The sequence below is a fragment of the Parabacteroides sp. ASF519 genome (assembly GCF_000364265.2).
Taxonomy (GTDB): Bacteria; Bacteroidota; Bacteroidia; order Bacteroidales; family Tannerellaceae; genus Parabacteroides; species Parabacteroides goldsteinii.
Genome location: NZ_AQFV02000006.1, coordinates 4,844,253 through 4,901,923 on the forward strand (window position 1 = coordinate 4,844,253; position 57,671 = coordinate 4,901,923).

49 protein-coding genes, 3 tRNA genes and 3 pseudogenes (2 of these 55 cut by a window edge) are annotated in these 57,671 nt (G+C 46.4%); 34 read left to right on the forward strand and 21 right to left on the reverse strand.

What is annotated here, in order from left to right; translation table 11 throughout:
- From C825_RS19410 to C825_RS19425, 4 genes are all read right to left on the reverse strand, one after another.
- A protein-coding gene (locus tag C825_RS19410) for a radical SAM protein (RefSeq protein ID WP_010803750.1) crosses the window boundary here: on the reverse strand, nucleotides 1-173 show its start. 712 nt of this gene lie to the left of the window's left edge; only the first 173 of its 885 coding nucleotides appear in the window; the start codon lies at nucleotides 171-173; its stop codon lies beyond the left edge, outside the window.
- Nucleotides 174-512: 339 nt separating this feature from the next.
- On the reverse strand, nucleotides 513-2,594 hold the full coding sequence (locus C825_RS19415) for a type IA DNA topoisomerase (protein WP_010803751.1): 2,082 nt from the start codon (nucleotides 2,592-2,594) through the stop codon (nucleotides 513-515).
- Nucleotides 2,591-2,779 (reverse strand): hypothetical protein, encoded by a 189-nt coding sequence (locus C825_RS19420; protein ID WP_010803752.1) that lies wholly within the window; start codon nucleotides 2,777-2,779, stop codon nucleotides 2,591-2,593. The genes C825_RS19415 and C825_RS19420 overlap by 4 nt, the downstream gene beginning before the upstream one ends.
- Nucleotides 2,776-4,284, reverse strand: a complete 1,509-nt coding sequence (locus C825_RS19425; protein ID WP_010803753.1) for a DUF3945 domain-containing protein — start codon at nucleotides 4,282-4,284, stop codon at nucleotides 2,776-2,778. Before C825_RS19425 ends, C825_RS19420 begins: the two co-directional genes overlap by 4 nt.
- Nucleotides 4,285-4,490: 206 nt before the next feature.
- Here C825_RS19425 and C825_RS19430 point away from each other — a divergent pair, with 206 nt between their 5' ends.
- Complete coding sequence (locus C825_RS19430) at nucleotides 4,491-5,675, forward strand: hypothetical protein (RefSeq protein WP_010803754.1); 1,185 nt, start codon at nucleotides 4,491-4,493, stop codon at nucleotides 5,673-5,675.
- 1 nt (nucleotide 5,676) lies between these two features.
- Entirely contained in the window at nucleotides 5,677-6,708 is a 1,032-nt protein-coding gene (locus tag C825_RS19435; protein ID WP_010803755.1) for a hypothetical protein, read from the forward strand.
- A gap of 53 nt (nucleotides 6,709-6,761) precedes the next feature.
- Here the strand turns inward: C825_RS19435 and mobC are convergent, their stop codons facing one another.
- From mobC to mobA, 3 genes are read right to left on the reverse strand one after another with little or no spacing between them, the layout of a single operon-like run.
- Nucleotides 6,762-8,774 carry a conjugal transfer protein MobC gene (gene mobC / locus C825_RS19440; protein ID WP_010803756.1) on the reverse strand — a complete coding sequence of 671 codons (2,013 nt, stop codon included), beginning with the start codon at nucleotides 8,772-8,774 and terminating at the stop codon, nucleotides 6,762-6,764.
- Nucleotides 8,775-8,793: 19 nt separating this feature from the next.
- The gene (mobB, locus tag C825_RS19445; protein ID WP_010803757.1) at nucleotides 8,794-10,035 is read right to left on the reverse strand and encodes a conjugal transfer protein MobB; all 1,242 of its coding nucleotides are present in this window, start codon (nucleotides 10,033-10,035) and stop codon (nucleotides 8,794-8,796) included.
- On the reverse strand, nucleotides 10,020-10,457 hold the full coding sequence (gene mobA / locus C825_RS19450; protein WP_010803758.1) for a conjugal transfer protein MobA: 438 nt from the start codon (nucleotides 10,455-10,457) through the stop codon (nucleotides 10,020-10,022). Before mobA ends, mobB begins: the two co-directional genes overlap by 16 nt.
- Nucleotides 10,458-10,814: 357 nt before the next feature.
- Here mobA and C825_RS19455 point away from each other — a divergent pair, with 357 nt between their 5' ends.
- The 20 genes and pseudogenes from C825_RS19455 (at nucleotide 10,815) to C825_RS19550 (ending at nucleotide 28,564) form a co-directional block, all read left to right on the forward strand.
- Nucleotides 10,815-11,192: a hypothetical protein gene (locus C825_RS19455; protein WP_010803760.1), complete on the forward strand. Its 378-nt coding sequence runs from the start codon at nucleotides 10,815-10,817 to the stop codon at nucleotides 11,190-11,192.
- A complete protein-coding gene (locus C825_RS19460) occupies nucleotides 11,189-11,950 on the forward strand; it encodes a ParA family protein (protein WP_010803761.1) in 762 nt (253 codons plus the stop codon). Before C825_RS19455 ends, C825_RS19460 begins: the two co-directional genes overlap by 4 nt.
- A gap of 4 nt (nucleotides 11,951-11,954) precedes the next feature.
- Nucleotides 11,955-12,386 carry a DUF3408 domain-containing protein gene (locus C825_RS19465; protein ID WP_010803762.1) on the forward strand — a complete coding sequence of 144 codons (432 nt, stop codon included), beginning with the start codon at nucleotides 11,955-11,957 and terminating at the stop codon, nucleotides 12,384-12,386.
- Between the two features lies 1 nt (nucleotide 12,387).
- Nucleotides 12,388-13,059, forward strand: a complete 672-nt coding sequence (locus C825_RS19470; protein ID WP_010803763.1) for a hypothetical protein — start codon at nucleotides 12,388-12,390, stop codon at nucleotides 13,057-13,059.
- A gap of 164 nt (nucleotides 13,060-13,223) precedes the next feature.
- Nucleotides 13,224-13,418, forward strand: a pseudogene (locus tag C825_RS19475) (DUF4134 family protein); the annotation flags it as partial.
- Between the two features lie 636 nt (nucleotides 13,419-14,054).
- Nucleotides 14,055-15,710 carry a group II intron reverse transcriptase/maturase gene (gene ltrA, locus C825_RS19480; RefSeq protein WP_010801788.1) on the forward strand — a complete coding sequence of 552 codons (1,656 nt, stop codon included), beginning with the start codon at nucleotides 14,055-14,057 and terminating at the stop codon, nucleotides 15,708-15,710.
- Between the two features lie 136 nt (nucleotides 15,711-15,846).
- Nucleotides 15,847-15,948, forward strand: a pseudogene (locus tag C825_RS19485) (DUF4134 family protein); the annotation flags it as partial.
- Between the two features lie 10 nt (nucleotides 15,949-15,958).
- On the forward strand, nucleotides 15,959-16,294 hold the full coding sequence (locus tag C825_RS19490) for a DUF4133 domain-containing protein (protein WP_010803765.1): 336 nt from the start codon (nucleotides 15,959-15,961) through the stop codon (nucleotides 16,292-16,294).
- Nucleotides 16,291-18,675 (forward strand): annotated as a pseudogene (locus C825_RS19495) (TraG family conjugative transposon ATPase); the annotation flags it as partial. The gene C825_RS19490 and the pseudogene C825_RS19495, both read left to right, overlap by 4 nt.
- Nucleotides 18,676-19,255: 580 nt before the next feature.
- Entirely contained in the window at nucleotides 19,256-21,079 is a 1,824-nt protein-coding gene (locus C825_RS19500; RefSeq protein ID WP_005680466.1) for a reverse transcriptase/maturase family protein, read from the forward strand.
- A gap of 243 nt (nucleotides 21,080-21,322) precedes the next feature.
- Nucleotides 21,323-21,949, forward strand: coding sequence for a DUF4141 domain-containing protein (locus tag C825_RS19505; RefSeq protein ID WP_010799818.1), 627 nt, complete (start codon nucleotides 21,323-21,325; stop codon nucleotides 21,947-21,949).
- A gap of 19 nt (nucleotides 21,950-21,968) precedes the next feature.
- Entirely contained in the window at nucleotides 21,969-22,964 is a 996-nt protein-coding gene (traJ, locus tag C825_RS19510; RefSeq protein WP_010799819.1) for a conjugative transposon protein TraJ, read from the forward strand.
- 104 nt (nucleotides 22,965-23,068) lie between these two features.
- A complete protein-coding gene (gene traK / locus C825_RS19515; protein WP_010799820.1) occupies nucleotides 23,069-23,692 on the forward strand; it encodes a conjugative transposon protein TraK in 624 nt (207 codons plus the stop codon).
- A 4-nt stretch (nucleotides 23,693-23,696) separates the two neighbouring features.
- Nucleotides 23,697-23,993 carry a TraL conjugative transposon family protein gene (locus tag C825_RS19520; RefSeq protein ID WP_010799821.1) on the forward strand — a complete coding sequence of 99 codons (297 nt, stop codon included), beginning with the start codon at nucleotides 23,697-23,699 and terminating at the stop codon, nucleotides 23,991-23,993.
- Complete coding sequence (gene traM, locus C825_RS19525; RefSeq protein WP_010799822.1) at nucleotides 23,971-25,305, forward strand: conjugative transposon protein TraM; 1,335 nt, start codon at nucleotides 23,971-23,973, stop codon at nucleotides 25,303-25,305. The genes C825_RS19520 and traM overlap by 23 nt, the downstream gene beginning before the upstream one ends.
- A gap of 33 nt (nucleotides 25,306-25,338) precedes the next feature.
- On the forward strand, nucleotides 25,339-26,274 hold the full coding sequence (gene traN, locus C825_RS19530) for a conjugative transposon protein TraN (protein WP_010799823.1): 936 nt from the start codon (nucleotides 25,339-25,341) through the stop codon (nucleotides 26,272-26,274).
- Between the two features lie 3 nt (nucleotides 26,275-26,277).
- Nucleotides 26,278-26,859 (forward strand): conjugal transfer protein TraO, encoded by a 582-nt coding sequence (locus tag C825_RS19535; protein WP_010799824.1) that lies wholly within the window; start codon nucleotides 26,278-26,280, stop codon nucleotides 26,857-26,859.
- A 3-nt stretch (nucleotides 26,860-26,862) separates the two neighbouring features.
- Nucleotides 26,863-27,753, forward strand: coding sequence for a DNA cytosine methyltransferase (locus tag C825_RS19540; RefSeq protein ID WP_010799825.1), 891 nt, complete (start codon nucleotides 26,863-26,865; stop codon nucleotides 27,751-27,753).
- Nucleotides 27,754-27,769: 16 nt separating this feature from the next.
- A complete protein-coding gene (locus C825_RS19545) occupies nucleotides 27,770-28,237 on the forward strand; it encodes a DUF3872 domain-containing protein (protein ID WP_010799826.1) in 468 nt (155 codons plus the stop codon).
- Between the two features lie 6 nt (nucleotides 28,238-28,243).
- Nucleotides 28,244-28,564 (forward strand): hypothetical protein, encoded by a 321-nt coding sequence (locus tag C825_RS19550; RefSeq protein WP_010799827.1) that lies wholly within the window; start codon nucleotides 28,244-28,246, stop codon nucleotides 28,562-28,564.
- A gap of 219 nt (nucleotides 28,565-28,783) precedes the next feature.
- Here C825_RS19550 and C825_RS19555 read toward each other — a convergent pair whose 3' ends face one another.
- The 5 genes from C825_RS19555 to C825_RS19575 form a co-directional block, all read right to left on the reverse strand.
- A complete protein-coding gene (locus C825_RS19555) occupies nucleotides 28,784-29,266 on the reverse strand; it encodes a DUF7258 domain-containing protein (protein WP_010799828.1) in 483 nt (160 codons plus the stop codon).
- 26 nt (nucleotides 29,267-29,292) lie between these two features.
- On the reverse strand, nucleotides 29,293-29,496 hold the full coding sequence (locus tag C825_RS19560; protein WP_010799829.1) for a DUF3873 domain-containing protein: 204 nt from the start codon (nucleotides 29,494-29,496) through the stop codon (nucleotides 29,293-29,295).
- An 80-nt stretch (nucleotides 29,497-29,576) separates the two neighbouring features.
- Nucleotides 29,577-30,110, reverse strand: coding sequence for an antirestriction protein ArdA (locus C825_RS19565; RefSeq protein WP_010799830.1), 534 nt, complete (start codon nucleotides 30,108-30,110; stop codon nucleotides 29,577-29,579).
- Nucleotides 30,111-30,782: 672 nt separating this feature from the next.
- A complete protein-coding gene (locus C825_RS19570; protein ID WP_010799831.1) occupies nucleotides 30,783-32,012 on the reverse strand; it encodes a site-specific integrase in 1,230 nt (409 codons plus the stop codon).
- A 274-nt stretch (nucleotides 32,013-32,286) separates the two neighbouring features.
- Nucleotides 32,287-32,371: transfer RNA gene (locus C825_RS19575), tRNA-Ser, on the reverse strand.
- Between the two features lie 191 nt (nucleotides 32,372-32,562).
- Here C825_RS19575 and trxA point away from each other — a divergent pair.
- The gene (gene trxA / locus C825_RS19580; RefSeq protein ID WP_010799832.1) at nucleotides 32,563-33,036 is read left to right on the forward strand and encodes a thioredoxin; all 474 of its coding nucleotides are present in this window, start codon (nucleotides 32,563-32,565) and stop codon (nucleotides 33,034-33,036) included.
- Nucleotides 33,037-33,105: 69 nt separating this feature from the next.
- On the opposite strand, the gene C825_RS19585 is transcribed toward trxA, so the two are convergent.
- Nucleotides 33,106-33,654 carry a 30S ribosomal protein S16 gene (locus C825_RS19585; RefSeq protein ID WP_007653006.1) on the reverse strand — a complete coding sequence of 183 codons (549 nt, stop codon included), beginning with the start codon at nucleotides 33,652-33,654 and terminating at the stop codon, nucleotides 33,106-33,108.
- A gap of 130 nt (nucleotides 33,655-33,784) precedes the next feature.
- On the opposite strand from C825_RS19585, the gene C825_RS19590 reads away from it, so the two are divergent.
- The gene (locus C825_RS19590) at nucleotides 33,785-35,428 is read left to right on the forward strand and encodes an ABC-F family ATP-binding cassette domain-containing protein (protein ID WP_010799833.1); all 1,644 of its coding nucleotides are present in this window, start codon (nucleotides 33,785-33,787) and stop codon (nucleotides 35,426-35,428) included.
- A 75-nt stretch (nucleotides 35,429-35,503) separates the two neighbouring features.
- Here C825_RS19590 and C825_RS19595 read toward each other — a convergent pair whose 3' ends face one another.
- Nucleotides 35,504-36,979: a DUF3943 domain-containing protein gene (locus C825_RS19595; RefSeq protein WP_010799834.1), complete on the reverse strand. Its 1,476-nt coding sequence runs from the start codon at nucleotides 36,977-36,979 to the stop codon at nucleotides 35,504-35,506.
- Between the two features lie 160 nt (nucleotides 36,980-37,139).
- Here C825_RS19595 and C825_RS19600 point away from each other — a divergent pair, with 160 nt between their 5' ends.
- From C825_RS19600 to C825_RS19625, 6 genes are all read left to right on the forward strand, one after another.
- Entirely contained in the window at nucleotides 37,140-37,751 is a 612-nt protein-coding gene (locus C825_RS19600) for a trimeric intracellular cation channel family protein (RefSeq protein ID WP_010799835.1), read from the forward strand.
- A gap of 30 nt (nucleotides 37,752-37,781) precedes the next feature.
- Nucleotides 37,782-38,840: an asparaginase gene (locus C825_RS19605; protein ID WP_369978355.1), complete on the forward strand. Its 1,059-nt coding sequence runs from the start codon at nucleotides 37,782-37,784 to the stop codon at nucleotides 38,838-38,840.
- Nucleotides 38,841-38,886: 46 nt separating this feature from the next.
- Nucleotides 38,887-39,690 (forward strand): MBL fold metallo-hydrolase, encoded by an 804-nt coding sequence (locus C825_RS19610; RefSeq protein ID WP_007653000.1) that lies wholly within the window; start codon nucleotides 38,887-38,889, stop codon nucleotides 39,688-39,690.
- A 115-nt stretch (nucleotides 39,691-39,805) separates the two neighbouring features.
- Nucleotides 39,806-39,878: transfer RNA gene (locus C825_RS19615), tRNA-Lys, on the forward strand.
- Between the two features lie 19 nt (nucleotides 39,879-39,897).
- Nucleotides 39,898-39,970 (forward strand) — tRNA-Lys (locus C825_RS19620).
- A gap of 175 nt (nucleotides 39,971-40,145) precedes the next feature.
- Complete coding sequence (locus tag C825_RS19625; RefSeq protein ID WP_010799837.1) at nucleotides 40,146-40,379, forward strand: YecH family metal-binding protein; 234 nt, start codon at nucleotides 40,146-40,148, stop codon at nucleotides 40,377-40,379.
- Between the two features lie 176 nt (nucleotides 40,380-40,555).
- Here C825_RS19625 and C825_RS19630 read toward each other — a convergent pair whose 3' ends face one another.
- Complete coding sequence (locus C825_RS19630; protein WP_228110494.1) at nucleotides 40,556-40,759, reverse strand: hypothetical protein; 204 nt, start codon at nucleotides 40,757-40,759, stop codon at nucleotides 40,556-40,558.
- Nucleotides 40,760-41,155: 396 nt separating this feature from the next.
- Here C825_RS19630 and C825_RS19635 point away from each other — a divergent pair, with 396 nt between their 5' ends.
- Nucleotides 41,156-42,016: a pyridoxamine kinase gene (locus tag C825_RS19635; protein ID WP_007652997.1), complete on the forward strand. Its 861-nt coding sequence runs from the start codon at nucleotides 41,156-41,158 to the stop codon at nucleotides 42,014-42,016.
- Nucleotides 42,017-42,094: 78 nt separating this feature from the next.
- Entirely contained in the window at nucleotides 42,095-43,027 is a 933-nt protein-coding gene (locus C825_RS19640; protein ID WP_007652996.1) for a ketopantoate reductase family protein, read from the forward strand.
- 185 nt (nucleotides 43,028-43,212) lie between these two features.
- On the opposite strand, the gene C825_RS19645 is transcribed toward C825_RS19640, so the two are convergent.
- Both C825_RS19645 and C825_RS19650 read right to left on the reverse strand, forming a co-directional pair.
- On the reverse strand, nucleotides 43,213-44,187 hold the full coding sequence (locus C825_RS19645) for a type I phosphomannose isomerase catalytic subunit (RefSeq protein ID WP_010799839.1): 975 nt from the start codon (nucleotides 44,185-44,187) through the stop codon (nucleotides 43,213-43,215).
- Between the two features lie 21 nt (nucleotides 44,188-44,208).
- Entirely contained in the window at nucleotides 44,209-46,227 is a 2,019-nt protein-coding gene (locus C825_RS19650; RefSeq protein WP_010799840.1) for an alpha amylase C-terminal domain-containing protein, read from the reverse strand.
- A 102-nt stretch (nucleotides 46,228-46,329) separates the two neighbouring features.
- On the opposite strand from C825_RS19650, the gene C825_RS19655 reads away from it, so the two are divergent.
- Complete coding sequence (locus tag C825_RS19655) at nucleotides 46,330-48,627, forward strand: cation:proton antiporter (RefSeq protein WP_007652993.1); 2,298 nt, start codon at nucleotides 46,330-46,332, stop codon at nucleotides 48,625-48,627.
- A gap of 106 nt (nucleotides 48,628-48,733) precedes the next feature.
- Here C825_RS19655 and C825_RS19660 read toward each other — a convergent pair whose 3' ends face one another.
- From C825_RS19660 to nikR, 4 genes are all read right to left on the reverse strand, one after another.
- Entirely contained in the window at nucleotides 48,734-49,819 is a 1,086-nt protein-coding gene (locus C825_RS19660) for an outer membrane beta-barrel protein (RefSeq protein WP_010799841.1), read from the reverse strand.
- Between the two features lie 10 nt (nucleotides 49,820-49,829).
- The gene (locus tag C825_RS19665; protein ID WP_010799842.1) at nucleotides 49,830-54,203 is read right to left on the reverse strand and encodes a T9SS type A sorting domain-containing protein; all 4,374 of its coding nucleotides are present in this window, start codon (nucleotides 54,201-54,203) and stop codon (nucleotides 49,830-49,832) included.
- Between the two features lie 355 nt (nucleotides 54,204-54,558).
- Nucleotides 54,559-56,460 carry a TonB-dependent receptor plug domain-containing protein gene (locus tag C825_RS19670; protein WP_010799843.1) on the reverse strand — a complete coding sequence of 634 codons (1,902 nt, stop codon included), beginning with the start codon at nucleotides 56,458-56,460 and terminating at the stop codon, nucleotides 54,559-54,561.
- Between the two features lie 93 nt (nucleotides 56,461-56,553).
- Nucleotides 56,554-56,955 (reverse strand): nickel-responsive transcriptional regulator NikR, encoded by a 402-nt coding sequence (nikR, locus tag C825_RS19675; RefSeq protein ID WP_007652978.1) that lies wholly within the window; start codon nucleotides 56,953-56,955, stop codon nucleotides 56,554-56,556.
- A gap of 170 nt (nucleotides 56,956-57,125) precedes the next feature.
- Here nikR and C825_RS19680 point away from each other — a divergent pair, with 170 nt between their 5' ends.
- On the forward strand, nucleotides 57,126-57,671 hold the 5' end (the start) of the coding sequence (locus C825_RS19680) for a site-specific integrase (RefSeq protein ID WP_010799844.1). The gene runs 708 nt beyond the window's last position; the window shows 546 of its 1,254 coding nt (coding positions 1-546); its start codon is at nucleotides 57,126-57,128; its stop codon lies beyond the right edge, outside the window.

Here is a 57,671-nt window from a genome sequence, read left to right on the forward strand (position 1 = left end):
GCTTCTTTCAAATCTGATTTAACTTCTTCGAGCGGTGACATTCGAAACTTGAAAGGCAAGTCTTCATAAAGAGTACAGAACTTGCATGAATGATGAGTACATCCTGCTGTAACTTGAATTAAAAGGGAGTATGCCTCATAAGGCGGTCTCCAAATAGTTCCTGTGTAATGCATAATTATTTCTCCTTTTATTTATGTAAACAATGACCAAAAACAGTAGAATATCAACTGTTATTTAGTTTCTTTTTCGATGGCAAAGTTATAAATATACTTAGTATAAAAAAAGAAGTTACTTAAACGTTAGGTAGTTACAAAGGGGTAACTATTTTTGCGTATCAGATAGTTACGTGCGAAAAAAAAATAAAAAAAGATGGGAATGGTATATTTATAGGGTGATGTAGAGAAGATTTATAAAAAGCACCCGGTGTCCCTCCGGGTGCTTCAACCACAAAAATTTCAATTATAAATCTATCTATAATGAAACTTTCTGTGGCAAATATAACGATTTTCGTCTTATTTCTTCGATTTGCCTTTCTTTTGAGGAAACACAAAAGTAACATTGAACTGCTCGTCAAAGGCAAGTGAAGCGTCAAAGACTTTACCGTCCCTGTTCTTGAATCCTTTGATTAGCCCGGTTTTCCCGATAGTCACCAGTTCGGTAATCTGTTTGTCCGTCAGTTGCTTTTCGCTCTTGTTGCGGAAGATGGTAACGGAACAGTCTACATTGGAACATTTGGCGACTTTCGGATAGAAAAGGATGCGCCCGGTCTTACATTTGGGGCAGATACAATTACCACCCGAAGCAAACGAAAGCTGAACGTCCAACAGTTCAGCCGTGATTTGCCTTGCATATACTTCGATGCCTTTACGGAACGTATCGGGGTTCATTTCCCCGCTTTCTATTTTGGCAAGCGTGTTTTCCCACATTCCCGTCATTTCCACATTGGCAATTTTCTTATCCCGGATGATGTTGTAAACGGCAAGTCCTTTTTCGGTCGGAACAAGGTTCTTTTTCTCCCGGACGATATACTGGCGGGAAAACAGCGTTTCGATGATGGCTGCCCGTGTTGCGGGCGTGCCGATACCCGTATCTTTCATGCTGGCTTTCAGGTCGGCGTTTTCCAGTTCCTTACCCGCCGTTTCCATTGAAGAAAGCAAACTGCTTTCCGTATGTAACGGCTTGGGCTTGGTCTGTTTCTCCAACAGTTCAATGCCGGAAAGCGGTAAACTATCTCCGTCCTGCACGGCGGGCAAAATGGCGTTATCTTCCCCGTTCTCTTTCTCACCGAATACGGCACGCCATCCGGCGGATTTGATTACAGACCCTTTGACCGTGAAAAGTGACCCTGCGCATTCCAGCGTTACACTGGTAACGTCTTTGACGCATTTTTCAGAAAAGGCTTCCAACATCCGCCCGGCTATCAGTTCATAGATTGCCTGTTCGTCTGTTTCCAGTTTACCGGGCAGGTTTTCCGTTACTATCAGGGCGTGGTGGTCTGTTACCTTGCCATCGTTCACGGAACGGGAATTTAAGGCTTTGCCTTTCATACCGGCTGCATACCCGACAAAACGGGCGTACTGTTCCAAATTAACAAGACGTTCCGGGATTTCCTCGAACACGTCCTGCGAAATGTAACGGCTTCCGGTTCGGGGGTAGCTGATTAGTTTACCCTCGTACAACTTTTGTGCGATGGATAGGGTTTTGTCTGCGGAAAAATTTAGCTTGGTATTTGCTTCTTTTTGAAGTGAAGTCAAGTCATACAGCAAGGGCGGTTCTTGGCTCACTTCCTTACGTTCTACGGTTTTCACCTGAACCGTTTTCGCTTCCTTTATCTTTTGCAACGTGTCGATGGCGGCTTGCTGCTTATCGTACTTGTCTGCGGATAGTGCAACAAAGGAAACATTGTCTTTTGCCGCCTGTAATTTCAGTTGCCAATACTTTTGCGGGACAAAGTTCTTGTTCTCTAAAAAGCGGGTACATATCATCGCCAACGTGGGCGACTGTACTCGTCCCAAAGAAAAAATGCCTTGTCCGGCTGCCACGCTTAAAGCCTGTGTACCGTTTATGCCAATTAAATAATCGGCTTCGCTGCGTGCCTGTGCCGAAAGGAAAAGGTTATCATACAGGCTACCGGCTTTCAGGTTTTGCAGTCCCTCACGGATTGCCTTGTCGGTAAGACTGCTTATCCATAAGCGGACAAAAGGCTTGTTGCATCCGATATACTGGTAGATGTAGCGAAAGATAAGTTCTCCCTCTCTCCCTGCATCGGTGGCGACTATAATCTTGTTCGACTGGCTGAATACCTCTTTGATTACCTTTAGCTGTTTTAATGCGCCGGGGTCTGCCTTGTACCCTTTTTCCGCTTTCACCTGCCGGGGTGTAAGTTGAAAATTCTCCGGGATGATAGGCAGGCTTTCCCGGCGGAAACTCTGTATGCCGTAGGCTTCCGGCATTGCCAAACCTACAAGATGGCCGAACGCCCAGGTAACGAGATACCCGTTACCTGAAAGGTAGCCATCCTGTTTTTCACTCGCTCCTAAAATGCGGGCAATGTCCCTTGCCACACTTGGTTTTTCTCCGATTACTGCAATCATTCTAATTTCGATTTTAATTGTTCCACTTCTTTTTGTCTTAGGATTTTCCGGTCATAGTAGATGTGATAGCCAGCTACATAAAATTGTCGGTTCTGTTCGTCTATGGCTTTCCAGTCCGTTTTGAAACAGACAAGGGCAAACAGGGCGAAACCGACAACCGAAATAAGGATTAATACCGCTATCATCTTTTGCGTCCCCTGCTTTGTTTGGGTTTGTCCGTCTGCTCCTGCTTCTCCTTTTTATCCTGCTTGGTCTTTTGTTTTTCAGTGGGCTTGTCCTGACCCTTTTTCAAGGGTTCTTTCACTTTCTTGGTGGCTTCGTTGGTCTTGCCCTCCGAATTGACAGCAACCTGTGTGCGGTTCTTGCTTGCCGGAGTAATCTCTTTCACGGCGGAACGGTCAAAGCTGGGATTGTCACTGTAAAAGCCTAACTTCTTCTTATCATGGTTCACCTGAATATAAGCATCGTATTCGACCCCTCTCTTGTCTTTCAGCCCGGCAACAAAGATGGTTTTGTCATTGACCAAATCCTGCTGTTGCTGGCGGGATAGCTCTATTCCTGAAATGCTTTTGGGAATGGTTACACCGTCACTGGTGACAAGGTTGTTTTGCTGTTCCTGTTTCTGCCGTTGCTCCTGTGACTGTTTGGCATTGGGATAGATAAATTCCAAACTTTTCTTGTCGGCATTGACTTGAACGGTTGCGGAAAAGGGATTTTTACGGTTGGAAATCATATTTTCAAGGAATATCCCTTTTCCCTCCCGTAAGGCTTGCTGCTGTTCCTTGTTCAATTTGACACCTTTTATTTCATCAGGGATTTGGACGCTGCTTGCACGCATGGAAACAAGTTCGTTTGTTACCTTATCCACGCTGACAAAAGAGGGTATCATTTCTCCCGTGATATAGTTTTTTAAGTTTACTATCCGTCCCATGTTTCCCGTTTCAAGAAGATTGGCTTTGTCCTCTTTGGAAAATTCATGTCCAAAGAACGGGCGTTCAAGTTCCGGCTTTTGTCGGATGCCGTGTATAGCCAAAACTACATTCCCGTCTTTGTCGTGCCGGAAAGACAGTCGTGCGTCCATCTTCATAATGGCGGAATTGTAGTTTCCCGAAATGGTGAACGCTCCGGGTGACTTATAGCCCCTTAACATGGGTTCTAAAGCCTTTGCCTTTTCAAGTTGTTCTTTGGATAGCCCGAAGTTCTTCAGGGCTTCCCAGTCCACCTTGTCGGGGTCGATGTAATACTTGCTTTTGTCAGGTTGCTGCGGTGCTTGCGCCGTTGCTCCCGTTTCTTTGGCTGGCTGCTGCTCTTTCTTGGCTTCCTGCTTCACGGTTTCAGGTGTCACCCGGTAACGCTCTATGCCTGCTTCATTTTCCGGTGTAGGGTTGTTGAAGTTATCCCTGATTATCGGCTCGATTTTGGGAAGTTCCAACTTCGGGATTTTGAAGAAGTTGAAGCGGGTCGGGTTCTTCAACTGGTTCATCATGTTGGAAAAGAAGTTGGAAAAGAAATCACCGTGACGGTCGAATTTCAGTAGTTCGCTGTTGTTCTCCGGCGGTACGGTTTGGAGTTCCCCGTTTTCATCCACGCCTTTTACTGCGCTGATTGTCTTTTTCTCCTTATCCAGTACAAGAAGAATATCCATCATCTGCTCGTCAGTGGTGGATTGGCTGGCTGTGTTTACATCCATAATGTTTTGAATTTTAGTGAATAAATAAAATTTTCGGAAGTAAAAGTAAGGATGAAATAGAGTATATTTAAGGATTTGGGAACAGGTGGCTTCATTAGTCCTCGTTTGGCTTCATTTGTCCGAATAGGTACATAAAAACACAATTCATTAGTTGGAAATCAAAAAAACACGTATATTTGTAAATCAGTAATAAATAATATATGTATATGGAACTAAAGCATTTAACCATAGTTAAAGATAAAAGGTCTAATTGTTTATCTTGCATGGGCATTACTACTATACAAGATTACATTAAGTATATCGAAGATATATACAAAATTAAGGGTGGTATAGAAGGACAACGTGATGCACTACGTACAAGTTCCGCAATCAAAATAAGGAAACGTATGGTTGAAGACATTGTTAAAGGAACAGTTCTTCCACCTGTTGTGTTGGGCCTTTTATTATCACATGAAGACTTTATAAAAATTAATACAGCAGAACCTAATAAGGATGTTATATTAGAAATACTATCTAATGCTTCTGATGAGAATATTTCACTTATTGATGGTATGCAACGTACTACTGCTATTATTGAGGCTTTTAAAATGAGTGAAGATATTGCAAATAACGACTTACGAGTTGAAATATGGATTGTTGAGAACTTAAACAATTTAATGTATCGTATGCTCGTTCTCAATACAGGTCAAGTACCTTGGACTATAAGACGTCAATTAGAAGTTGTATATGGCTCTCTATTAAAAACAATTAAAAATTCTGTCCCTGAAATAGAAATTTATGCCATAGATGATTCAAAATACCGAACTGATGGGGGGCAATATCAAGGTGAAAGCATTATTGAATTATTTATAGTATTTGGTTCCAGAAAAGAAAAAGTCAATATTAAAGAACGTGTTGCAGAAGAGTTTACAAGATTAGATTTTATCGAATCCACTGATAAAAGCGACCTTTTATCAATGTTTATCCGATGTTTACAAATTATGTATAAGGTAGATAAAGCTTTTACAAGATTTGAATCTCAAAATAAAACTGGTAAATTTGCAGAGGGCAAAGACCTATTTAAAAGTCAACCTGCAAGAATTGGATTCATGGCTGCTTTAGCTATTGAAATATTTGGACGTCCGGGAAATGATAGAGGTGAAGAAGCACAGCTAAAAATATTAAATAGAATAGAAAATGAAGTGGATGATTTTATTGCCTTAGTTGATAAACTTACAAAAGAAGAATTAGAAGCCTTTTTAGCACTTAATATACTCAATGAGTGTCTTAATGACCACAATCCATCTAAGGTTGGTGACTTTGAAAGAACTTTTTTTAAGGAAGCTTTTTATGCCCTTATACAAGAGCATTTTAATACACAAAGTATGGTTTTAAGTTGGCGCGCTTATTAAAATGGGAATACTAAAAATAAATGAAGCAAATTCATATTTAAAAGAATGTCTTGTTAATACTGTCGCTGAGGAATTACCTGATAAGAAGTTAAAAATAGAGCCACGGCTTCTATTCTTATCAAAAGAACAATTTGATAAAGCCAATAACATAAATATCAAATATAATGTTTTAAAAATTTTAGCTCTAAAATTCCTTATAATAGAGTTAGAATCAGTAGATTATATTGCTATTATTGGCAATAATAATGTCAAATGCGAGAATGATGATTTAGAGTATATTGATATTGATGAATCTTTTTACATAGTTACAGCCTACGGAGCAAAAATAGATATAAAAAAAGACTGTAAGGCATATGATATATTACAAGCTATTTATGAACCTGAAAAGCCTGAAATATTCCAAGGTTATGAGCTTGACACATTTAAGGATTTTTTTGAGCCTATTGTTATATACAAATTACCGGAATTATGCCAAAGCAATATAATCTTTAAAAAATATGTAGGTACATTTTTAATGTACAATAAAGATATGTTACTATTGCCATTCAGCGATAATACAAAACAAGCATATCTTGATATTTTTACTGATACTAAATGTATAAATGAAAATATTCTTAGCAGTTCTGTTGCCTATTGCTGGCGATATTGTTTTTTAGATATATATCGCTGTCTTGAACCAAAATTCACCTATCCATGTATAAAAAAATTAAAATCAAGTTTATCTTTATCACACACAAGTGATATTATAGATAATTCATTATATGATATTTTAGGCTGGAGAGTTAAAGAAGAAGGGGCTATGGTTGATTTGTTTGATTGTTTGCCCCAAATTTTAAAAACGGAATTTGCAAGAATAAAAAAAGATGATGAAGCTGATATTATTGGTAAAAGAATATATAAATTAAGGAATTCTATAGTACATCATTATTCTGTTGAAAACAATATTGAAGATGTAAGGACGCCATTAGAATGGGATAATTTAATATGTTTAATGTTAAAAGCGATAAAAGAGATATATGCCATATATACATAGCTATGACAATCATAAAAAGTGAAACATCATAGCTATGTGTTTATAAAGTTATATTAGTTATCGTTTTCTCTAATTAAATGCTGTAAATCCGGGTCGTTCTTAATCCGTTCCATTTCGTCCGTGACAATCTGCTGGACTTCCTGCTTGACCCGGTTGTAATTTGCCTGTATTTCTTCCTGCATCCGGTCGTTCCCGTCCTCGTCCCTGAAATCTATGATTTGGGGCAGTTTCTTGTAATTAGCTGTTTCCCGCTTCACTTTCTCGTTATCCACCACAATTTCGGCATGGAATATTTTCTGTTCTATCCTTTCATCGAAATTGTCGCTGACTGCACCCACGAACATACCCTGCGTTAAGTTGGATATTTTACTGGGTGGTATCAAGCTATCCATCTGCGTGCTGATAGAGGTTGATTTGTCGTTCCGGTTAATAGTCATGCTTTGCCGTTTTTGCAGTACCTTTCCGAAACGGTCTGAAAGCGTTTTAGCCGTTTCAGAAACCACCTGACCGGAAAAGATATTACCTACTGTATTTTCGATTACCCGGCTTTCCTTGTCCCCATAGTCCCGGCGTAACTGGCTGAAATCCTGAAAGCCCAAACAAACAGCCACCTTGTTGCTTCGTGCCGTTGCTATCAGGTTATCCAGTCCCCGAAAATAGATGGTCGGTAGTTCGTCAATGATTACAGAACTTTTCAGTTGGTGCTTCTTGTTTATCAGCTTCACGATACGGGAATTATATAGACCCAAAGCACAGGAATAGATATTCTGACGGTCGGGATTATTGCCTACTACCAAAATTTTAGGTTCTTCCGGGTTGTTTATATCCAGTGAAAAATCATCACCTGTCATTACCCAATATAAAGCCGGGCTTATCATCCTTGAAAGCGGGATTTTAGCACTTGCAAGCTGCCCCTGAAGCTGGTCTTGCGCATTACTTTCCCATGCGTCCATGAACGGTGAAAGATAGTTTTCCAGTTCGGGATAGCTGGTTAAAATAGTGAACGTATCGGCATATTTCTTGTTCAAAAATTCAATGGCGTGCGGAAATGTACAATACTTACCACCCTGATAGATTTTCAAAAACCATATTATAGAAGCCAGCAGGATAATCGGGCTTTCCACAAAGAAATCTCCCTGCTTGGTTATCCAACTGCGGTTAAGGTTTAACATGATTGTATAACTGGCTTCGTATGCGTCCGATATGTCCGTCATAAACGCCGGATTTATCGGGTTGCATCGGTGACTTTTTCGTGGGTCGTCAAAATTAATCATATAGAATTTAGGTTTTACCTTATACCCGTCTAAATGGTTGATTAGATGATTATAAGCTATCTCCGAAAGGTCAGGGAATTTGTAGTCATAAATATAAACAGCAAAACCTTTTTCGATTTGTTGTTTGATGTAGTTATTGACTATCGCATACGATTTTCCCGAACCGGGTGTGCCTAAAACCATGCTTGCCCTGAACGGGTTTACAACGTTTATCCACCCGTCATTCCATTTCTTTTTGTAGTAGAACCGTGTCGGCAGGTTGATGGAATACTCGTTTTCTATCAGGCGTGTTTCCTGTGCGAAACTTTCATTCTCCAAATTAAACACATCATCCATCAGGTTGTTTTTCAGCAAACGTGAAATCCATACTCCGGCAGCCAAAAGGGAAAGATACCCGGCTGTCATGGTAAAGATGTACAGGCTTGTATTTGCCACCGATGGCAAGGGCAAAGCCAACAGCCACCAGTTCAGGAAGAACAGGATAAAACCGATTGTCAGGAACACATAAATCTTGTTCCATGTGATTTTTTCCTCTTTCACTCCCTTTGTACCCAAACAGGAAAGCGCAAGAAATACCACCGAAAAAAGTTTGGTGTACAGGATATTGGAAAACAGCCCGGCGGTACGCTGGAAGTTCAGCAGGATTTTATCGACTACCCCGATATTGATACCCCACTCCCGGAACGACTGGTAACAAAACCAGTAAATGTTTATCACTACAAATAAAATACTGATTGCCCGCATAAAGTCCATGACCTTTGCAAGTCCTCTTAAATCATCTTCATTCTGCATAATTGAAATTTTATAGTTATTAAATACGTCTTTGTTTCTTCTTCTTTTTCTTCTTCTTGGGTGGCGGAACTTGGCTGTTGTCGGGCGGGGTATCATTCCCGCCGGATAACAGACTGAACAGTCCGGCAATGGTTTTGCCTGTATTTTCAAGGTGTCCGGTCGGGCTATATTCCGGCGTGTGTTCCTGCATTTCCTGTTTGCTGTTTCCCGTCAAAGTACGGGAGCCGGAAAACAGGTCGTTGAACACATTGGCGGAAAAGTCCTTTCCCAACCGTGAACCGTTCAGGACGGTACGGTTTTCGTGGTCGATGAATGTTACACCGTATATCCTGCCTGTATCGTTCTGCCGGAAAAGAACATCTATGCCTCTCTTTTTCAGTTCTTGTTCCAGTTCCTTACGATTATGGGCGGATTTCATCACTGCGCCGACCGTCCGGCGGGTGCGTTCTTTCAGGTTCTTGTCCTGAATGTCCTTTGTAGATTTCTTGATGTGTCGCTGGATAGCTTCGTAGCCTACCGACTTACCCAAAGAGGAAGATTTGAACGGGTTTCCCTGCTTTTCTCCCTTGTCATTGGTCGCCGAATAGACAATGCCGTTATAGGGTTTGCCGTTCACTACCCCTTTCACTTCCTCCGCTTGTACATTATATATAGATAGCAACGCTTTGTATTCCGTAAAACTCTGGAAACGGTAACTGCCCACAAGGGCTTTCACCGTATTGGATAACTGGTGCTTTACGTCCCCTGCCCGGTAGTCCACCTTTTTAAGTTCGGGGCGGTCGGCTGCCTGTTTCTTCTCTGCCGGATGCAGCCCGTACTTCTGTTCCAGTTCACGGGTGATTTGCTTGCTGCGGATATGCTCGAACTTGTCGTTTATCTTTTTGCCCGTATCATCCACCCGGATGGAAACGATATGTATATGATGCCTTGCAATATCTTCATGCTTGTACACCATATATGGCTGGTTGCCGTACCCCAACTTATCCATATACTCTTTGGCAATGTCTGCAAGCTGGCTGTCGGAAAGCACATCGTCCGGGTGCGGGTTCAGGGAGATATGGATAATCGGTTTTTCCGTTTTCAGGTCTGCGGGCAGGTGCATATCGAAACATTCCATACAACGCCGGATGCTGAAATTCCCGTCCTCGCTCTCAAACATCCGGTTGCTTAAAAGTACCTTTCCCTGCTCTTCATCCACCTTGTTTTGATTGTAGGAAAGCGCACCGAACAGGGAACTGCCTACGCTTATCTTTGCAACCATCTTGTTTCAAACTCACGGGTCAGTTCAATAATTTGGCGGTTCAGGTCGGCAAGTTCCACCGTTGCCTTTTCCAGTTTATAGAGAAATGCGAGTGCTTTCTTCTCTGAAAAATTGGTATTGAGAGCCTTTACCACCTGATTATAATTCACGGCAATTCCCCTGTACTGGGAATATAAAGCGGTCAGCCGGGTATAATATTCGACTGCCGCCTTGTCGATTCTAATCACTTTGAACGGTTCGCCGAAGATACGGGCGGTGATAAAATGTGCTTTCGTGCGCATACCGGACTGGTCGAACAATGCCAAAAAGCGGGCGTGGTCTATCGCATTGAAGCTGATAGAGTACCTGAACACTGCCGGGTCTGCTTTGGGCTTGCGCCCTGCGCCACCCGGACGGGGCGCATTTTCATTTTTCTGTTTCATGCTACATTTTTTAAAGGGTTACGACTTCGGAGTGCCCCTATCCCGGCTTCGTCCGGGCAAGGCGTTCAAAGCTGCTGAAAGAATTTCAAGCTGCGCAGAACACACCTTGCTATTTGCCAGTGCAAATAAAAATCCGCCTACGGACGGATTGGGGTTAGCAGAGATTGGAACGCTCCCGGCGGCGGGGGCTTGGTTAGCCTGACCGATACCTTTCGGTTGCAAAGTAACGGGTATTAAAAATACTGTGAAATAGCGGGTTATAGGACAAATGAGGACAAACGGGGACATTTGAGGACACATCTCGAAAGGGGTTGTTTTTCTACGTTTATTTGTCCCGGATTTAAGAAAGAAAGCAATATGGACGGATGGAAATATGTATCGGCAAACGGACGGAAAGAAAGCGGTTTTGAAAACTTGAAAACAAGATTTCAAGATTGCAATCTTTCAAGAAAGCAGGAAAGCAAACCGGATGGAATGATTGAAAGAAAACAGCCTTTCAATCGGGAAAGCAAACTGTCTGCAAAGATGGCAGTCCGTTTTTGTGGAAAGATTGAAAATGAAGAAGAAAGAAAGGAAACAGTCTGTCTTTGTAGAATGATGGAAAGAAAAGAAGCAAGGAAGAAAGAAGTCATTCCCTCTTTCGTGCTTTCAGTTTGGAACGAAAGCAAACTATCCGTCAATCTGAACGGATGGAATGAAATAAAGATGTATCACAAAAAAGAATTCTTACAATGAAGAAAGAAACCTCGTATGTGGCTTTCTCCACCCAAAAGGGCGGGGTCGGCAAAACAACGTTCACCGTCTTGGTGGCAAGTTACCTGTACTACCTGAAAGGGTATAACGTGGCGGTCGTGGATTGCGATTACCCGCAGCACAGTATCAGTGCCATGCGCAAACGGGATGCCGAACTGGTGAACGGGGATGATTACTACAAACAGCTTGCCTTTCACCAGTTCAAAGCATTGGGAAAGAAAGCGTACCCGGTGCTTTGCAGTTCACCGGACGAAGCGATAAAAACGGCGGATGAATATCTTGCGTCTGCCGGGATGGATTATGATGTGGTCTTTTTCGACCTGCCCGGAACGGTGAACAGTGAGGGCGTTATCAACTCCCTTTCCGGGGTGGATTATATTTTCACCCCCATAGCCGCCGACCGGGTAGTATTGGAAAGCAGCCTTTCCTTTGCAGTGGCTATCCATAAACTGCTGGTTAAGAATGAAGCGTGCCGCCTGAAAGGGCTTCACCTGTTTTGGAATATGGTAGATGGACGGGAAAAAACAGACCTGTACACCCTGTATGAACAGACCATCGGGGAACTGGAACTGCCCCTTATGAAAGTATTTATCCCCGACACCAAAAGGTTTAAAAAGGAACTGGACGCGCAGCGTAAAACCGTATTCCGTTCCACACTTTTTCCGGCGGACAAACGGCTGGTAAAGGGCAGCAACATGGAAGAACTGATAACCGAAATCGCATACCTTATAAAATTGTAACGATATGGCAAAGCAAAGCGGCGGGAAACCGCAAATTGACGAGGATTTTATGAAAGAGATTATTTCACAGGGCTTACCCGTGAAGAAACAGGAAACGCCATCGGTGACGGTGAAAACGGAAATAGAAACACCGGATAAACCGGAAATCAAGACAGAACCAAAGGAAGAAAAGACATTGAAAGAACCTGCCCGCCGGAAAAAGAACGCTCCGGGTGACTACCGGGAAACCTATTTCATGCGGGTGGACTTGACCGACCGACAACCGTTATATGTCAGCCGTGCCACACACGAAAAGCTGATGAAGATAGTAACCGTTATCGGCGGACGCAAAGCGACCGTCAGCAGCTATGTAGAAAATATCCTGCTCCGGCATTTCGACCAGTTTCAGGACGAGATAAACGAACTGTACGAAAGCAAATTTGAAAAGCCGTTCTGATATGTTGAAATGGTTTATTATCGGAACGCTCCTGTATTACGCCATTCTTTTATGGCGATACAGGGATAGCTTGGGAACATGGTTCACGGGTGGGAAAAGAGAGCCGGAACAGCCGGGAAGCAAACCGACCGTGAAAACAGGAAACGGGGATTCTCTTGTAGGTGCAAGCCGTTACCGGATGGGACAAATGAGGACAAACGAGGACATCTTAGGACACCTTTCAAAAGGGGTTGATAATGCTTCTATATTTGTCCCGAAAAGCGATGAAGCAGAGGAAGAAAGACCTGCCCCGCAAGCGATTGACACCGAATTTGAAATGGAGTTTGAAACGGAAGAAACGGATATTTCGCTGGATGAAATCGAAGCGGAAGAAATCGCCTGTTACATGGGTGACGGTGAACCGGAAATGGCACAGGGTATCACACTGGGGGAACTGGGGCAAATGATACAGGTCATTCAGATAAAACAAGCGTCCGAAGCGGAAGAACGGCAAGCGGTACAAACCATCTGCCGGACGGAAACAAACCTGTTTCATTCGCTGGTGGAACAGATTAACGGGGGCAGGTCACGGGTAGCGGAACTTTTACAAAAGCATGAGATACCCGTGCCCGCCATCGTTCCGGTTGCCGGAAATGATGAAATGGCAGACTTTGACATGAACGATTTTCTTTAATGGTAAACTTTAAATAATAAGATGATGAAACAAAGAGATTACGGTTAAGACAAACCTTTCCGAACACGGGGAACACTCCCCGCAACCACAAAAATTCAATTATTAATCACTCCGCCGGGCGGACTATCCAACCGTCCGGCAATTTAAAAATCAATGTATTTATAATGAAAAAGAAAGTTCTCTTTTCGGCAGTCGCTCTATTGGCTGCATCCGCTACGTTTGCACAAGGTAACGGCATGGCAGGTATTACGGAAGCTACCAACATGGTAACATCCTATTTTGACCCGGCGACAAAATTAATTTACGCCATCGGTGCGGTGGTGGGCTTGATTGGCGGCGTGAAAGTCTATGGCAAGTTTGTGCGACGTGAAGTTGCGTAAGTGATTGTGTAACATTAAGATTACACCTCCAGTTCCGTCTGGAGTAGCCTACGGACACATGCATTAGGAGTAATTCTTTTGTATGAAGCTGTCCCGACAAGGTAGCCTTTCCGAAAGGAGAAGATTGAACCGTGAGGGGAAATCAACGGCTGATAACACCATTCAGCACGAGGAGCTTGGCTTAGCGGTATGGTCAACGAAAGTGAACTGTCCGATAAACATCGTAAAGTACAACGAGCCAAAGGTTGTTGACAGGCTCGAACCAAAAGGTAAGCAGTCGGCTGTCCTCTTGAATTTTGGGGACACACGGACATTAGCACTGCCGGTGGAATAGACAGGACCTAACCCGCTTATTTGTCACTTATGTAAAACACGGTAAGCCCGTACCTCTCCAGTTCATTAAAGCTGGTAAGCAAGCCGCAAGGCAAGCCTACATGGGGTGCGGGTATAGGATAGCGGAAAAAGCGAATGCCTCCCTGTAATGGGGAGGATACGGATTGAGCCAATATCACGGGTTGGTAAAGGTAACATCATCCGACACGAAAGTGGGCAGACTTCCGCCTATGGTGACACTTTACAAGATAGTTTACAGAACTTTTAAAGAAAGGAAAGCAAATGAACGCAAAGAAATTGGCGTGTGCGCCCGAAGACATAGACATTCACGAACTCTGGTCGAAAATCGACTGGGACAAATGCGAGCGTTTTGTCCAAAAGCTGCAAGCACGTATTGTAAAGGCTCAAAGGGAAGGCAGACATAACAAGGTGAAAGCCCTGCAATGGATGCTTACCCACTCGTTCTACGCCAAAGCATTGGCGGTAAAACGAGTTACGACTAACAAAGGAAAATCTACTTCCGGCGTTGACAAGATTACATGGTCTTCTCCATTGGCGAAAGCCAAAGCCATATTCACTCTGAAAAGACGTGGCTACAAGCCACAACCTCTAAAACGTGTGAATATCAAAAAGAAGAACGGGAAATTACGCCCACTCGGAATACCAACGATGAAAGACCGTGCGATGCAGGCATTATACTTAATGGCACTTGACCCGATAGCGGAAACCACTGGCGACAGCCATTCCTACGGATTCCGCAAACATCGCTGTACGCATGATGCCATTGAGCAATGTTACATTGTACTTTCTCGCTCGGTAGCTCCCGAATGGATTCTTGAAGGGGACATCAAAGGATGTTTCGACCATATCAGTCATGAGTGGTTAATCAACAATATCCCTATGGATAAGGAGATACTACGCAAATGGCTCGAATGTGGTTATGTGTTCAACGGTGAACTCTTTCCTACGGAAGAGGGAACCCCACAAGGCGGCATAATATCCCCAACTCTCGCAAACATGGCACTTGACGGGTTACAAGGATTACTGGAAACATGTATCAAAAAGTATAAAAAGAATTATAAACAGATATACTCTAAGATACATCTTATACGGTATGCAGACGATTTTATTGTAACAACAAAGGATAAGGAAACGATAGAACTGGTTATACTTCCATTAGTACGCAAGTTTCTTGCGGAAAGAGGTCTGACACTATCAGAAGAAAAGACAAAAATCACACATATAAGTGAGGGATTTGACTTTCTCGGCTTCAATATCCGAAAGTTCCGCAATAACACATTGCTGACAAGACCGTCAAAGGATGCGCAAAAGAGATTTTGCGATAAAATCCGTAAAACAATAGAATCCAACAAGTGCGTAAAGCAGAAGTCGCTGATTATGATGTTGAATCCAATCATAAAAGGTTGGGGAAACTATTACAAATACGGTGCTTCTGGTGAGATATTTCACCGAATGGATTGGGAAATCTTTAAGAAAATATGGCAATGGGCAAGACGCAGACATCCGCAGAAATGCAAAGGATGGGTAAAGGATAAGTATTTCAGAACACTAAATGGACACTCGTGGAGATTTGCGGCAGATATGGGCAAGAAAGATAAGATTGATTATCTCGAACTGACCTATCTACCAACCATCCACCATGAGAAATTCGTCAAGGTTCGGCATTATGCCAATCCGTATGACCCAGCCGATAAGTCGTACTACGAATGGAGAGAAACCTACCGAATGAAGCAAACGCTGAAAGGCAGGCAATCTCTGATAAACATTTGGAAACGACAAAATAAGGTATGTCCTGTATGTGAAGAGCGTATTGACAGGGAAAGACCTTGGAGTATCACTGAACAAATAGTCAGCGGACAAAAGATAAGAACTCTTGTACATACCAGTTGTAAACGTAAAATGCATAGTAGATTATGAATATGAAAGTCGAAAATGAGATGGCTCTACCGATAACAAAGTCGGTAACGGTCATGTTGCTTGAGCCGTATGCGGGGAAACTCGCACGTACGGTTCTTAGAGGGAAAGCTCCCGTAAGGGGGCTGACCTACTCGACTCGAGCGGCGACCCCGACACCTCAAAGACCGCCGCCAGTTGGTTTGGGGCGTGCATCTTCCTGATTGTCGCCGCCACTATCCTGCGGTCGTTCTTCCTATAAAACGGCGGCTATGTCTGAATATCCGGTAAACAGGGGTATCGGAAAGCCGGTGGAGTTCAAGGGGCTGAAAAGCCAGTACCTCTTTATCTTTTGCGGCGGCTTGCTTGCCGTCTTCGTGGTATTCATCGTGCTGTTCATGGCAGGCGTGAACCAGTGGCTATGTATCGGTTTCATCGTGTCGGCTTCGCTGCTGCTCGTGTGGCAGACGTTCCGGCTCAACGCACGGTACGGCACGCACGGGCTGATGAAAGCTGCCGCACGCAAAAGACACCCACGCTTCATTATCAGCCGAAAGGCGATACCCCGGCTGTTCAACTACAAAAGAAGAAAGGAAGAAAGAACATGAGGAATACATTAAAGGCTACCACGCTGGAAAGGAAATTTCCACTTTTGGCGGTGGAGAACGGCTGCATCATTTCAAAGGATGCGGACATAACGGTGGCTTTCAGGGTGGAACTGCCCGAACTGTTCACCGTCACCAGTGCCGAGTACGAAGCCATACATTCGGCATGGTACAAGGCAATCAAGGTGCTGCCCGACTACTCCATAGTACACAAGCAGGACTTCTTCATCAAGGAGAACTACCAGCCCGACACGGAAAGGGACGAGCTTAGTTTTTTAAGCCGCTCCTTTGAACGGCATTTCAATGAACGCCCGTTCCTGAACCATTACTGCTACCTGTTCCTGACAAAGACGACAAGGGAGAGAAGCCGCAGACAGAGCGACTTCTCCACCCTCTGCCGGGGCAGGATTGTCCCGCAGGAAATAACCGACAAGGAAGCGGCGGCAAAGTTCATCGAAGCGGTCGGGCAGTTTGAAAGGATTATGAACGACAGCGGGTTTGTCACCCTTACCCGGCTGGCGGCATCGGAAATCACCGGGCAGGACGGAAAGGCGGGCATCATCGAGAAATACTTCTCGCTCTCGCAAACAGATACCACCTGCCTGAAAGACATCGGGCTGTACCCGGAAGAAATGCGTGTCGGGGACGACATATTGTGCCTGCACACGCTCTCGGACGTGGAAGATTTGCCCGGAAAGGTCGGGACGGACTGCCGATTTGAGAAGCTGTCCACTGACCGGAGCGACTGCCGACTGTCATTCGCCGCCCCGGTGGGTGTGCTGTTGTCGTGTAACCACGTCTATAACCAGTTCATCTTCATAGACGACCACTCCGAAAACCTGAAGAACTTCGAGCAGACCGCCCGGAATATGCAATCGCTCTCCCGTTACTCCCGTGCCAACCAAGTGAACAAGGAGTGGATAGACGAGTACCTGAACGAAGCCCACAGCAAGGGGCTTATCTCGGTGCGCTGCCACTGCAACGTCATGGCATGGAGTGACGACCGGGACGAACTCAAACGCATACGCAACGATGTGGGAAGCCAGCTTGCGCTAATGGAGTGCAAGCCACGCCACAACACCACCGACACGCCCACGCTCTTTTGGGCGGGCATACCCGGCAACGAAGCGGACTTCCCGGCAGAGGAAAGTTTCTACACGTTCTTGGGGCAGGCTCTCTGCCTGTTCGTGGAAGAAACGAACTACAAGAGTTCGCTTTCCCCGTTCGGTATCAAAATGGTGGACAGGGTGAGCGGTCGCCCGCTGCACATCGACATATCGGATTTGCCCATGAAGAAAGGCATCACCACAAACCGCAACAAGTTCATACTTGGGCCGAGCGGTAGCGGGAAGTCTTTCTTCACCAACCACATGGTGCGCCAGTATTACGAGCAGGGTGCGCACGTGCTGCTGGTAGATACGGGTAACAGTTACTTGGGGCTGTCCCAGCTAATCCACAACCGCACGCACGGCGAGGACGGGATTTATTTCACCTACACCAACGAGAACCCGATAGCGTTCAACCCGTTCTATGTCGAGGACGGGGTATTTGACATAGAAAAGAAAGAGAGTATAAAAACCCTTATACTCACCCTGTGGAAGCGGGACGATGAAGCCCCCAAGCGGTCGGAAGAAGTGGCGTTGTCCAATGCGGTAAGTGCCTATATCGAACGTATCACGGGCGACAAATCGGTAACGCCCTGTTTCAACACGTTCTACGAGTTTGTCCGGGATGATTACCGCCGACAGCTTGAACAGAAGAACGTCAGGGAAAAGGATTTTGACATTGACAACTTCCTGAACGTGCTTGAACCGTACTATCGTGGCGGTGAATACGACTACCTGCTGAACTCCTACAAGGAACTGGATTTGCTGCATAAACGCTTCATTGTCTTTGAATTGGATAATATCAAAGACCACAAGATTTTATTCCCGATAACGACTATCATCATCATGGAAGCCTTTATAAACAAAATGCGCAAGTTAAAGGGAATAAGGAAGTTAATACTAATTGAAGAAGCGTGGAAAGCGATTGCATCGGCGAACATGGCGGACTATATCCGCTACCTCTACAAAACAGTCCGAAAATATTTCGGGGAAGCGATTGTAGTCACGCAAGAGATTGAGGATATTATTTCTTCCCCTATCGTAAAAGAGAGTATCATCAATAACTCGGACTGCAAGATTTTGTTAGACCAGCGAAAATATCTCAACAAGTTCGACAGCATACAAAACCTGCTCGGACTGACCGACAAGGAGCGTTCGCAGATATTGTCTATCAACATGGCGAACCACCCCGGACGGAAGTACAAGGAAGTTTTCTTCTCGCTGGGCGGCACGCAGTCGGCGGTGTACGCCACGGAAGTTTCGTTGGAAGAATACTACGTGCGCCCGTAAAGGGAATTTGACGAATGTCGCTTTGGCAAGCGACTGGGCAAGTGTTTAAAATGCCCATTAACAACCGCTAACCGGAGGGGAAAACCCCACAAGGGAACATAGCACGTTGGTAAAGCCATAAGTCAGCCAACTGTCAGGCTGCGACCGAATGGCAAGTTAAAATGATAGATATGAGGATAAAGCCTGCATTGGTTGAACGATAGTCCGAGCAGTCGTATCCTTGGGCAATGACGGAAGACAGTTGAATAATTCTTCGGAATTATACCGTTATGTTGCGGTACTACACTGATGACACGTAGCAGGAGTAGCATAAACTTACCGCAAGGCAACTACCATAAGTAGTAAAGGACGAAAGTCGTATCCGACAATCTATCGAGCCAAATAGTCGTCAAATTTCTAAACGGGGATTGCCTAAACCGGAAAGCCAGTTGTAGGGCTATGGGGTCTGCCCCTGAATATCCGGCATGGCAACGGAGCTTCCATAGTAGTCTGAGCAGGGTAACGCCCTGTACATGGCGAAGGGGAGCAGCTAATTAAGTTTAACAATTTAAAGGAAGATGTGAGAGACATGAGAAATCCAGAAAATGTGTTGAACAGTCTGAGTAAACACAGCGGTAACTTGAACTATAAGTTTGAGCGGCTGTATAGAGTGCTGTTTAACGAGGAAATGTTTTATGTAGCCTATCAGAATATTTACAGCAAGACAGGCAACATGACGGCAGGAGCCGATGGTAAAACCATTGACGGAATGAGTATTGACCGAGTTGAACAACTGATTGGCAGTCTTAAAAATGAGACTTATCAGCCTAATCCGTCCAAAAGGACGTACATACCTAAGAAAAACGGGAAAAAACGTCCGCTTGGCATACCCTCTTTTGATGATAAGCTGGTACAGGAAGTAGTCAGAATGATACTTGAAGCAATCTATGAAGGTAGTTTTGAACATACTTCACATGGGTTTCGTCCCAAACGAAGTTGTCATACTGCTCTTATAGATATACAAAAGACATTCACTGCCGTGAAATGGTTTATTGAAGGCGATATTAAAGGATTCTTCGACAATATCAATCATGACGTACTGATTAATATTCTTCGGGAACGTATCGCCGACGAGAGATTTTTGCGGCTTATCAGAAAATTCCTGAATGCCGGATATGTGGAAGACTGGGTATTTCATAGAACGTACAGTGGAACTCCGCAAGGCGGGATTATCAGCCCAATACTGGCTAACATCTACCTTGACAAGTTCGACAAGTACATCAAGGAATACATCAATCGGTTCAATAAAGGGGTAACAAGAAAAGGCGACGCTCGATACAAGCTCTACGAACAGCGAAGATACCGACTGGCAAAGAAACTAAAGAATGAGAAAGATGTAAAGGTAAGGAAACAGATGACCGCCGAAATTAAGCGGCTACGAGAAGAACGGAACAACTATCCGGCACGTAATGAAATGGACAGCAGTATCAAACGGTTAAAATACGTGAGATACGCAGATGACTTTCTGATTGGAATTACCGGTAATCTTGAAGACTGCAAAACAGTAAAAGAGGATATTAAGAATTATTTGAATGAAGCTCTTAAACTGGAACTGTCAGACGAAAAGACACTGATAACCAATGCGCAGAAACCAGCGAAATTTCTCGGATATGACGTATTTATACGTAGGTGTAACGATTTACGTAAGGATAAGTACGGTAAAACGGTTCGTGCATTCGGACACAAGCCTGTATTGTACCTGAATTTTGAAACGATGCGGAAGAAACTCTTTGATTATAAAGCCGCAAGAATCGCGGTCGTCAATGGCAAAGAGGTTTGGAAATCCATCGTCAGAACGTACATGCTGAACTTGGATGACTTGGAAATAGTCAGTCAGTTCAATGCCGAAATCCGAGGGTTCTATAATTACTACTCAATAGCCAATAACAGCTATGTCATCAATTCTTTCTATCACATTATGTCATACAGCATGTATAAGGTATTTGCGAACAAATACAAATCATCTGTAAAGAAAATACTTCTGAAATATAAAAAGAACAAGGTTTTCCAAGTGGCATATGAAAATAGCAAGGGTAAGACACTTTACCAATCATTTTATCATGATGGTTTCAAACGCAAAAAGGTTGCAGGGAATATTTACTGTGACACTATTCCACGGACAGTTTCCATAACAGGTGGACGTAACAGCCTTATGGAAAGGCTGAAGCTCCAAGTTTGCGAATTATGCGGTGCTACCGATAAACTCGAAATGCATCACGTTCGCAAACTTAAAGACCTGAAAGGTAAATCCGACTGGGAAAAGAAAATGATAGCTCGAAGACGAAAAACTTTGGCTGTCTGCTCAAAGTGTCATGCAAAAATAGACCCCGACCGAAGAATCAGACTGAATTAATTAGTGGAGAGCCGGATACAGGGAGACTTGTAAGTCCGGTTCGGAGGCGAGTACTCGGAAACCTACCATAGAAATATGACAAGGCGCTGGGTGCTTAGCCTACACGTTCACGACAGAGGAAAGCGAGAAAATGGAACTGTTCGCACTTGCCGAAAAGCTGGGCGGCAACCTTGAACTGGCTATCAAGCGGCTTGCGGAAAACAAACGCAATCCCCAATCATCAACAACTTAAAAATCAGGAATATGAAGAAAACAATTCTCCTTATGGCGGTATGCCTTTGCTTCATCGGCAAGGCATCCGCCCAGTGGGTGGTGTCAGACCCCGGCAACTTGGCACAGGGTATCATCAACACCACCAAGCAGATAGTGCAGACTTCCACCACAGCCAAGAACACGCTGGACGGCTTCATGGAAGCGCAGAAGATTTTCCAGCAGGGTAAAAAATATTACGATGCGCTCAAAGCGGTGCATGACATGGTTAAGGGCGGTGTCAAGGTGAAGAAGTCCATTGAACTGGTGGCGGAAATCTCCGAAATCTACGTGCGCAACTTCCAAAGTATGCTGGCAGACCCGAATTTCACGCCTGACGAACTGTCGGCAATCTCGTTCGGCTATGCCAAACTGATGTCGGAAAGCTCGGACGTGTTGCAGGACTTGAAGAATGTAGTGAACATCACGGGCATGTCGCTGACGGATGCCGAACGGCTGGCAATCATCGACAACGCTTATCGAAGCCTGCTCAACTACCGCAACCTCGTGAACTACTACACCCGAAAGAACATATCCGTGTCCTACCTGCGGGCAAAGAAGAAGAACGACACAGACCGGGTGCTGGCTCTCTACGGCTCGGCGGATGAACGCTACTGGTAACATATAAATCGGTATGCCTATGTTTTTAGCAGCGGTGGATTTTGACAACCTGCACCAAGTGTTGCGGGTGCTGTACGATGAAATGATGCCCTTGTGCAGCAACATGACGGGGGTAGCAAAAGGTATTGCCGGGCTGGGTGCGCTGTTCTATGTAGCCGCCAAAGTGTGGCAGTCGCTCGCACGTGCCGAACCCATAGACGTGTACCCGCTCCTGCGCCCCTTTGCGCTGGGGCTGTGCATCATGTTTTTTCCAACATTCGTGTTGGGTACTATCAACACGGTGCTATCGCCAGTGGTGAAAGGGTGCAACCAGCTTATGGAAACGCAGACTTTCGACATGAACGAGTACCGGGCGCAGAAAGACCGACTGGAATATGAAGCCCTGATGCGAAGCCCCGAAACGACTTACCTCGCATCGGACGAGGAATTTGACCGACAACTGGAAGAACTGGGCTGGTCGCCTTCCGACATGGTGACTATGACCGGAATGTACATGGACAGGGCGGCTTATAACATCAAGAAGTCCGTCCGGGACTGGTTCAGGGAACTGCTGGAAATGCTCTTTCAGGCGGCGGGGCTGATTATAGACACGCTGCGCACATTCTTCCTGATTGTGCTTTCGATACTGGGTCCGCTGGCGTTTGCGATTTCCGTCTATGACGGTTTCCAAAGCACGCTGACCCAATGGATTTCACGCTATATCTCCATTTACCTGTGGTTGCCCGTGTCCGATTTGTTCAGCAGCGTGCTGGCACGCATACAAACGCTGATGCTCCAAAAGGACATTCAGGAACTTTCAGACCCGAATTTCATCCCGGACGGGAGCAGCACCGTGTATGTAATCTTTATGATTATAGGTATCGTGGGCTACTTCACCATTCCTACGGTGGCAAGCTGGATTGTGTCGGCTGGCGGCACGTCTGCCTATAACCGCAACGTGGCACGGGCGGGGTCAATCGCCGGGGCTGCGGTCGGTGCGGCAAGCGGAAAAGTAACCGGAAAACTACTCAAATAAGACGGTTTCCACTTGGTAGCTACTTTGACAACCTCTTGGTAGCTGCCTTGACAAAGGGGCTGCAATAGAAAGATTTTAGAAACATTATTAGAACATACAAGAAAATGGAATTTAAATCATTAACGAACATCGAAACGAGTTTCCGGCAAATCCGGCTCTTTGCGCTGGTATTCATCTGCCTGTGCGCACTGGTGACGGGCTTTGCCGTGTGGAACTCGTACAGCTTTGCCGAAAAGCAGCGGCAGAAGATATACGTCCTCGACAACGGCAAAAGCCTGATGCTGGCACTCTCGCAGGATTTATCACAGAACAGACCCGTGGAAGCCAAATCGCACGTGCGGCGTTTCCACGAGCTTTTCTTCACGCTCTCGCCCGACAAGGGGGCTATCGAAAGCAACATCAAACGCTCGCTGTTCCTCGCCGACAAGACCGCTTTCAACTATTACAAGGACTTGGCGGAAAAGGGCTACTACAACCGGGTGATTTTCGGAAACGTCACGCAGACGGTGGAGATTGACAGCGTGAAGTGCGACTTCGACCAGTACCCCTACAAGGTGAACACGTATGCCCGCCAGTTGATTGTCCGGGAAAGCAGCCTGACGGTGCGCAGCCTTGTGACCTCGTGCCGGTTGCTCAACGCCACACGGAGCGACAACAACCCGCACGGCTTCATCATCGAAGCGTTCACCATTACCGAGAACAAGGATTTGCAAACCGTTAAAAGATAGCCGTATGGAAAGAAAACGAAACTATATCGAAAAGGTGCAGGATTGGGCGGATGACCGCCTGCGCCAAATGTGCGGACGGATTACGCCGGGCAAAAGGCTGGCGGTTATCCTCGTGATGTTCTTCTTCTTTGGCGGCTTGTCTATCTACATCACCGTTTCATCAATCTACAATATCGGGAAACGGGACGGGCAACGCTTGCAAATAGAACACATCAAACAACTGCCATTGCAGGGCAATGACACAATCAACAGTATCAACCCGTTAAACAGACCGCAATATGGAAGAAGTACAGAAGAATGAGAACGGCACGACCGTACCGCAGGCGGACGGGAAGCCGAAAAAGGAAGATAACCCCAAACGGGAACTTACCCCGCAGCAGGTGCAGCAGCGCAGGAAAATGATAGTCTTCCCGCTGATGTTCCTTGCCTTTGCCGGGTGTATGTACCTGATATTCGCCCCCTCCGGCAAAGAGGACGTGAACGTGGAAAGCGTGGGCGGCTTCAACGCCGACATACCCCTGCCCGCAGAGGACGGGATTATAGCCGACAAGCAAAAGGCTTACGAACAAGCGATGCTGAACCGCAAACAGCAGGACAAGATACAATCCTTGCAGGACTTCGGTTTCACGGGGGACGATGAAACGGAAGAACCGCAAGCGGAAATCGACCTGATGCCGGAAGAAGATGTGCAGCCCCAAAGGGGCGGCGGTGCTTCTTATTCGGCAAACGCTTACCGGGACATCAACCGCCAGTTAAGCACGTTCTACGAAGCCCCGGCGGTGGACGAGGAAAAAGAGGACTTGAAGCGGCAGGTGGCGGAACTGACCGACAGACTGCAACAACAGCAGAACGCCACGCCTACGGCTGACGACCAAATGGCACTCTTGGAAAAGTCCTACGAGCTGGCGGCAAAGTACATGAACGGGCAGGACGGACAAAGGGGGCAGATTGCCCAAATACCGACAGCCGGGCAGAACGGCGGCGGTATCGGCACTCCGGCTATCCCGGTGCAGGCTATTCGGGAAACGACCGTATCGGGATTGCAGCAGCCCATGAGCGATGCCGACTTCATCCGGGCTTACAGCCAGCCACGAAACTACGGCTTCAACACGGCGGTAGGCACGGGCTACGCTATGGGCAGGAACACGATAGCCGCCTGCATACACCAAGACCAAACCCTGACGGACGGGCAGGCGGTGAAACTACGGCTGCTCGAACCCATGCAGGCGGGCAGCATCGTTGTGCCGAAGAATACCCTTGTGGCGGGGACGGCAAAGGTGCAGGGCGAACGGCTCGACATACTGGTGTCCTCGATTGAGTATGCGGGCAATATCATCCCGGTGGAACTCGCCGTGTTTGACACGGACGGGCAAAAGGGATTATCTGTGCCGTCCTCTATGGAGCAGGAAGCGTTCAACGAAGCTATGGCGAATATCGGAAGCGGGCTGGGTACAAGCATTTCCTTTGCACGGAGTGCCGGGCAGCAGGTGGCTATGGACGTGACAAGGGGCTTGCTGCAAGGAACGTCCGGCTATCTTGCGAAAAAGTTCAGGACTGTAAAAGTAAAACTGAAAGCAGGCTATAAAGTCATGCTTTACGCCAAACAACAATAACCATTTTATCAACCACTAAAATTTCAATTAACGATGAAACAGATTTTTGTATTGTTCGCCCTCTTGCTGGGCGTGTGTGCGGCAAACGCACAGGAAACCGACACCGTGAAGTATGCGGCTGGCAACGACTTGTACCGGGGGATTACCCGGAAACTTCCATACCGTCAAATGGTAACGCCCTACGGCGTGGAAGTGACCTTTGCCAAGACGGTGCATATCATCTTCCCCGCCGCCGTCCGCTATGTGGATTTGGGAAGCAACCACATCATAGCGGGAAAGGCGGACGGTGCGGAGAACGTAATCAGGGTGAAAGCCACGACAGAGGGCTTTCCGGGCGAAACGAACTTCTCCGTTATCTGCGAGGACGGCAGTTTCTTTTCGTTCAACGCCAAGTACGTCCGTGAACCGGAAATGCTCAATATCGAAATGAAAGACTTCTTGGAAAATGAAGATACGTCCGATTTCTCGCATACCCGCATGAACATCTATTTCCGGGAATTAGGTAATGAAAGCCCGCTGCTGGTGAAGCTGATAATGCAGAGCATCTACAAGAACAATGACCGGAAAGTGCGCCATTTAGGTAGCAAGCGTTTCGGCATACAGTTCTTAATCAAGGGCATTTACACCTATAACGGGATGCTGTACGTGCATACGCAGACGAAGAACAGTTCCAACGTGCCTTTCGATACCGACTTCATCAAGTTTAAGATAGTCGATAAGAAAGTGCCGAAGCGCACGGCTATTCAGGAAACGGTACTGGATGCGGTACGCAGCTACAACGAGGTGATAGAGATTGCTGGGAAATCGACCGTGCGCACGGTGTACGCCCTGCCGAAGTTCACCATTCCTGACGACAAACTGCTGTTGGTGGAACTTTACGAGAAGAACGGCGGGCGGCATCAGGTTATCCGGGTGGAAAATTCCGACATCGTGAACGCAGAAGTGATTAACGAACTCAAAATCAAATAGGGAATGAAAAGACACATCTTTACAATGATGCTCTTTGCGCTGTGCCTGACCTCGTTTCAGGCACACGCACAAAGATACCTGCCGGGCATGAAAGGCTTGCAGGTCACGGCAGGCATGGCGGACGGGGTGCATTGGAACGACGACACGGATTTTGCCTACCATATCGGGGCGGCATACAGCGTTTACACCAAGAACGCAAACCGCTGGGTGATTGGCGGGGAGTACCTGCACAAGAAGTATGACTACAAGGATATGAGAATACCAGTTGAACAGTTCACCGCAGAGGGCGGCTACTACCTGAAATTCCTTTCGGACAGACGCAAGACCTTTTTCCTCTCGCTGGGACTGTCGGCACTCGCCGGATATGAAACAAGCAACCGCAATGAAAAGCTCTTGCCGGACGGCTCTACGCTGCTGGATAAAGATTGCTTCATCTACGGCGGTGCGCTGACGCTGGAACTGGAAGCCTACCTGACTGACCGGGTGGCTCTGCTACTGAACGCAAGGGAACGGGCGTTGTTCGGCTCGGACATAGGCAAGTTCCACACGCAGATATCTGTGGGTCTGAAATTCATTATCAATTAGCCTATGGTACTGCTTGAATTATTTTCAGGTATCGGCGGTTTCAGCAAAGGGCTGGAAGCCGCCGGATATACTTTCGACAAGGTATATTTTTCAGAGATAGACAAACACGCAATCGCTAACTTCAAATACAATTTTCCTTATGCGGAACACATCGGAACGGTTACAAACATCGGGGAAGTCGGCATCGAACGTCCCCACATTGTCACTTTCGGAAGCCCTTGCCAAAATTTTAGCGCAATCGGGGACGGAAAGGGACTGCAAGGGGGAGAAAGCCACCTTGTCAGATATGCAGTCGAAGCCGTTAGGCGTTTCAGACCTGACGTTTTTATCTGGGAGAATGTTAAAGGGATATTCTTCGCAAGACATCGCCCGGATTTTTGGAGCATTGTCAAAGCGTTTGCCGACATTGGCGGTTATAGACTTGAATGGCAACTGTGTAATACGGCATGGTTTCTACCCCAAAACCGGGAGCGGATGTACCTTGTCGGACGTGTTGCAGACAGATGTACCGCAGACCTATTTCCTCTCCCTACGCCGGGCGGAGTGCATGGTAAGGTCGGGGGTGATGAACCCGCTGCTCGTCCAAGTGGTACGATAACAAGGAACTACGGCAGGCAACCTAACATCGGGAACTATGTGCTGTGCCTGAAATCGGGTGAAGCGTACAACGGAACGCCTACACCCGAACAACTGAAGCACGTGCGGATGCTGACCGAAGTAGAGTGCGAAAGGCTGCAAGGCTTTCCCGACAACTATACCCGATACGGGATATATGACGGAGAGAAAAAAGAGATAGCGAAGATACACCGTTATGCCTTGCTCGGAAATGCGGTAAGTGTTCCTGTTGTCAGGGAAGTTGCCGCCCGGATTAGGCAAACGACTACTTTATTTTGATAACCCTTATATGATAATGTATATGAAGAATGTAATGTATAAAATCATCATGGGCTGCTACATCGTGGCCGCCCTCGTGCTTGTCACCGCCTGTAATGACAACTTGGATATTCAGCAGGCGTACCCGTTCAGCATCGAAACGATGCCAGTACCCAAAAGGCTGAAAGTCGGGGAAACCGCCGAAATACGCTGCCAACTGGTGCGTGGCGGCTATTACCAGCCGACTACCTATCAAATCAGGTACTTCCAGCCGGACGGCAAAGGGAAGCTGGAAATGGATAACGGCACGGTGTTCCTGCCCAATGACCTTTACCCGCTGGAGAAAGAAACGTTCAGGCTCTACTACACCTCGGCATCGACAGACCAGCAGACGATAGACATTTATGTGATTGATAGCTTTGGACAGGTGCAGCAACTTTCGCTATCGTTCAATAATGACAACGGCAAGGAAGAAACGGAAACAATAACGACCCCTAAACAATAAAATGACATGGTAAAAATAGAATTGGATATAAAAGGTATCTCGTGGTACATAGAAACCACGTTGGAAACAGATACAGTTCCGGCAGTAGGTGACATTATCATTGTGGATAAGGACTGCATTTCCGCACGTGACAGGGCTGAATTGTGGAAAACGCCGTCCAATCAGGTTTTCAAATGGGCGGACGAAGAAGATGATGCGCCTGTAATGGAATGGTTCGACTGCGACACGGAAATGCTTGTCTATAAACGAACATGGAAATATGACATCGAGGAAGAAGAAACCGTGTGCATACTTGGTGTAAAATTCTTCCAACATGAAGATTTATAGGTTTTATTTCCTTATCGGTTGCATATATACGTGAAAAGCAACGATAGACAGGGAACACCAAATAGGGAATGATACGCAAGGCGTATGTTATGGCAGTCCACCCGCTGACAGTTCGGCGGGTGGACTTTTCATGTTAGGGAACAGGGCGGGTTTCTTTGCCACTTTATTTCCCGGCACTCACGAAAGAAAGTGGCGGCGGCAAACAGCCGCCGTTCTCTATCAACTGGTTTTAAGGCTCTTTATGGACGTGTATTTCTCTAACCACACCTTTACCTGCTCCATGTTATATTCGCCCGTAATGATTGCCGTATGGTCGTCTATGGCTACAAACCGGACACTTTCATAGCTGTTTACCCAGCCTTGCAGGGAACAGACACCCCACGTTTCCACATCTTCAAAAACACTGCGGTCTATACGGCTGATTGGCTCGCTGAAAACTACCGTCATTATTTGAAAGTCCGGTTTATCCACCAGCAGGTGCAAATGATGCAGCGTGCCGAACTCGTCAATTTTGCGCCCCCACGCCCACACATCATTATACAAATCATCGCCCCACTGGTGCGGATGGTCGAAACGGACTTTTACCTCTATGGTGTGTTCGTTTTCTTCTGTGTCCTCAATAACGCCCGTTACCATTAAGCCCGTAAAAATACACTCGCAACGCTTGCCGATAAGCTCCTTGTTTACTTCTGTCGTTTTCATATCCCTAAAATTTACTTATTACTCTGTTACTTTTTAGCTATCCACTCGTCACGCCTGCGGCGGCACTCGTCCAGCGTTTTGGCTACCGTGCTGAAAAGTTCGCCGTCCGTGTGGCGGTAGTCATATTGAAAATAAATCTGTCCCCTGAAAGCCCCTAAACAGCATTTCACGAACTTTTCTTCTCCCGGTGTTTGGGTGATGCTTACCCCGTTTTTGTTAAGTGACTGCATGATGTCTTATTTTTTATGGTTATAAACTTGGTTGTTTTTAGCGGGCAGGGCTTTGACACCCCGCCCGGATTGGTATTTGATTATGCCGCACGGAACACAAAACCGTCATCAAACCAGTAATCGCACATAAACAGGTCACGGGCGAACTTTTCATAATCGAAATAGGTCTTTGCGAACTCCGGCAGGTTGTAGCATTCCTCTATGATTTCATAGGCGAAATCTTCTTCATCATCATATTGTCCCTGATACTCGTCTTGAAAGTCCCTTATAAGGTCGTCCGCATCTTCCTCGCTCAAATCATGGCTTTTGTAGTTGCACCACACGAAAAAGGCTTCCTGCTCGGTGTCGTCCAAATCCTCCACCGCATCACGCAGGGCAAAGAAGTTTTCAGAAATCCAGCTTTCGCCGATTAAGCCCTCCGGCACGTTCTCCCAGTCCTGAAACATATATTCCGCATCTTCCTCGTCCTTGTGAAGTTCCCGGCAGGCTTCGTAAAATTCTTCCTTGTCCGAATAGTCCGAAAGGTCGAGCCATGCGCCGGACAATGAACCGTTGTTATACTTGGCGTAAGTGCCTACATAAACTTTTGCTTCCGATAATACCTTTGCTTCCATATTGCTGTAATTTTTAAGTTTTTGATTTTATGCGGATTTGAGAGGTGAGGGAGTTGAAGTTTCACTGAACTTTTTTCCTGTTTCCCGTAAATCCGACTTTTTTTTTATGCGTCTTCCGGTCGGGTCGGTCGTTTTCGTTTCACATAGGCTGGTTGGTGAAGGGGTCTTGCTATGCAAATTTTTCCGACAAAAATTTTTTCCGACCAACGGGAAGCTGGAACAATTTTTTTCGATGAAACCCAATTTGCAGAGCCAAAAGCCCCCGTAGCTACCTTTGCCTATTGAAATGATTAAAACGGCTGTCCCGGCTGGGGGACTGCATAATGAGGAAGATTTACAGATAGGGAAACAGGGGAAAAGTGCTTGTTTCCTTTCATCCTTTAGGGAACACTCCATGCGGGCGGGAAAGGCAAGGGTATGGCAAGTTCATCTTGCGGTACGCTTGTGCGGGTTTCCAACGGCTCTTTTCACGAAATACAGTCAGCCATGCCACGCACGGCTGGCGTTTCGGGGAATGTGCCAGTTGGAAAAGGGAATAAAAAATGCGGGTAGTCGGTGGACTGCCCGCAAGGTGAAAGAATGTATTTTATTAGGATATAGCTTGTTAGGTAGAAATTCGTTACCGAAATCGTTACCTGTTTTGTTACCAACGGTATATAGGTAACTAAAAATTTACATGGCGACTTCCTTGTAAATCTTCTCGATGCCGACAAACTTCTTGTCAAGCCCCTGCATATCGCTGCCTATCTTGCTGTTGGTGATGCGGGCGTAGATTTGGGTCGTTTCGATATTGGTGTGTCCCAACATCTTGGACACCGTTTCAATAGGTACGCCCTTTGACAACGTGGTGGTCGTTGCAAACGTGTGCCGGGCGAGGTGAAATGTCAGGTTCTTTTTAATACCGCACACATCGGCAATCTCTTTCAGGTACGCATTTAGTTTCTGATTGCTGATTACGGGAAGTATCTTGCCGTTCGGTAACTTGCCCTTGTACTTCTTCAAAATCATCTTGGGAATATCCAGCAGGGGAACATTAACGTCCGTATTCGTCTTTTGCCGCTTTGTCATTATCCAAAGGTTGCCGTCAAAGGATTTGCATATATTATCTTGCGTAAGCCCGGCTACATCTATATAGGCAAGCCCGGTGAAGCAGGCAAAGATGAACAAGTCCCTGACGTGTTCCAGCCGCTCGGAAACCATTTTCTTTTTAAGGATAATTTTAATCTCGTCCTCTGTCAGATACCCCCTGTCCACTTTCTCCAGCCGGATTTTGTAGCTGGCGAACGGGTCGCCCACCAGTATGCCGTTGTTACGGGCAATGATGATGATGCGCTTGAAGAACTGCATGAACTTGGCGGTGGTGTTGTAGCCGCACTTGCAGGCGGTACGCAAATACAACTCAAAATCGGTAATGAACATAGGGGTAATCTCCTTAATGGATATGTCCGATACGTTGTACTTGCTTTGGATAAATTCGGCAAGGTGGCGGCGGGTGACTTCATACTTGCGGTAGGTCGCTATCGTCTTGGATATGCCCACAAGCTGCTTCACATCGTCATTATGCTTTTGGAACAACGAAAGGATTGTTTCGTGGCTCTCGCTATGACCTAAAAACTCGTTCTTCACTTTCTCGGCGGTCACGTAGTTGTCACGCCGCTGCATTTCGTGGTAAATGGTATTCAGGGAAGAACGTATGTCGTCCAAAAGGGCGTTTATCCTCCCGGCATCCCTGCCTTTGGCTTTGCCCGCAGCCGTGTTCCAGTTGTCGGGCTGGATGCTCTGTTTCGTACTGAACTGGCAAAGTTTGCCGTCTATGGTGATGCGTGCCATAATCATAACCTCGCCGTTTTTCTTTTCAGAACCTTTCTTCAAATAAAAAAGAACCTTGAATGTCGATTTCATAACTCACTTTTTTTTAGTTGCAAAATTAATTTTTACCTCTCGTTTTCGAGTTATGCAGACTATGGACTAATCAAGTCATTATCAGGTCATTTGAGGACAAATCGTTACCGTTTTTGTCCGGCAGGGAATAGGTAACGATTTAGTAACGAAACTTTGTCTTTTACCGTACTTTTGAAGTCTTGGAAGCCGGACTTTCGGGCAACAAAAAAAGCCACAAATCATTGATTTGTAGCTTTTTGTCCGTTTACTGACCATTTCTGTCCAGTAAGTTCAGCGGAGAGATAGGGATTCGAACCCCAGGAACCTTTCAGTTCAACGGTTTTCAAGACCGCCGCAATCGACCACTCTGCCATCTCTCCAGTATGTTTTGCTATCGTTTTCTCTCGATTGCGGTGCAAAGGTAGTGATATTTTTTATATCTCCTAATTTTACGAAGCATTTTTTTCTTTTTAAGCTATTATTTTTCTTTTAACCACTCAGGATGGGGAGTCGTATCCGTTTTATTACTATTTTTGTATTCTATAATTATCAATGAAGTAATAAGTTTTATATGAGAAAGTTGAAAGATTTATTCCTGATTTCGGTGGTGTTGCTGCTGGTTAGTTGCTCCATGTCTGCCAAATCGGATAAAAACGAAACAGGAAACGTAGCTGCCCAGGGCGAAGTTGTAGTACTTAACAAAGCTGACTTTCTGACCAAAGTATATAATTACGAGAAAAACCAAACAGAATGGGTCTATGAAGGCACCAAGCCTTGCATCGTCGACTTCTATGCTGACTGGTGCGGACCTTGCAAGAAGATTTCTCCTATATTAAAGGAATTGGCCGGAGAATACAAAAACGACATCATCATTTATAAGATCAATGTCGATAACGAAAAGGAACTGGCTGCCGCTTTCGGCATACAGAGCATCCCTACCCTACTGTTTATTCCTGCTAAAGGAAAACCGCAACTGGCACAGGGAGCACTTTCAAAGGAACAGTTCGTTGAACAAATCAACGGTTTCCTGCTGGGAAAGAAATAAGGGGACACACAATAAAAAAGAGGACACTCCACATAGGAAATGCCCTCTTTTTATTTGGCATTAAGCGAATTACTCAGCGCTTTCTGCTGCTGGAGCTTCTTCAGCAGGAGCGTTTGCTGCTGCTTCTTCAGCTGCCTTTGCTGCAGCGGCGGCTGCTAATTCAGCTTTCTTTTTAGCTACTTCTTCTGCTTTTGCCTTGTTAGCTTCTTTTTCAGCTTCCAGACGAGCTTTTTCTGCAGCCTTAGCCGCTTCGCTGTCTTTCGATTTTACTGCTTCAACAGAAGCTTGTTTGTTTTTCAACCAAGCCTGGAATTTAGATTCCGCTGTAGCTTCGTCGAATGCACCTTTCTTAACACCTTCCAGTAAATGCTTTTTCATGCATACACCTTCGCGTGACAGAATGTTGCGAGTTGTATCTGTAGGCTGTGCACCTACCTGTAACCAATACAAAGCTCTTTCGAAGTTCAAATCTACTGTAGCAGGATTAGTGTTCGGATTATAAGAACCTATCCTTTCAATAAACTTTCCATCACGTGGAGCCCTGCTGTCTGCAACTACGATCTGATAAAAAGCGTAGCTTTTGCGACCGTGTCTTTGCAATCTAATTTTTGTTGCCATGTTTGAATAATTAATTTAAGCTGTTTGTATTAGCGGGTGCAAAGATAAGTTGTTTCAAAACATAAAACAAATATTCCAAACATTTTTCCTACCTTTGCGCCTTCTTTTTACACATATATATAATGTACGTATGATTTCTATTGATGGACTGACAGTGGAGTTTGGCGGAAGTGCCCTCTTTTCTGATATATCTTTCGTTATAAACGAGAAAGACCGAATTGCCCTGATGGGGAAAAACGGTGCGGGCAAATCAACTTTGCTCAAAATACTTGCCGGGGTACGCGAACCGACACGCGGAAAGGTTTCGGCACCCAAAGATACGGTCATAGCCTATCTGCCGCAACATCTGATGACGGAAGACGGGCGTACCGTATTTGAAGAAACGGCACAGGCTTTCGCCCACTTGCATGAGATGGAGGCCGAGATCGAAACGATCAACAAAGAGTTGGAGACACGTACTGACTACGATTCGGACAGTTATATGGAGCTGATCGAGCGCGTCTCCACGCTCAGCGAGAAATTTTATTCCATCGAGGAGATCAATTATGACGCCGATATCGAGAAGACATTGCTCGGACTGGGTTTCAAGCGCGAAGATTTCAACCGGCAGACCAGCGAGTTCAGCGGTGGCTGGCGCATGCGTATCGAGTTGGCGAAGTTACTCTTGAAGAAACCGGACGTGTTACTGCTCGACGAGCCTACGAACCATCTGGACATCGAATCAATCCAGTGGCTGGAAGATTTCCTGATCGATAACGGGCAGGCGGTAGTTGTCATCAGCCACGACCGGGCATTTGTCGACCATATCACCACCCGCACAATCGAAGTCACCATGGGCCGCATCTACGACTACAAGGTGAATTACAGCAGTTATCTGCAACTCCGCCAGGAACGCCGCGTACAACAACAAAAGGCGTTCGACGAACAACAGAAGATGATTGCCGAAACCCGGGAGTTTATCGAACATTTCAAAGGGACATACTCCAAAACGCTACAGGTACAAAGCCGTGTCAAGATGCTTGAAAAACTTGAGATACTTGAAGTGGATGAGGAAGACACATCGGCACTCCACCTGAAGTTCCCGCCCTCTCCCCGCTCCGGTACATATCCGGTGATTATCGAAAACGTGGCAAAAACATACGGCGACCATACGGTGTTCCGCAATGCCAACCTGATGATTGAACGGGGCGACAAAATCGCTTTCGTAGGAAAGAATGGCGAAGGAAAGTCCACGCTGGTGAAATGTATCATGAAAGAGATCGAACACGACGGCACGCTGACCATCGGACATAACGTGATGATCGGTTATTTCGCTCAGAATCAGGCTTCGCTGTTGGATGAGAACCTGACCGTCTTTCAAACGATAGACGATGTCGCCCAAGGTGATATCCGTAATAAAATTAAGGATTTGCTCGGCGCGTTCATGTTCGGCGGAGAAAATTCAGCCAAGAAAGTGAAGGTTTTGTCGGGTGGAGAGCGCACGCGCCTGGCGATGATCAAGCTGCTGCTCGAACCAGTCAACCTGCTGATTCTCGACGAGCCGACCAACCATTTGGACATGAAAACGAAAGATATCCTGAAACAGGCGTTGCTCGACTTCGACGGTACGCTGATTGTGGTGTCTCACGACCGTGATTTCCTGGACGGACTGGTGACGAAAGTCTACGAATTCGGCAACCAGCGGGTCACTGAACATCTTGAAGGCATTTACGAATTCCTCCAACGGAAGAAGATGGAGAATCTCAACGAACTCGAAAGAAACAAAACAAGATAACAATCAGTCAATTACAGTTTCCTCGTAGTCCCACTTTCAGGAAACTGTAATGAAGTAATAATCAATAGCAAAGCATTAAATCTTCACTCCCAAAGAAAGCATCAAATCGTAGGTAGCTCGGTTCACGTCATCGTGGTAGCTGTAATGCGTGCGACGGGAAAAGTAGCGGTTCGAGAGCGATATATTCCATTTTTTGCTGGAAAGATAAACCAGTTTGATGCCCATCACTGTCAAGCGGGAATGACCTTTGTCACCTTGTACGCTGAAAGTATTCGGGTCGACCGTGCTCAGGTCTATGTCCGGATTGTAGCCTTTCCAGGTAAAAATATGATAGTTTTCCATATTTAGCAAAAATGTCCAGTGCTTGTTGTAAGTCAAACCTGTAAAGGCTTTTACACTATAACCGCTTCCCATGTTGTAATCGCGTTCATCGAGACGAAAATAGTCTGACGAGCCACCTCCCAGGGCAACACCGTTCACATAAAATTCGCCGTAGGCATCGACCTTGTCGCTCGGCTCCGAACGTTTGTAATAGATCAAACCGCCTCCCACAGCCGCCGCCTCCGAAATGCGGTAGGGCGACACCTTGCCACCATCACTGGAGCGCAACTGCGAATCGTAATAGTCGAAGTGCTGGAAGACACCGGCCGTCAGCGTGCGCGGCCCTTTCTCCCAAACCCGTTTACCCCACAAGGCACCGATAGCATTCACCTGCGTGATGACCGGCTGACTGGAAAAGAAATCGAATCCGGCACGCAGCTGAAACCATTCGTAGGGCGAATAAAACTCATCCTCAAAAGGGTCGCCATAATCCAGACGCAGCGAAAGATGCATACTGGTCGTCCCATGTTTCGAATGCTCCTGCTCCGCCAGGAAACGAGGGCCAGCACTCACGATAAAGTTCACGGGCACAAACGAGTATGCCCTACCTTTATGCGGCCTGTGACGCCATGCCTCACCAGTTATCAGACGGTTTATGCCACGCACGGGCGATATCAGTCCAGAAAGTATCTCACGCCCTACACGCTCCGCCCCACTCGACCGGTCGTCGATAAAAAGGTCGGACAGACGGTAAGTGATTTCACCTAACTCCACCCCTCCGAACGTGGTAGCCATCAGGTCGTTGATAGAGGGTGGTTCATTCTCCATGAAGAATTCCCACATCAAACTCCCACCGGCGGCGAAAGGGATAGACTGCCAGAAATTCATCCCGTTGCTGCGTGCGGCATTGAAGTAAAGCGAGCCGTGGTAGGGATGCGCCACCAGATTGGTCGAAAACTTGTCGGTATCCCAGACAGGGCCGGTTTTGAAATTGTTCTTAATCGTATGACCATTAATATGAGCAAAGTCCTCGTTCATCAGAAAACGGTCGAAAGCCCATATCCCGACATTCAAGCCGAACACCTCGCCGGCTGCCAGCCAGGGCTTTTTAGGCATGAAAACAGTCGAGTCGCTCACGTAATTTCTTGTATCCATTTTAGGGAAGTGTTGCCCCTGCATCCACTGTGCTGAAAGCAAAGCCAGCAATCCTATCCATATAAATCTCTTCATCATCTAACAATCTTTTGGCCTGAGCCTTATACCTATTACTCATGCAAACTTATATATAATTAACAGTAAAGGATTCGTTTGGTTTAAATTATTCTTAGGTTGTGTCGCTAGAAACAAACACAATTCAAAGGAAATACTTACTTTTGCAGAAAAAAACAAAATGATAGATTTTATCACCTTTTGCGACTATACAGGGACGTTTGCATTCGCAATTAGTGGGATCAGATTAGCCTCTGCAAAACAATTTGACTGGTTTGGCGCCTATGTGGTCGGACTGGTTACTGCCGTGGGCGGAGGGACAATACGCGATATCCTGCTGAATGCAACCCCTTTCTGGATGGAACAAACATCTTATTTAACTGTTTCCGCACTAGCTTTATTGTTTGTTATCATCTTCCGTAAATATGTGATCCGGCTGAATAACACGTTCTTTATATTCGACGCCATCGGACTGGGTCTGTTCGGCGTGGTCGGAATCGCTAAAACACTCGAATTCGGCTTCCCTATGTGGGTAGCTATCGTAATGGGAACGATCACCGGATCATTCGGGGGAATGATGCGCGATATATTAATCAATGAGGAGCCGCTAATCTTCCGAAAAGACATCTATGCCCTGGCATGCGTGTTCGGTGGCGGTGTATATTATTTATGTATGCTCACCGGGTTAACACCCTCCATCACCCAGTTCGCTGCAGCGCTGGGGATATTCCTGGCACGTATCATAGCCGTAAAATATCACATAAGCGTTCCCGTTTTGAAGGGAGAAGAATAAATTTATTACCTTTGCATTATGACAGTAAACATGAACGATCAGCGCGATAAGGCTTCTATCCTGCTTATCTATACAGGCGGAACAATCGGAATGATTGAAAATCCTGAAACCGGAGTATTGGAATCTTTTAATTTCCAACATCTTAGAGACAATATGCCGGAACTGAAAAAGCTCGGTTACTCAGTATCGACTTATCAGTTCGATCCGGTAATGGACTCGTCCGAAATGGGGCCTGACTCATGGATGAAGATTGTGAAAATCATCGCAGATAATTATGCGAAATACGATGGTTTCGTGGTGCTGCATGGCACCGATACCATGTCGTTCACCGCCTCTGCCCTGAGTTTCATGCTCGAAAACCTCAGCAAGCCGGTCATTTTCACCGGTTCGCAATTGCCCATCGGCATGTTGCGCACAGACGGGAAGGAAAACCTGATCACGGCGATCGAGATTGCTGCTGCCAAAGAAAACGGAATACCTATTGTACCCGAAGTCTGCATCTTCTTTGAAAACGATTTGCTGCGAGGCAACCGTACGAGCAAGATCAATGCCGACAACTTCAATGCGTTTCGTTCATACAATTATCCGGCCCTGGCACATGCCGGGATATACATTAAATACGATACGGGACAAATTTATCACCCGGTTTCGCGTAAGCCGCTGAAACCGCATTATCTGCTGGACCGGAACATCGCTATCCTGAAGTTGTTTCCGGGTATCTCGCCGCAGGTGGTGGAAAGCATCCTCAACATTCCCGACCTGAAAGGGGTCGTGATGGAAACTTTCGGTAGCGGGAATGCCCCGAGTTACGACTGGTTTCTGACCATGCTCAAAGATGCAGTAGACCGGGGTATCGTAATCGTCAATGTAACCCAGTGTAGCGCCGGAAGCGTTGAGATGCACCGGTACGAGACGGGGCATAAATTATTGGAAGCCGGCGTCATAAGCGGGTTCGACAGCACGACGGAAAGCGCTGTCGCCAAATTGATGTTCCTTTTCGGCCACGGGTTATCGCCCGAGGAGGTGAAGGACCACATGAACTGTTCGCTTATCGGGGAGGTGACGATCCCTGATACGTTCCGTTCCTGATTATACTATGTAAAACAGAATAGGCCGCGAGGCGGAATAGAAAAATATGAAACTATCATTTCTTAGCTTAGCAAGTGGAAGCAGTGGCAACTGCTATTATCTGGGTACTCCCGAATTCGGGATACTGATTGATGCTGGTATCGGAATACGTACCATAAAGAAGGTGTTGAAAGATAAAGCGATCGACTTTTCCAAAATCGTGGCAGTCCTGATAACGCACGACCATGCCGACCATATCAAGACGGTGGGTTGCCTGGGAGAGAAAATGAATATCCCGGTATACACTACCGCTGCCGTCCATCGGGGAATAGAAAAAAGCCGTTATGTGGAAGAGACGTTGATCGGTTCGCGCCGGGTCATCGAAAAAGAAGTACCCTTTACCATCCGCAACTTCAATATCATCGCATTCGAAGTTCCCCACGACAGCACGGATAATGTAGGCTACTATATCGAATACGGGGAGCATAAGTTTACTTTTGCGACCGACGTGGGCCATATTACGGATACAGTGAGTCGTTATATGCGAATGGCTAACCATCTGATCATCGAGGCCAACTACGACGAGGAAATGCTGAAGTTCGGCACCTACCCTGCTTTCCTGAAAGAACGTGTAGCGAGTCCGACAGGCCACCTGAGTAACCGTGAAGCTGCCGAATTCCTGGCAGCCAACTATGACCCGAAGCTGAAGGACATTTGGTTGTGCCACCTCAGCCGCGACAACAACCACCCGGAACTTGCCTATAAGACAGTCGACATCCGATTGTTTCAAGAAGGGGTCCGTGTCGGCAAAGATGTCTCTCTGATAGCACTTAAGCGCACGACTCCGTCTGATATCTTTGAATTCGAGTAAAAAATAGTTAGAAAAAAGCGACCGAAAAGTTTGCAAAGAAAAATTAAACCTCTATCTTTGCACCCGCAATCGAGAAACAAAGTCCATAAGCAGGAAACAAGGATTGCAACAGATTGACTTGGTAGCTCAGTTGGTAGAGCAAATGACTCTTAATCATTGGGTCGAGGGTTCGAGCCCCTCCCAGGTCACTCAAAGAAAAAACCGATTGACTCGGTAGCTCAGTTGGTAGAGCAAATGACTCTTAATCATTGGGTCGAGGGTTCGAGCCCCTCCCGGGTCACAAACAGCCTGTTATAGAAAGTTCTATGACAGGCTGTTTTGTATTATCTATCCTCCTGATATCCCGATTCTAATAAATTGTTAATCATTTTAATTTATTCTTTTCTGTCACATATGTTACAATTTAAAAAGGACAGATGGTGTACTTTTGTCTCAAATCATTTAATAATCAGTTTATGGAACAGTTACATGCACATGAAGTTCTTTTCATGATGGAAGGAAACAGTTACTCAGAGAGCAGCCTGAGAGCAGCTATCATTAATAAATTCGGTTCGGAACAACGTTTTTATGCCTGCTCGGCCGATAACATGAATGTGGATGAATTAATCGAATTCTTGAAAGAAAAAGGGAAATTCATGCCTATGAATGATGGTTTTACGGTAGATGTCAGCAAGGTTTGCAGTCATTAAATCGATACAAATTATTTTTACCCGAGCCTTTTAAAATACAAAAGCCGCCCTATTCTCACGAACAGAGCGGTTGTTTGCCCACTGAAGGGCTTGGGATACAACGTTATTAGATATGAGGATTAACGTTATAGAGTAAAAAGTATGATTTCACCAATTACATTGAATTTATTGATATACTAGTTAATCCAATCAACAATAAAATCAGCTCGCGGGCCCTCACCAGGACTCTTCGGCTCAATAGGGACTTCCCAGTCCGTTATAAAAGCACCTATATAATCAGATTTGTAACTCACCTCACGGTCTTTTTTATCTCCATTCGATGAATCGTCGCAACCCCATACAAGTGAAGTTCCACGCTCGCCTGCGCGAACGGCATACATCGATCTCTGTTTTTTTTCAGTCCTTCCCCACGCCAAGGGGAGGATACTAGTTTCAGCCAAAGTCATTAACCTAAAATATTTATATACATCTAATCAAACTCACAAAACAACATCTCTTAAAAACTTTGATGTAAAGGTATCCCGCCCGACGCAATGTTTTGCGACAATCTCCGGCTATTTTATTTACGATATTTATAAATGTAGACCCAATACGGAAGCAAACCCTCCGAAAAGGAGGAAACAGACCGAAAAAGAAGAAATTTACTCATTTCATAACAATCCGGCCCATTTTATGATAAAATCAGCTTATTTTGCAACGGCTGGCGGAAAAGGCCCTATACAGGCTTCCAACATTTCCCGCACACCCATTGTTGTATTGATATAAAAATGAACAGAATGAAAAATAAAACACATCAGAAAAGGGTCGCAGCCATACACGACCTGTCCGGATTCGGAAAATGCTCACTCACCGTCGCATTACCTATTTTATCTGCCGCAGGCATTGAAACATCAGCTCTCCCCACAGCCATCCTGTCCACTCATACCGGAGGTATCAGCGGATACACCTACCGCGACCTGACGGAAGATATGCGCCCGGTCATGAAACACTGGAAGTCGCTCGACATAAAGTTCGATGCCATCTACACCGGCTTCCTCGGTTCGTTCGAACAGCTCGACATCGTTAAGGAGTTTTTCGACGCATTCAGGCAGGAAGACAACCTGATACTGGTTGACCCGGTTATGGGCGACAACGGCGAACTGTACACCGTCTTCACTCGCGAGTTCGCAGCCGGCATGAGGATGCTTTGCCAAAAAGCCGACATCATCGTGCCCAACCTCACCGAAGCGGCCTTGCTGCTCGACGAACCGTACCATCCGGGGCCTTACACCCACGCATATATCGAAAGCCTGCTGAGGAAGCTCGGCGCACTGGGTCCGCAGAAAGTGGTACTGACCGGCGTTTATTTCAAGGAAGACGAACTGGGGGCCGCCACCTACGACCGGACGACCGACACGATAGACTACGTCTTCACCCAGAAAATACCCGGTTATTACCACGGGACAGGCGATGTGTTTGCCAGCGCCCTGCTGTCGGCCTTGCTCAACGACTTCAGCCTGATCGACGCGGCGGCCATTGCCGTTCATTTTACGACCGACAGCATCCGGCGGACTTACAAGGCAAAGACCGACTATCGCTTCGGTGTTAATTTTGAACAAAGTTTTCCCGACTTTCTAAAAGAACTCAAACTCGTATAAAGGGTTTCGATTTTATTTTTCATCTTTGCGGCATCATATATATAAGAATATAAACTTCAAAACTCCTATACAATTGATATGAGTAAAATAAAAATTGCTATTTCCGGAATAGGGGCTGTAGGGGGTTACTACGGGGGGTTGCTCGCTGCCCACTACCAGGATTCGGAGGATGTGGACATCTTCTTCATCTCCCGCGGCGAGAACCTGAAGGCTATCAAAGAATTTGGCTTGGAAATAAAAAAATCTTTCAAGAAAACAATAGCCATACCAACCCTCGCAACCGACAATCCGGCAGAGATAGGTCCGGTGGATTACCTGCTCTGCTGCACGAAAAGCTACGATCTGGAAGAAAATATCCGTCACCTGAAGCCGGTCATCAGTCCGGAGACTGTCATCCTACCCCTGCTCAACGGGGCCGACATCGCCGAACGGATAGAAAAAATACTGCCCGGAAGCAGAATATGGAAAGGCTGTGTTTACATAGGTGCGCGGCTCGTTTCGCCCGGATATATCGAGAAATTCACCCTCAAGGACCGTTTGTTTTTCGGACTCAACGGCAAGGATAAGGAACAACAACTGGAGTTAAGGAATATATTGAGCTCCGCCCGCGTGTTATCGACCAACCCGGAGGACATCGACCTCGAGATATGGAAGAAATTCTTTATGATCTCCACGGCAGCAACCATCACTTCTTACTTCAACGAACCGATTAACAGTGTGATAGAAAATCATATCGACCTGTTCATCACGCTGGGATACGAGTTAAAAGACGTTGCCGAAGCCAAAGGAATCAAACTGCCGGAAGATATTGTTTTCTCGTCTATCCAGGCCCAAAAGATGATGCCGAACGGTGCGACCACTTCAATGCACAGTGACTTCAAGCGCGGAGGCCAGACGGAAATCGAGACACTGACCGGCTACGTAATCCGCGAGGCGGAAGCCCTGGGGCTGGATGTCCCCACCTACCGGTTCATGTACAACGGGCTGACACAATTCCCCTATCCCCAATAAGGTCATGAGGAAATCAGCATAGCCTAACAAAATAACAGGGAACGCATACGACGCAGAAAACTCAGAGAAACACAGATATTATATTGATTATTAATAAAATATTCTGCGAAACTCTGCGTTTTCTGCGTTGTTTCTGTTTCCTAATTCCTTTTTTCAGGAAAAACTGTTATCTTTTTCCCGGAAAATTATCCGATATAAGTCTCCATGAATTTGGCATTCGGAGCCGGAGAAATCGTCACCACCTCGGTATCTGCCGGGATAAGCACCGTCTGACCCTGATGAACGAATATTTCGTTTCCTTTATTGTCGCGGATAGAAGCCTTACCCTCCATACATATATATACGACAAACGAATCGAGTTCGGAGAAGTCGCGCACCATCATCGTATCGAGGTCGAGCAGGTTTGTCGTGAAATACTTGCAGTTGGCCAGTTCGACTGTCGCGTTGGTATGTGCCTTATAATGCGTGCGGTAGTCGGGAGACATGGTATAGTCGATGGCATCTTTGGCCAGCTCGGTATGCAGTTCACGCCCGTTACCGTTGGCATCCTTACGATCGTAGTCGTAGATGCGGTAAGTGATGTTGCTGGTCTGCTGTATCTCTGCGATAAAGCATCCGGCACCGATGGCGTGAACGCGACCCGCAGGCAGGAAGAACACATCGCCCGGCGACACTTCATAACGCTGGAGAACGTCCATGATAGTGTTATCGCCTACCCGTTTCACATACTCCTCTGCGTCAATTTGTTGGGAGAAACCGGAATAGAGGCCAGCTCCCTCCGCGGCGTTGATTACGTACCACATTTCGGTCTTGCCAAAAGAATTGTGGCGTTTCATAGCCAGCTCGTCGTTGGGATGCACCTGGATAGACAGGTCATCACGGGCGTCGATAAACTTAATCAGCAGCGGGAAAGTAGAGCCGAACTGGTCCATTACCTTCTCACCGAGCAACTGCTTGCCGTAAGTGCGAATCAGTTCATCGAGCGACTTGCCTTCCAAGTCACCGTTATCGACGATGGAATAGTTACCCTCTACATGCGAAAGTTCCCAACTTTCACCGATACCTTCTTCAACCGGTGTGATGCCCTTAAATGGGCAGATGTCTGAGCCTCCCCAAATAATCTTCTTGAGGATAGGCTTAAAAGTCATTGGATATAACATACTGTGTGTTTTGTTGTTTGATTACTTCTTTATCTTTACTTTTCTCAGTACAACAGCACTGCGTGCCGGAATGTACAGTTTAAGCCATTCTTTTTTGTCTTTTTTAAATAATGGGTCGAATTGTGTGAAATGACGCACCGAATCGTCCGCCAGGCCGAAACCACCGAAACGGGGGGCATCTGTGTTGAGAATCACTTCATACTCGCCTTTAGGAACCAGGAAGCCGTAGTCGGTGTACGATTTCGTCGGACTGAAGTTGAACACAAATACCAGGTCTTTGCGCATGTAGGCCAGAATCTGGTCGCCATCGCTATCCCACACCTTCTGTATTGGGGTAGACTGGAAGTTTTTCACGCTACGGAGCAGTTCGATCATTTCGCGGTCGAAGTCGCCCAGATAGTGATATTTCAAATCCATATTATCTACCAGTTCCCACTGGCGGCGTGCATATTTGTGCGACCATCCGTTGCCTTCGCGCGGGAAGTCGATCCATTCGGGATGTCCGAACTCGTTGCCCATAAAGTTGAGGTATCCGCCGTTGATGGTCGAGGCGGTCACCAGACGGATCATCTTATGGAGCGCCACACCGCGTTCAACAACAGCGTTGTGGTCGTCCTTCTGCATGTGCCAGTACATGTCCGCATCTATCAACCGGAAGATGATGGTCTTATCTCCCACCAGTGCCTGATCGTGGCTTTCGGCGTAACTGATTGTCTTTTCGTCGGCACGGCGGTTGGTCGTTTCCCACCAGATGGACGAGGGATGCCAGTCTTCATCTTTCTTTTCCTTGATCGTCTTGATCCAGTAGTCGGGAATATTCATTGCCATGCGATAGTCGAAGCCATAGCCGCCGTCTTCATAGTTGGCTGCCAGTCCGGGCATGCCGCTCACTTCCTCGGCGATGGTGATGGCGTTCTTGTTTACCTCGTGGATCAGTTTGTTGGCCAGGGTGAGATAAGCAATCGCGTCGCCGTCCTGATGTCCGTTGAAGTAGTCGCCGTAATTGCAGAAAGCCTCGCCCAATCCGTGACTGTAATAGAGCATGGAAGTGACACCGTCGAAACGGAAACCGTCGAACTTATACTCTTCAAGCCAGAATTTGCAGTTCGAGAGCAGGAAATGCAACACCTCGTTCTTGCCATAATCGAAGCAAAGCGAGTCCCAGGCGGGATGCTCGCGGCGTGTACCGCTCAGGAAATATTGATTATAGGAACCGTCGAAACGTCCGAGGCCCTCCACTTCATTCTTAACAGCATGGCTGTGTACAATATCCATGATGACAGCGATTCCCATGCCGTGGGCGTCGTCTATCAGCTGTTTCAGCTCTTCGGGCGTACCGAAACGGGACGAGGCGGCGAAGAAGCTGCTGACGTGATAACCGAACGAGCCGTAGTAAGGATGCTCCTGTATCGCCATGATCTGTATCGCGTTGTATCCTTCGCGGGCAATGCGGGGTAGCACGTTGCGGCGAAATTCATCGTATGAGCCGACTTTTTCCTCGTTCGTCGACATACCGATATGGCATTCGTAGATCAGCAGCGGGGCGGTGTCAGGCTTAAAGCGTTTGTTTTTGAACGCATATGGCTTGACTGGGTTCCACACCTGTGCACTAAATATTTTAGTTTGTTCGTCTTGCACGACACGGCGTATCCAGGCCGGGATGCGTTCACCGCTTCCTCCGTCCCACTCAACCAGCAGTTTGAAAAGGTCTTCGTGACGGAGCAGCTCTTCTTCGAGCGCAATCTCCCAGATACCGTATCCGAGACGTCTCATTTTATATCGTTCGTCTTTCTTCCAGTCATTAAATGTACCGATAAGATAGATAGCTGTGGCATTCGGGGCCCATTCGCGGAACACCCACCCCTTGTTGGTTTTATGCAAACCGAAGTACAGATAGCCGGAAGCCATCTCGGCCAACGTCTGTTTCCCGTTGTTGGTCAGGCTCTTTTCCTTGTCAATCACGTATTGATACCGTCCTTCTATCGCCTCTTTATAAGGGGCAAGCCAAGGGTCATTCTTTATTAGATTCAGCGACTCCATGATTTATTTGAGATTGGTTTAGCGCAAAGATAAAAGAAAAAAAGATACCGTATTGATATTCCCGGGATATTTCTTACTTTTGCATCAAACCCCATGCAATATATGAGTAGAGGAACAAAGAGTATAGCCTTTTATTTAGTGATGATCCTTGTATTCGGTTCATTGATGTATTTTATCGCCAAAGAAGGAGAGAGCCAACAGATTGAAAGCGCCATGACATCGGCCTACGATGCCCCTAAAAACCTCAGTGAAGGTTTTTCCTTATTTTGGGAACTGATGATGCATCATATCCAGTCGCCTATCGGCATCCTGCTGTTGCAGATCATTACGATATTGATTACCTGCCGCCTGTTCGGCTGGTTGTTTCAAAAGATTGGCCAGCCTACGGTCATCGGTGAGATTGTGGCCGGTATCGTACTGGGGCCGTCAGTGCTGGGGCATTTGCTACCGGAGGCTTCGGGATTCCTTTTCCCGGTCGAGTCGCTGGCCAACATCACTATCCTAAGCCAGTTCGGGCTGATCCTGTTTATGTTTGCCATCGGTATGGAGCTGGATATCACCGAGGTTCGGAAGAAATTAAAGGAAACGATCCTAATCAGCCATACAAGCACGATTGTGCCCTTCTTTTGCGGGATGCTTACTGCCTACTTCGTTTACGACACGTATGCCGACAAAGGCACTCCCTTCCTATCGTTCGCCCTGTTTATAGGTATCGCCATGAGTATCACTGCCTTCCCGGTGCTGGCACGTATCATACAGGAACGCGGATTGACGCGGACGCATCTGGGGACGATCTCGCTCGCCAGCGCAGCCAACGGTGACATCACGGCCTGGTGCCTGCTGGCCGTCGTGATAGCCATCGCACAGGCGGGGTCAATGCTGAGTGCGGTCTATAATATTCTTTTCTCCGCCATTTATATCGCTTTCATGTTCTTTGCCGTCCGTCCGTTCCTGAAAATGATCGGACATATTTACCATAATAAGGAAGTGATCGACAAGGGCCTGGTCGCTTTTATGTTCCTCCTGCTCATCATTTCGGCTTATTTGACCGAGATGTTAGGGTTGCATGCGTTGTTCGGCGCGTTCATCGCGGGGGTGGTGATGCCAAGTAACGTGAAATTCCGCAAGATCATGACCGAAAAGGTGGAAGATGTATCGCTGGCCCTGTTTCTCCCTTTGTTCTTCGTTTCGACGGGGTTACGCACAGAGATCGGGCTGCTGAATAGTCCCGACCTGTGGTGGATGTGCGGCGTCTTTATACTGGTGGCCATCATCGGTAAATTCGGCGGTGCCATGTTTTCGGCTCGTTTCGTGGGCGAGAGCTGGAAAGACAGCCTCTATATCGGCGCACTGATGAATACGAGGGGATTGATGGAACTGGTCGTGCTTACGATCGGTTACGAAATGCATATCCTGCCCCCATCCATCTTCGTGATGCTGGTATTGATGACGCTAGTGACTACATTTATGACTATCCCGCTCGTTTCGTTCATCAAGTTCTGCTTCCAGACACGCGAGAAGATCAAAGAATACAAAGCGGTGGAGGTAGCCGACGGCACGTTCAAGGTGTTGCTCTCGTTCGGACGTGCGGGCAACGGGCAGATCATGCTCGACGTAGCCTACCAGATGTTCGCCCATATCCGGCATCAGGTGGACCTTACGGCGCTTCATCTCACCGTCGGTTCGGATGTGAACCCGCTGCACACGGATAACTTCGAGGAAGTCAGCTTCGGGCCTATTCTCTATGGGGCGAAAAAGCTGGGAATCAATATAGAAACGCGCTACGAGGTGTCGAACAACGCCGGACAGGATATCACGGACATCGTAAACACGGAGGGTTTCGACTTCCTGCTCGTGGGTTCGGGCATTTCGATGAGTAACCAGCCGGACGACATCGAGGCGAACCGCTACCGCACCTCTTTCTACAACCGTTTCTTCCGCCGTTTCAAGGCGCCCGAATCGTGGTTTTACCCCGGTGCGCTATTGAAAGACAAGACGAAAATGTTTATCGGAAAAAGTAATTGCGACGTGGGGGTATTCGTGAACCGCGGCTTCGTGAAAGCGAGCAATGTGATCGTGGTGGTCGACTCGGAGAAGGATCTCTTCCTGTTGGAATATGCTTCGACGTTGCTGAAGACAACCCACGGATCGGTCAGCATCCTCGACCGCAGCAGTTCGACGACTCCGGGCAGCGAAAAGATAAAACATGCCATCCGCCAGTTCGTCGATACGACCAAGCAGGCGTCGCTGCTGGCAGACAAGGATATGACAGCGGCGATATTCAGCAACTATAATTTCATGTTGATAAGCTACGATACCTGGAACGACGTCTCTGAACACCGCCGCGAAGCGTTGCAGAAGATGCCGTCGACGCTGATTATGAATCATAAAGAGAAATAAAGAAGATATTTCGGAAGATGCGTTCCCCCAAACAAGAGGACGCACCCTATTTTCAAAAAGGATGCACCCTTTTGACGAAGAGGATGCATCCTTTTTTATTGCGACGTTAATTCAATTTAAACCTAACCCCTAATTTTACCCCGAAAGACATAACCTTCACTTTATCTGTTACGTTTGAATTCATCATGCCATTATAAGGAATACCCTTTCCTACCGTCATGTTCCCATCCGGATGATAAGATGCAGGAGTGGCTAATAGCCCCTGGTCTTTCTTTTTCTTCATGTTGGTGAAACCGTAGTCGATGTAGCCGCCCAACAACAGGTCGATGTCTTCGCCCAGGGTGAACAGGAAACCGAGTTCGGCAGTTCCGGCTACGCCCAGTTTCAGTTTGTTCTTTCCGCTCCAGTCCAACTCGCGGCCGGGATCGTTGATCGTGCCGAAGCCGTGGTGAGGAACAGGCGCCTCCGACGGAGAACCCACGTCGGAAGGGATATGGGGGTAGTAACCCGAAACATTCAGTTCGCTGGCTGTATTGCCTTCGACCTTGTATTTGGCTTTGACCGGAATCTGCAACTTCACTCCCAGACCGGCGTACATGCCCCATTTTTCCTCTTCGCCGAAATGGGTCTGGTACATTGCCAACAGCGGGATATCCAGCAGGAAGGCGGTCTGCTTCTCTTCCAGATTCTTCAATCGGGCACGCAGTTCGAACTCACGCGGGTGGCCGGAGAAGTCATCGTCGTCGGTCATATTGCCCAGTTTCATGTATTTATCGTCGGACATATCACCTGTCAATTTGCCTGTCGTTGCATAACGGGAGATACCTACCCCCGTCGAGAAACCCCAATGACGGTTGAAGAAGTAGCTGTAACGGAGGTCTATTTCATACCCCAGTTTTGCGTTGCGTTTGCCTTTCTCTTCAAAACCTTCGATCTGGTAGTTCAGCTTGTAACGGAAGGAAGAGGAGCCGACACCGCCCGATACCGTCAGGTAAGAGGTCTTCGTTGTATCTTTCTTTTCCTCCCGGTAGTCCTCGCGGTATTCCTGACGCTGGCGCTGTTGCTGCTGGCTGTTGTTATACAGGCTACGCTCTCTGCCACCCGTTTCCTGCTGGGCCGAAACGGTGGTGGCAAGGCAGCCTGCTGCGAATAAAAAGATTGTTTTCTTTATGTTTGAAATTATTGTTGACATATCTCTTAGCTTATTTTACGATGATTTTATGGGTTGTTGTTCTTCCTGAATCGGTGGTCACCTTCACGATGTAGCTGCCTGAAGCCATATTCGCGGGGATGGTGGTTTCGACTGTCGTGGTCGACTGCTTTTCGACCAGCTGACCGTTCAGGTTATAGATCTCGATGACTGCCGCCTCCGAGGCTTCGCCAGGCATGCCCAGCTTGACGGTTATCGGACTGTTCTTCTGCACCATCGTCGGGTAAACAGTGGTTACGGGGAACTGTGTCAGCGTATCGAACGTGATCGGGCAACTCACCACATAGCTGTCGTCTGCACGGTAGGCCTGGATGAAGTAACTGCCCAACAGGCCCTCGGGCACGGAGTAGTAGATCGAAGTGCCGTTCTTCTCGATTTTCTGCCCGTCATGATACCACTGGAAACGAACAAACTCGTTGTCCGGATTGGTGATGTACAGGAATTCGTTCCATTTCACCAGGACTCTCAGGCCGTTCTTGCGCACCGTCACCGTCACACTGCTCTCCATTCCACAGTCGCCGTATACATCTACGTAATAAGAGCCTTCCTTGTCGGACGTCAGGGCAGCCTGGTAGGTGGCCGAGGTCGCTCCTTCGATCGCCTCTTTGTTAAAGAACCACTGATAGGTCAGGTTCAGGCCACGGGCTTCTACGTTCAGGGTGAAGGCGTCGCCGTCACAAACGTATACGGACTGCGGTTGTTTGGTGATCATCGTGGTTTCCAGCATCTCGATTTCGAACGGATGCAGTTCCACCAGGCCCGGCTCGCTTTTCTTGCGCACATACACGTTTCCGGAGTAAACGCCCTTGCCGATTATCCGGTAGACGGGCACTGTGAGATAGTCGGGAGTCACATCTTTATAGTCGGAATCCGTAAAGCCGGCTTTGAGCGCTTCGTCGGAGAAGCGGACGGAATATTCCAGGATATTGTCCGGATCGAGCAGGCGGAATGGTATTCTGAATTCGCTTTCCGAACCGCAGTGGGAGGCGATGTCGCCCAGTTCGATCATACCGCCGTCGCGGATGATGATGGTGTGGATGTAAGGCGGCTCGGTATAATAGGCTGTCAGAGCCACGCTTTCACCGTTGTAGAGTGTCAGCTTGGTCACCGTATACACGTAGGTACCGACCAGCGTGTGGGCTTCGCCTCGGTTGAAGGTGTAACGCTCGGTTCTCGGAACGGCTTCCTCCAACGGATAGTGGTAACCGGCGGGGGTGGCGGTGTATTCGATCTCCCAGCGGTCATAAGTGATGTTATTGAAACCGACCGGACGGATCTGGACGTAGACCGGTGTGCCTTTCACCACGCTTGTCGTAGTCAGATTGTCCACATCGCGGAAGTCCTCGAGTTGGTTCGATGCCGTGGAGACAGACCATTGCAGGGCGCCGTGCGGACCGGGACCGGGGTCTTCGCAGTCTGTGATGACGATGGTGTGCCGGTAGGGCGAGTCGTTATAATCGTATGTCTCGACGATTTTGTTTCCATACAGGTCATACAATGTCAGTTTGGTGACAGTGTAGACATATGTGCCGATTTCCGTATGTGCTTCGCGGTTATTGAAATTATGACGTTCGGTCTTGACGGTTGGATTCATGCCATAATAATGTTCCGCCGGAGTCACGGAGTATTCAACATCCCAACGTTCAAAAGTGATGTCTTCATGTCCGATCGGGCGGATTTGTACAAAGACAGGAGTTCCATAATTCACGGACGTTGTTGTCTGGTCGTCCACGTCACGGAAGTTAGATTGCTCGTGAGTGGTGGTCGATACCGACCATTGCAAAGCCGGTATTTTAGCTATCGGCTTCGCCTGGATGATCACGGTGTGGGTACAGGTGGCGTTACGATAGATATAAGTGGCAACCTCTACCCCATCCTTGTAAAGGATCAGTTTGCTTACATTATAATAATAAGTTCCTTCCAGCGTATGAGCTTCCCCTTTGTTGAAATCGTAGCGAAGGGTTTTTGCGATAGATTCTTCCATCGGATAGTGGTAGTCTGCCGGCGTTGCGGTGTATTCGATGGACCAGCGGTCGTAATCTATGTAGTCAAGCTCTATCGGTCTGATCTGGACGTAAACGGGAGTTCCAACCATCACAGAAGTGGTAGAGTTGTTCTCCACATCGTTGAATTCGAATATCTCCGGAGTTGTTTTAGAGACTGACCATTGCAGCTTCAGGATAGAGTTGGGTTCCCACTGGGCGTACAGGTCGGTATTTTCTGTAATCGTGAAAGTCGCCCCAGGCTGGTATGCCGTACCTGTGCCGTCGGCATTCGTCGTCCATCTCAGGAAAATATGGTTCGGACGAATGGGCAACGCGGTTGCCGGATAGGTGGCGACGGTTACTTTTCCCTCATCATATGAATGCTTATAGGTTTTGTCGGGATCGAAGTTTGAATGATAGGTTACTTCCAAGGCATTTTCTTTCCATATGGCTTTATACATCGCATTCTTCGTCACAGCGGCCGAGCTGACCCAATCTTTTTCTTCCGTATCATCCGTTACCCATTTAACGAACGTCTTACCTTCAGGATGCACCAATTTGTCAGGGGTTGTTGGGGGACTGGATACTTTACCTCCGTTATTGATAACCTTGTAATAATAGGAGGTCTTGCCATCTTCCTGGTTGTAATAATCAGCACCGGCGTAGGTATTGGCCTCCAGACCTGTCCAGTTTCCGCCATTGGCATTAAAACGTACCCAAAGAATTTCGACAGCGCCCGAATCCGAAAAGCCATCACTGGTCGTAATACGAGGATTGCCGTTCTGGTCTTTGCCCATGAGTTCACTCAAAGTAGAGTTATCGACAGTATCATCGGCAAGACCACTTGGTTGTATGTCGGCCAGGCTCTTGTCATTCGGCAGGATCGGTATCGTTTTAATAACACCGTAAAAAGCATCGTTCGCAGTATCCCATCTCGGATCGCCAGCCTTTTTGTTGCCGTAGGCGATAGGTTTAGGATCGGCTACGCCAAAGATATCTTCCAATGATTCTCCGATAACATTATTACCGGTTTTTGATGACCATGAAGAAGAAGTGATTGCCGGATAAATATCAGGATACCCTCCCGAATAGCTATAAGAACTCACATTCCCACTGATAATATTATTCTTTAATGCAGCTTTACCACTGCCATATACAGAAATACCTCCTCCTGCATTTCCGGAAGAGGCAGTTCCTTTCAAAGCATTATTCTTGATAACTGTGTTATTTTCGAAAACAGCCGTCGCTTTGGTATCGACTTCAACTGCACCGCCTCCGTCAAATCCATCGGCAACATACGTACCTTTGCGCTGCTCCCCCCTTGCTACATTAGCATAAAATGTATTATTCTTCACCTGCGCATTCAGCAGGTATTGGCCGACAAGAGCAATCGCACCGCCCTCATCGAAAGCGGTATTCTCTATAAACGTACTATTTGTTATTTCGACTGCCGGTCTGTTCGGATAACTTCCTCCTCCATTATGCACATAAAAATAGAGAGCACCTCCATCGGCAGTGTTCCCCAGTTCGCCATAAGAGTCTATCTCATTTCCAACAAACTCACAATTATCAACTATAAACTTCTCAGGATAAGCATCTTTCAATGAGATAACACCACCACCGGCAGCGCCATCTTTTACAGCTGTATTATTCGTATTCTTGTAGAAACGGCTATTCTTAAAGGAAATAAGATCGGCCACATTCACTGTTATATAAATAATCGCTGAGGCATTCGCCCAGGCACCTTTGGCATAATTATAAGCGAATGTACAGTTTTCCACTTCATAAGAAGTACTTCCCCTCGTATAAATAACAGATCCACCATTATACGAATTTGTTATACCTAAAGAGATAAACGATGATTCCTTGATTGTTACTTTCTTGGAAGAAACATTTACGCCGGCTCCCGGTGGTCTCATTTTAGAAAAAAGACAATTAATTATCTTTAATTCTCCAGGGAAACTACCAGTTACTCCTCCTCCAATATTCGAAGCATCCGGATTCCAGTCTTTTGGAAATTCTCCACCTACTAATTCCGAGTCTTTTACTAATCCGGTAAGAGTCAGGTTTTGAATAGTCAATGTTCCCTCTCCTGATCCGTTGGCTGTAAAATGCTGTTTGTTTAAAGCAGCTTTCAGGGTTTGATTTGCCCCGTCAATAGTGATCTTTGCAGACGAATTGATTGTCAGATCAATAGAAGAAGCCTGCGTGTCAAAGTCCTCCACAAAATCCGCAGTCAGCACAAACACACTATTCTCAGTAGCAGTACTGACTTTCGTTTTTAACTCTGCTACCGTATTCACATCAACCGACGTTTGGGCTATTGCAGGCAACGTCGCCCATAATACCAACTGAAATAGAACATGTACGATCTTTTTCATAATACATTTACTCATAATTCTAATAAAATAAAGTTCAAAATATCTTCATCCCAAAATCAAAAGGGAATCATTTCCACTCTCTACCGACAGTTAAAAACCATTATCAAATCGAGGCAAATTTATAAATTAAGAACTGAATTGAGCATTAATTTTAATACATTAACTCGGCTTTGAAATACAATGGAAGCATGCTTTACATATCCACCATTTATGTTTACAAAAAGAACGAAGCAGCCATGACAACAGGCTCGCAAATTCAATATATTTAACACATCTACATAAAATGTCGCTTATCAAAACAAAAGAGACTGCCCCTTTCGAAACAGTCTCTTCCAACAATGTATTTATTATAGACTTAAAACGTCACATCTATCCCTCCCATAAATACCGCTTTCGGCATCGGATAACCTTCGTTAATAGAATATCGTGTAGCTGTTAGATTCTCTCCTTTCACAAACAGTTTCAATCCTTTAGCCTGCGAACCGAAACGGTAAGAAGCACGGGCATTCAATACGGTATAATCTTCTTTCTTATTTTTATCCGGTGTATTTCCAACAGTCGTATACAAATCGAAAATAGACTGCACACTCAGGTTAAAAGTAAAGCGGCCGGGCATATAAGTGGCACTGGCATAAAATTTATGAGCCGGAGCAGCCACTATAGCTTTATTCGTATACAGATAACTATAATTCATATCCAGATTCAAGTTGTTTAAGATCTGATATCCAGTCTCAAACTCAATCCCTTTATTATAAAAGCGCCCGATATTCGACATCTGACGATCCACTACAGAGATCATATCTTTCCCTTCAATATAAAAAGCCGTCAGTTCAGCATGCAAACGATTGTCCCAAAAGTACTGCCCCACAGACAGTTCATAACTCAGCATACTTTCCGGTTTCAAATCCGGATTCGCCTTTGAATAAGGGAGATAGGATATATACAACTCACGCAGTGTCGGACTTCTATATCCTTTCGAAAAAGAACCCTTGATCGTATTACCCTGAAACGGACGAATCGCAAAACCAGCCTGTGGAACCCATTCGCCTCCATAAGCGCTACTATGTTCGTAACGTACGCCGGCATTCAGACTCAAAATATCGAAAAGATCCTGCTGCATGATTGCATAACCGGCTACTTCATTGACCGATTTCTTAACAATTTCTCCGACCGGGCCGTTAATCGTATCATTCCAGGCATGCCCTCCCCAATTCTTATAATCGACACCAGCGGTAAATGTATTTCCCTCCACTAAACGGAAAGACTGGTATAATTGAACACCGGTATTATGATCATCCGAATAAAACAGGAATGAGCGCGGGTCGGCATTAACGGCATGGCCGTCATTTATCTTATGGTGTCCCCAGTTATAGAAAACACGTAATGCTCCGCTAGACTTCTCATGATGGTTCTCCAAAGCGAAAGATGTTGTTCCACGAAGAATATGCATGATATGATCCAGCAACGGACTGGTAATCGCACCCGGATCTTCCGTATTATATTTAGCTAAGCTCAAATTTCCGGTTGCTTTATATTGGTTATTGATCCGATATCCCAAATTAGCAAAACCATTTGTAATATCAAATTTGGAATCAGGCCGGTGACCATCTGAACGGTCGTGATTCACAGAAACGAAACTACTGAAATTTCCGATATTATAGCCATTATTAATCATGTACTTCTGCGTATTGTACGAACCAAACATAACACGTGCCTGCGTACGACGGCCTTCCTGTTTATGCTGGCGGGTGATAATGTTGACTACTCCTCCCATCGCATTTGAACCGTATAATAACGAACCCGGTCCACGGATCACCTCAACCCGTTCAATATCAGAAGCCACATATGTATCAGGCAACGAATGTCCAAAAACACCAGCCCATTGCGGCTGTCCGTCAAACAACATCAACACTTTATTCCCTTGACCTACTCCACGAATATTTACCGTACCGGCCGACCCGTTTGAAACACCAAATCCGGTAATCCCCTTTTCCGTTACAAACAATCCGGGAACACGCTCCGATAACACCGGTAACAAAGCCGACTCACTGCTAGCCTCTATCTGATCCCGGTCTATCACTGAAATAGTAAGGGGAACACTATTCCGGTTTACCTGTATCTTATTTGCAGAAATCACTACACCCTGCAAATTGATCAGACTATCTATTCCCAACGGCTCAATCGGTTCGACCAGCCCGGAGGCAAAGACTGCCGAACCCGCCAGCAGTCCTGAAATAAGTAAAAATCCTTTCTTCATCATTTATTCTTGTATAAGATTTGTCATCTGTTTCCCCATCTAAGGTAACACCTATTTAAATAATCGTGTTACCAAACCGGCAAAAAAATAGACTTAATCCGCCCGGCTCATCACCAATTTACCATGTTTAATTCCCTTTATAGCAGTCAGTTTATCGGCCAATTCCGTCAAACGGTGAGCCGTGCCCATCACAGTTTCGATGTGCAGACAAAAATGCTGATTGATATAATACTGGGAAGACGAGAGTATCACGTCCTGATAGTCTTGCTCGATACCGACAATCTTGGAAGCTATCGCTTTCTTCTCCTGGTCGTACATTATAATAATAGTACCGGCAACGATATGGTTACACTGCCATTTCCTTTCGGCCACGTTCTTTTCTATCAGGAACCGGATCGCTTGCGAACGATTGGCGAAGCCATTTTCGTCCACATACTTATCCAACGATTCCAACAGATTCTCTTCCAGAGAGACACCAAAACGTTTTATAGCCATATAGTGTTTATTTATTTCAAGCGGTAAAGATATATATTTTCTTACCGGTACAAAAGTAGTACGATAATAAAGATATAACATTATACAAATTACGGTAATTTGTACCTATATTACAGATTTATTAACCGCCAATACAGGCACGTTTATAAACATTATTCATTAAAAAAATTATGGAACTGAACAAAGAAAAAAACAAAACAACCATCTCTGTCAACCTGAAACGACGACAGGGAACAGACAACAACCGGGAAACCGCTTTGTACCTGCAAGTGATTTACCGCCGTAAAGTCAGACAAATAAGTCTCCCATACAAACTGCATGAAGATGAATGGGATGAAAACAGACAACTGGCAATAGTTCCCCCAGGATGCCTTCCTGAGCGGTATCTTTATCTGATGGAGATAAACCAAAAAACCAGTGAAGAAAAACAGCGTATGCAAACAGTTATTACCCGGCTTCCGAAAAATAAGGAAATAACAGCCGATATGATCATAGAAAGTTATAAGGCACTTCTCAGGGGGAATACCTTTATCGCTTATATCGAACAAATCATTAAACAATTTGCGGCAGAAGACAGAAATGCCAGTGTAAGGCATTACCGAAGCCTGCATAACAGTTTTCTTAAATACCTGCCGACAGAGAATATCCTACTGAACGATATCGACGAAGAGCTGATAAAAAAATATGAATCATGGCTGATCGAAAGAAAATTGCAT

Excerpts from the sequence above, each read along its gene's own strand:
- C825_RS19470 (WP_010803763.1), top strand. The coding sequence starts at position 12,388 with ATGTTGAAATGGTTTATTATCGGAACGCTCCTGTATTACGCCATTCTT.
- C825_RS19560 (WP_010799829.1), bottom strand. The coding sequence starts at position 29,496 with ATGCAGTCACTTAACAAAAACGGGGTAAGCATCACCCAAACACCGGGA.
- C825_RS19665 (WP_010799842.1), bottom strand. The coding sequence starts at position 54,203 with ATGAAAAAGATCGTACATGTTCTATTTCAGTTGGTATTATGGGCGACG.
- C825_RS19660 (WP_010799841.1), bottom strand. The coding sequence starts at position 49,819 with ATGTCAACAATAATTTCAAACATAAAGAAAACAATCTTTTTATTCGCA.
- C825_RS19420 (WP_010803752.1), bottom strand. The coding sequence starts at position 2,779 with ATGATAGCGGTATTAATCCTTATTTCGGTTGTCGGTTTCGCCCTGTTT.
- C825_RS19670 (WP_010799843.1), bottom strand. The coding sequence starts at position 56,460 with ATGAAGAAAGGATTTTTACTTATTTCAGGACTGCTGGCGGGTTCGGCA.
- C825_RS19500 (WP_005680466.1), top strand. The coding sequence starts at position 19,256 with ATGAGAAATCCAGAAAATGTGTTGAACAGTCTGAGTAAACACAGCGGT.
- C825_RS19435 (WP_010803755.1), top strand. The coding sequence starts at position 5,677 with ATGGGAATACTAAAAATAAATGAAGCAAATTCATATTTAAAAGAATGT.
- traN (WP_010799823.1), top strand. The coding sequence starts at position 25,339 with ATGAAACAGATTTTTGTATTGTTCGCCCTCTTGCTGGGCGTGTGTGCG.
- C825_RS19585 (WP_007653006.1), bottom strand. The coding sequence starts at position 33,654 with ATGGCAACAAAAATTAGATTGCAAAGACACGGTCGCAAAAGCTACGCT.
- C825_RS19430 (WP_010803754.1), top strand. The coding sequence starts at position 4,491 with ATGGAACTAAAGCATTTAACCATAGTTAAAGATAAAAGGTCTAATTGT.
- C825_RS19465 (WP_010803762.1), top strand. The coding sequence starts at position 11,955 with ATGGCAAAGCAAAGCGGCGGGAAACCGCAAATTGACGAGGATTTTATG.
- C825_RS19630 (WP_228110494.1), bottom strand. The coding sequence starts at position 40,759 with ATGTATGCCGTTCGCGCAGGCGAGCGTGGAACTTCACTTGTATGGGGT.
- C825_RS19635 (WP_007652997.1), top strand. The coding sequence starts at position 41,156 with ATGAAAAATAAAACACATCAGAAAAGGGTCGCAGCCATACACGACCTG.
- C825_RS19505 (WP_010799818.1), top strand. The coding sequence starts at position 21,323 with ATGAAGAAAACAATTCTCCTTATGGCGGTATGCCTTTGCTTCATCGGC.
- C825_RS19490 (WP_010803765.1), top strand. The coding sequence starts at position 15,959 with ATGTCTGAATATCCGGTAAACAGGGGTATCGGAAAGCCGGTGGAGTTC.
- C825_RS19540 (WP_010799825.1), top strand. The coding sequence starts at position 26,863 with ATGGTACTGCTTGAATTATTTTCAGGTATCGGCGGTTTCAGCAAAGGG.
- C825_RS19415 (WP_010803751.1), bottom strand. The coding sequence starts at position 2,594 with ATGATTGCAGTAATCGGAGAAAAACCAAGTGTGGCAAGGGACATTGCC.
- C825_RS19605 (WP_369978355.1), top strand. The coding sequence starts at position 37,782 with ATGAACGATCAGCGCGATAAGGCTTCTATCCTGCTTATCTATACAGGC.
- C825_RS19535 (WP_010799824.1), top strand. The coding sequence starts at position 26,278 with ATGAAAAGACACATCTTTACAATGATGCTCTTTGCGCTGTGCCTGACC.
- traM (WP_010799822.1), top strand. The coding sequence starts at position 23,971 with ATGGAAGAAGTACAGAAGAATGAGAACGGCACGACCGTACCGCAGGCG.
- C825_RS19600 (WP_010799835.1), top strand. The coding sequence starts at position 37,140 with ATGATAGATTTTATCACCTTTTGCGACTATACAGGGACGTTTGCATTC.
- C825_RS19555 (WP_010799828.1), bottom strand. The coding sequence starts at position 29,266 with ATGAAAACGACAGAAGTAAACAAGGAGCTTATCGGCAAGCGTTGCGAG.
- traK (WP_010799820.1), top strand. The coding sequence starts at position 23,069 with ATGGAATTTAAATCATTAACGAACATCGAAACGAGTTTCCGGCAAATC.
- C825_RS19625 (WP_010799837.1), top strand. The coding sequence starts at position 40,146 with ATGGAACAGTTACATGCACATGAAGTTCTTTTCATGATGGAAGGAAAC.
- traJ (WP_010799819.1), top strand. The coding sequence starts at position 21,969 with ATGTTTTTAGCAGCGGTGGATTTTGACAACCTGCACCAAGTGTTGCGG.
- C825_RS19425 (WP_010803753.1), bottom strand. The coding sequence starts at position 4,284 with ATGGATGTAAACACAGCCAGCCAATCCACCACTGACGAGCAGATGATG.
- C825_RS19520 (WP_010799821.1), top strand. The coding sequence starts at position 23,697 with ATGGAAAGAAAACGAAACTATATCGAAAAGGTGCAGGATTGGGCGGAT.
- C825_RS19655 (WP_007652993.1), top strand. The coding sequence starts at position 46,330 with ATGAGTAGAGGAACAAAGAGTATAGCCTTTTATTTAGTGATGATCCTT.
- C825_RS19590 (WP_010799833.1), top strand. The coding sequence starts at position 33,785 with ATGATTTCTATTGATGGACTGACAGTGGAGTTTGGCGGAAGTGCCCTC.
- C825_RS19460 (WP_010803761.1), top strand. The coding sequence starts at position 11,189 with ATGAAGAAAGAAACCTCGTATGTGGCTTTCTCCACCCAAAAGGGCGGG.
- nikR (WP_007652978.1), bottom strand. The coding sequence starts at position 56,955 with ATGGCTATAAAACGTTTTGGTGTCTCTCTGGAAGAGAATCTGTTGGAA.
- C825_RS19570 (WP_010799831.1), bottom strand. The coding sequence starts at position 32,012 with ATGAAATCGACATTCAAGGTTCTTTTTTATTTGAAGAAAGGTTCTGAA.
- C825_RS19565 (WP_010799830.1), bottom strand. The coding sequence starts at position 30,110 with ATGGAAGCAAAGGTATTATCGGAAGCAAAAGTTTATGTAGGCACTTAC.
- mobA (WP_010803758.1), bottom strand. The coding sequence starts at position 10,457 with ATGAAACAGAAAAATGAAAATGCGCCCCGTCCGGGTGGCGCAGGGCGC.
- C825_RS19595 (WP_010799834.1), bottom strand. The coding sequence starts at position 36,979 with ATGAAGAGATTTATATGGATAGGATTGCTGGCTTTGCTTTCAGCACAG.
- mobC (WP_010803756.1), bottom strand. The coding sequence starts at position 8,774 with ATGCAGAATGAAGATGATTTAAGAGGACTTGCAAAGGTCATGGACTTT.
- C825_RS19545 (WP_010799826.1), top strand. The coding sequence starts at position 27,770 with ATGTATATGAAGAATGTAATGTATAAAATCATCATGGGCTGCTACATC.
- mobB (WP_010803757.1), bottom strand. The coding sequence starts at position 10,035 with ATGGTTGCAAAGATAAGCGTAGGCAGTTCCCTGTTCGGTGCGCTTTCC.
- C825_RS19610 (WP_007653000.1), top strand. The coding sequence starts at position 38,887 with ATGAAACTATCATTTCTTAGCTTAGCAAGTGGAAGCAGTGGCAACTGC.
- ltrA (WP_010801788.1), top strand. The coding sequence starts at position 14,055 with ATGAACGCAAAGAAATTGGCGTGTGCGCCCGAAGACATAGACATTCAC.
- C825_RS19550 (WP_010799827.1), top strand. The coding sequence starts at position 28,244 with ATGGTAAAAATAGAATTGGATATAAAAGGTATCTCGTGGTACATAGAA.
- C825_RS19640 (WP_007652996.1), top strand. The coding sequence starts at position 42,095 with ATGAGTAAAATAAAAATTGCTATTTCCGGAATAGGGGCTGTAGGGGGT.
- trxA (WP_010799832.1), top strand. The coding sequence starts at position 32,563 with ATGAGAAAGTTGAAAGATTTATTCCTGATTTCGGTGGTGTTGCTGCTG.
- C825_RS19650 (WP_010799840.1), bottom strand. The coding sequence starts at position 46,227 with ATGGAGTCGCTGAATCTAATAAAGAATGACCCTTGGCTTGCCCCTTAT.
- C825_RS19455 (WP_010803760.1), top strand. The coding sequence starts at position 10,815 with ATGGACGGATGGAAATATGTATCGGCAAACGGACGGAAAGAAAGCGGT.
- C825_RS19645 (WP_010799839.1), bottom strand. The coding sequence starts at position 44,187 with ATGTTATATCCAATGACTTTTAAGCCTATCCTCAAGAAGATTATTTGG.